The organism is Variovorax sp. KK3 (assembly GCF_001984055.1).
GTDB lineage: Bacteria > Pseudomonadota > Gammaproteobacteria > Burkholderiales > Burkholderiaceae_C > Variovorax.
Map to the genome: position 1 here is coordinate 1 of NZ_LYVO01000067.1, position 42,245 is coordinate 42,245.

Sequence of the window (42,245 nt, forward strand, 5' to 3'; positions counted from 1 at the left end):
CTGCCATGGCCGCGCACCCCGATCGCCCGCAACACAAAGTTATGGACCGCGAGCACGGCGGCGCGCTGGGCATCAACCTGCGCCACCTGCGCGCGTTCTCGGCGGTGGCCGCGGCCGGCAGCATCGCGGCGGCCGCCGAGGCGCTGTACCGCGTGCCATCGGCCGTGACGCGCGCCGTCTCGGAGCTGGAGGCCGCGCTGGGCCGGCCGCTCTTCGACCGCCGCGCGCGCGGCATGGCGCTCAATGCCTACGGTGCGCTGGTGCTGGCACGCGCGCGCCGCGTCGAGCAGGAGTTCGAACAGGCCCGCGCCCAGCTGGTGGCGCGCGGCGGCATCGGCGCCGGGGCGGAAGTGCAGTCGCTGTTCGCCTCGATCCTCAACGGCCGGCGCCTCGCGGTGGTCGCCAGCCTGGCGGAGAAGCGCCACATGGCCGCGGTGGCGCACGAGTTCGGCATCACGCAACCGGCCATCAGCAGCACGGTGAAAGACCTCGAGCGCGGCCTCGGCGCCACCTTGTTCGAGCGCCGGGCGAAGGGGCTCGTGCCCGCGCCGGCGGGCGAGATCGCGGCCTTCTACTTCAAGCGCGTGCTATCGGAGCTGCGCCACATCGGCTCCGACATCGCGGCCAGCGAAGGCACGCTGCAAGGCAGCGTGATGGTGGGCGCGCTGCCGCTGGGCCGCACGCAGATCCTGCCGCTGGCCATCGCCTCGCTGCTGGCGCGGCACCCGCTGCTGCACGTGGCCACGGTCGAGAGCCCCTACGACGCGCTCGCGGCTTCGCTGCGCAGCGGCGACGTCGACTTCATCCTGGGCGCCCTGCGCCCCGCCGACGAGGCACGCGACCTGCAGCAGGCCGCGCTGTTCGAAGACCGCCTCGCCGTGATCGCGCGCGCAGGCCATCCGCTGGCCGCTGCCGCACGCATCGGCTTCGACACGCTGCAGCAGGCGCGCTGGGTGCTGTCGCGACCCGGCTCGCCTTCGCGCGACCTGCTGGAGCGCTTCTTCTCTACAGCGCGGCAACCGACGCCCGTGCCCAGCGTCGAGACCGGCGACCTCGCCGTGCTGCGCGGCCTGCTGCTGGCGAGCGACATGGTCACCGCTATCTCGCCGCACCAACTGCGCCACGAGATCCGCGACGGCAGCCTGGTGGTGCTCGACTTCCCGCTCGATGCCACGCGGCGCGAGATCGGCCTGACGCAGCGCACCGGCGCGTTTCCGTCGCCGGGGGCGCGGGCGCTGATGCAGGAGATCGAGGCGCTGGTGGCGGGGTCGAAGGATTTTCGCAAGGCCGGACGGCGGGTCCAGGGCCGGTCTGCGAGCAAATACTAGATGTCTATACTTGCATATATACATCCGCCGATTAAACTGGCTGACAGTTCCACACGAGCATTCACAAGGGAATATCGATGATTGCCGACCCATCGCGCACAGCGCGGCTGTTTACCAACGGCGGAAGCCAGGCAGTGCGCCTGCCCGCCGAATTCCGTTTCGACGGCGAAGAGGTCTACATCCGTCGAGATGCCCGCTCAGGCGAAGTAGTGCTCTCACCCAAGACGCGCAAGAGCTGGGCGAATTTCGTCGTGTTGCGCGAACAGATGCGTGCCGAATTGACCGCAGAGGGCCTGGACAGCCTCATGCGGGATCGCGAGGACTCCATCGCAAAGCCGCCACAACGCGACCCCTTCGAAGGCTGGCAAGAATGACCTTGGTCTACATGCTGGACACCAACATCACCAGCGCGGCGATACGCGGAGAACCTGCCATCGAAGCCAAGCTCGGCGCGCTCCCGCAAGAGGCGTGGTGCATTTCGGCCATCACCATGTCCGAGCACGTCTACGGCTTGTCCAAGCGACCCGAGGCTAGGCGCTTGGCTCGCCTGGTCCAGGAGTTCCTTCAGGTTGCGGATGTGCTGCCGTGGGATCGTCATGCGGCCGATGCGCATGGGGAGTTACGCGCCGAACTCGAAAGTGCCGGTATTCCGATCGGTCACTACGACACGATGATCGCAGCGCACGCGCGTGCCCTCGGCCTCATCGTGGTGACAGACAACGAGCGTCACTTTGGCAGGGTGCCACGCCTCAGCGTCGAAAACTGGCTGCGGCGTTAGCGCGACCTGCAACGCCAGTCCGACCCAGGGACGACATCGATCGCAGCGATCGCCGATGTCAGCCGCCCAGCCCCCGCTCCCATGCGCGAAGGCCCCGCCGCCACGCATCGAGCCGGTTATCGACGCCTCGGCCCCCGGCGCCCGATGTGGTGGCGCAGAGCTGGTCGAGCAGGATCTGCTGGTCGGTGCTGAGCTGTTGCGGAAACACGGGCACCAGCGTCACCCACTGATCACCGTGGGCGCCGCCGCGTGCGGTCGGGAATCCCTGGCCCTCGAGGCAGTAGGACACGCGGCTGCGGCTGGGCTGCAGCGGGCGCAGGCCGGCGAGTGTCGGCACCGGGACCGGGCGCTCGGCGAGCCAGGCGAAGCCATCGACCGGGATCTCGCAGCGGAGGGTGCCGTCGTCGTCGAGCGTGAAGAAGGCATGCGGCAACAGCTCGATGCGGATTTCGAGATCGGCGGCGAGCCGCTCGGGCCGCAGGCGCCGGCCGTCGACGTGCAGCAGATCGCCGTGGCGCACGCCGGCCGGAATGCGGACCTTGACCTGGTAGGCGCGCGCAGCGGTCTTGCCGCTGCCCCGGCAGGCCGCGCATGGCTGCCTGGCGATGCCGCCGCCCAGGCAGGCCTCGCACTCGGCCGTGCCGGTGGGCCAGCCGAAGAAGGAACGCTTGTGCACGGCGCCCGACCCGCCGCAACGCGCGCAGTTGCCGCCCAGCACCTGGTGGCCTGCGCCCTCGCAGGTGGCGCAGGTCTGGGTGAGCTTGCCGCGCAGCACCTTGATGCAGCCGGCCGCGGCCTCTTCGAGCGACAGCTTCACCTTGCGGTGGATGGGCCGCCGCTGCCGGCGCGTAGCGGTGTCGTCGTCGAATGCGGTTTCGCCGGCGTCCTGCTCGGCGTGGCCGGTGGTGGGGTCGGTCGGCGGGTGGGATGCGGGCGCGTCGTGGTCGGCTGCTGAGGGCTCTGAGGATGACGACGGGGCGCTGAAACCGGCGCGGCGGATCTCTTCGAAGGCCTGGTTGATGCGCTGCATGCGCACCACCGCATCGGCGCTGCCATTGCGGTCAGGATGCCATTGCGAGGCCAGCCGGCGCCACGCCGCCTTCACTTCGCCCTGGCTCGCGCCGGATGCCAGACCCAGTTCGGCGAAAGCGTCGTCGGTGCCCAAGCCCGTTTCCTCGTCGCGGCAGGCCGTCCGGGACGAAGGTCCATGGAGGCGGCGTCACCGTCGGCGGGAATGCTATCCGAAGAAGACGTCAGCTCGATGTGCACCGCCCCGAAAGCTGAGGCGCCGTCCGACGAGCCGGGCGCAGCCACCCCGCTAGACTCCCGCCGACGTCCCGGCCCGTCCGTTCCGCCGGCCGGGGCACACGAGGGTCGCGCCCGCCGTCCCGGCGGGTGGCCCGGCTCGATCGAAGGTGCGCATGGCAGACGCCGGCAGTGATTCCGTTCCCCTGGCCGGGGTGCCTTCGCATGCCCCCATGCCGGCCGTGGGCGACGCCGACTACCGGCTGATGGTCGATGCGGTCACCGACTACGCGATCTTCCTGCTCGACACCGAGGGTCGCGTGCGCAGCTGGAACGCCGGCGCGCACCGCATCAAGGGCTACGAGGCGAACGAGGTCATCGGCCGCCACTTCTCGCTGTTCTACCCGCCCGACCAACTGGCGCGCGGCTGGCCGGAGTACGAACTGCGGATGGCGCGCGAGACCGGCCGCTTCGAGGACGAGGGCTGGCGCCTGCGCAAGGATGGCTCGCGCTTCTGGGCCAACGTCGTCATCACCCGGCTGCTGGGCCCGGACGGCGGGTTCCGCGGCTTTTCGAAGATCACGCGCGACCTGACCGAACGCCGCCAGCAGGAAGAGCACATGCGCTTGAGCGAGGAGCGCTTCCGGCTGCTGGTGGAGAGCGTGAAGGACTATGCGATCTTCATGCTCGACCCGTCCGGCCGCGTCGTCAGCTGGAACATGGGCGCACGCCGCTTCAAGGGCTACGAGGCCAACGAGATCATCGGCCATCACTTCTCGGTGTTCTACCCGCCCGAGCAGAAGTCGCGCGGCTGGCCCGACGAGGAACTGCGCATCGCGCAGCGCGAGGGCAGCTTCGAGGACGAAGGCTGGCGCCTGCGCAAGGACGGCAGCCGCTTCTGGGCCAGCGTGGTCATCACCGCGGTGCACGACGCCTCGGGCGCGCTGATCGGCTTCGCCAAGGTGACGCGCGACCTGACCGAGCAGCGCCGCGTCAGCTCGCTGGAGGACGAGGGCCGGCGCATCAGCACCTTCCTGGCGATGCTGGGCCACGAGCTGCGAAACCCGCTGGCGCCGATCGCCAACGCCCTGGCGCTGATGAAGCGGCTGAAGCTGGAAACGCCGCAGCTGACACTGGTGCAGGACACCATCTCGCGCCAGCTGCGGCAGCTGGTGCGGCTGGTGGACGACCTGCTCGACGTGGGCCGCATCACCAGCGGCAAGATCCGGCTGGAGACGCGGCCGGTCGACCTGCGCGACGCGGTGGCCGAAGCCCTGGAAGCGATGACGCCGCTGGCCGCCGACAAGTCCCACCAGGTGCGCCTCGAGGTCTCGCAGTCGCCGCTGTGGGTGCTCGGCGACCGCGCCCGCCTGATCCAGGTGATCAGCAACCTGCTCGGCAATGCCATCAAGTTCACGCCGTCGAGCGGCCACGTCGAACTGCGCGCCAGCCTGCGCGGCGACCGCGTGGAACTGAGCGTGCGCGACGACGGCCCGGGCGTGCCGCAGCGCGACCTGCAGCGCATCTTCAACCTGTTCGAGCAAGGCGAACAGGACCTCGCGCGCTCGCAGGGCGGCCTGGGCCTGGGCTTGAGCCTGGTGCAGCAACTGGTGGACCTGCACGGCGGCGAGGTGGCCTGCTTCAGCAAGGGGGTGCCGGGCGAAGGCAGCGAGTTCGTGGTGCTGCTGCCCCGGAGCACGGCGCCGGTCGTGCCCGACAAGCCACCCTCCACCTCCCAGCCCCACGACGGCCGGCCATTCGTGCTGGTGGTCGACGACAACCGCGACGCCGCCGAAACCATGTCGGCCCTGATGGACGCGCTGGGATGCCGCTCCGTGATGCGGCACGACGGCCTCAGTGCGCTGGAGGCGATCAAGCACCTGGCGCCGGACCTGGTGCTGCTCGACATCGGCCTGCCCGGCCTGAACGGCCTGGAGGTGGCGCAGCGCACGCGTGCCGAAGTGGCGAAGCCGCCGCCGCTGATCGCCGTCAGCGGCTATGGGCAGGAACGCGACCGGCAACTGAGCTTCGAGGCCGGCTTCTTCGCGCACCTGACCAAGCCGGTGGACGTGGCGCAGATCGAAGCGCTGCTGGCAAGGCTGCTCGGCAAGCGCTGAGCCCTCGTTGCGTTCGGCCATTCGGCAAATGGACGCGCGCCCTGCAGCGGCGTAGCATGGTTTTCCCTTGCCGCCCGAGCCGCGGCGACAAGTTCCGTGTGACGTGTTCGTGTCAGTGACGCTTCGACATCAACATGACAGGAGGTCGGAATGAGCTATCACCTGGAAGGTCGCCTGCTGGAGGTCTGCAACTGCAACGTGCTGTGTCCCTGCTGGATCGGCGAGGACCCCGACAACGGCACCTGCGACACCATCATCGCCTGGCGCATCGACAAGGGCACGGTCGACGGCCTGGACGTCGGCGGCAACACCGTCGCCGCGGTGGCGCACGTGCCCGGCAACATCCTGCAGGGCAACTGGAGCGCTGCCATCTTCGTCGACGACAACGCCTCGAAGGAGCAGGAAGCCGCGCTGCTCAAGGTGTACACCGGCGCGGCCGGCGGGCCGATCGCCGACCTGGCCAAGCTGATCGGCAACGTGGTGTCGGTGGAACGCGCACCGATCGGCTTTCACGTGAACGAGGGCAGCGGCAAGCTCACGATCGGCAGCGACTACTACGCCGAGTTGGAGCCGTACCGCGGCGCCACCGGCGGCCAGACCGTGCTGTCGGACACCGTGTTCTCGACCGTGCCGGGCGCGCCGGTCTTCGTCGGCAAGGCGCCGAGCTACCGCTCGAAGAATGCCGCGCTGGGCATCGACGTGGACATCAAGAACCACAACGCGCTGCAAAGCACCTTCGTGTTCGACTCTTGAACGCGGGGCCATGGCCGCCACAGCGCGCGCCGCGGCGCCCGGGAGTGCCGCGCGCCACCGCCGCGTGTTCCTGCCGTTGCTGGCGGGCCTGGTGGTGCTCGCCTGGGCAGCGCTGTGGGCCTGGGCGCGCAGCCCCTGGGGCCGCTATCTCGAACACGGCGACTGGACGGCCTCGGGGCCGGCCGCCTTCATCTGCCGCACCCTGCCCGGCGGCGAATGGTGGCTGCCGGGGCTCTTCTACGCGCTGGCCTGGGTGCTGATGACCGCCGCGATGATGCTGCCCACCACGCTGCCGCTGTTCAACGTGTTCGACCGCATGACCGCGCGGCGCGCCGACCATGGGCGGCTGGTGCTGCTGCTGGGCCTGGGCTACATGGCGGCCTGGGCAGCCTTCGGTCTGCTCGCGCACGGGCTGCACGGCGGCCTGCTCGCGCTGCTCGCGAAGTCGCCCACGCTGGCCTGGCACGGCTGGCTGATCGGCGCGGCCACGCTGGGCCTGGCCGGCGTCTTCCAGTTCAGCCGGCTCAAGCACCGGTGCCTGGACAAGTGCCGCACGCCGCTGGGCTTCGTCATCGAGCACTGGCGCGGGCCGGCGCCGGCGCGCCAGGCCTTTCTTCTCGGCGCGCACCACGGGCTCTACTGCGTCGGCTGCTGCTGGGCGCTGATGCTGCTGATGTTCGCCTTCGGCACCGGCAGCCTGGGCTGGATGCTCCTGCTTGCCGCCGTCATGGCGATCGAGAAGAACATGCCCTGGGGCCGGTGGCTGAGCGCACCGCTGGGCATCCTGCTGCTGGGCGGCTCGCTGGCCGTGGTGGCGATCCATGCCTGAGCCGCAGGGCCGCTGGCCGGCCGGCAAGGTCGCGCTCTTCACCACGGTGGCGATGCTGGCCTTCGCGGCCAACTCGCTGCTGTGCCGCATGGCCTTGCAGCAGCGCGGCATCGACCCGGCGAGCTTCGGCAGCATTCGCCTGGTGTCGGGTGCGCTCGCGTTGACGCTGATCCTGCGGCTGCGAGGCGGCAGCGCCAATCCCGATAAGTCGGCGGCGGCGGCAGCCCCGGCGAAGGCCGACTGGCTGGCCGTGACGATGTTGTTCGCCTACGTGGCCTTCTTCTCCTTCGCCTACCTGATCCTTCCGGCCGGCACGGGTGCGTTGATCCTCTTCGGCGCGGTGCAACTCACCATGTTCTGCGTCGGCCTGCGGGCGGGGGAGATGTTCGGCGCGCTGGCGTGGTCCGGCTTCGTGCTCGCGATCGGCGGACTGGTCTACCTGATGTCGCCCGGCCTTGCCGCGCCGCCGCCGCTGGGTGCGTTGCTGATGGCCCTGGCCGGCGTGGCCTGGGGCGTGTATTCGCTGCGCGGGCGCGGCGTGGCCGATCCGCTGGCGGCGACGGGGCGCAACTTCGTGCGCGCCGCGCCGATGGCGCTGGTACTCAGCCTGGTGCTGGCCGCGCAGGCGCATGCGGACCGCTCGGGCATCGCGCTTGCCATCGCGTCGGGTGCGATCACCTCCGGCCTGGGCTACGTGGTCTGGTATTCGGCGCTGCCGCGGCTCGGCGCCCTGCTCGCCGCGACGGTGCAGTTGTCGGTGCCGCCCATCGCGGCCTTCGGCGGCGTGCTGTTTCTCGCCGAGCCCGTCACGCCGCGGCTCGCGCTGGCGTCGGTGGCGATCCTGGGCGGGATCGCGCTCGTGCTGTTCGGCAGGACGCGGGCCGTGCGGGCGCAGTGACGTTGCGCGTCAGAACGCCAGCTTCCACGCCTCGCGCGCACCGGCCGCCCAGGTGAGGCCAAGCCCCGGCGCATCGGGCAGATGCAGGGTGCCATTGCTGCCGTAGCGCGGCTGCTGCTCGAAGAGCGGCTCCAGCAGTGGAAAGTCTTCGAGCCACGACACGTTGGGCATCGCGGCGGCGAGGTGGATGAACACGCCTGGCAGGAAATGCGGCGCCACCTCGATGCCGAACAGCTCGGCCATGCGCGCGAGGCGCAGGCATTCGCTGAGGCCGCCCATCATGGCCAGGTCGGGCTGGATCACGTCGCACAGACGCTCCCGCAGGAAGGGGCCCCATTCGGCGATGCCCTGCAGATGCTCGCCGGTCGCGACCGCGGCGCCGTCTCGCATCAGCTGCGCATAGCCTGCGGTGTCGTTCGCAGGCAGAGGCTCTTCGACGAAAAGAACGCCGGCCTCGCGCGCGACCGCCATCAGACGCCGGGCCGTGGTGGGGGAGCACTTCTCGTTGGCATCGATCATCAGCGCGGTCTCGCGGCCGATCCGGCCGGCGACCCCTTCGATCAAGGCCAGGTCGCGCAGGCCGCCGCCGACGCGCAGCTTGACCGCCTGGAAGCCCTGCGCGCGGTGCTGCGCCGCGCAGGCCAGTGCCGACTCGAGCGATTGGCCACCGTGATAGCCGCCGCTGCCGTACACCGGCACCGCCCGGTCGGCACCACCCATGGCCATGCCGACTGGCACGCCGAGCCGGCGCGCATGCAAGTCCCAGGCGGCCAGGTCGATCGCCGCCAGGCCGATCATCCCGGCGCCGCCGCCGGTGCGGTTGAAGGAACGCAGGACGGCGCGTGACAGCGCCTCGGGATGCAGCGGCGCATGGTCGACGACGAAGCGTTCGAGCTGGGCGCGCGCCGCGACGACGGCCGGCGCGGCACCGCCGCCGAGCACGTAGCCGAAGCCCGTGCCGGTGTGGCCGTCGGCGTCTTCCAGTTCGACGACCACCAGGTCGACCGCACCGACGCCCGAGCCGCCGACCGGCTTGTCGAGCCGATAGCGCCACAGCTCGGCGGTGGCGCTGCGCACGGCCGACGCGCGTGCGGGCAGGTTCATCGCCGCCACGCGCTCACTCGGCGACGATGGCCAGCGACTTCACGAGCGGGCCGTAGCGCGAGCGGTCGACCTGCTGCAGCGCATCGAGCTGCGACGGCGGCCCCGGCTGCGCCAGCATGCCGAACTCGCCAAGCTTGCGGGTGACCTCGGGCAGCGCCAGCATGCGGTTGACTTCGGCGTTGAGCTTGTCGACCACGGGCTTGGGCGTGGCGGTCGGCGCGAAGATGCCGAACCACACCGAGACGTCGAGGTCCTTGTTGAACTCCTTGAACTCGGGCAGGTTGGGGAACACCTCCTTCGCCTGCGGGCCGCTGGCTGCAATCGGCGTGATGCGCCCGGCCTTCACCAGCGGCATGGCCTCGGCGACGCCGACGATCATCGCGCCGATCTCGCCGGTCACCAGCGCCTGGATGGCGGGCGAGGTGCCCTTGTAGGCCACGTGCGTGAGCTCCAGGCCCAGGCGGTTGCGGAACAGCTCCATCGCCATGTGCGTGGGATGGCCGATGCCGCCCGTGCCGAAGTTGATGGCGCCGGGCTTAGCCTTGGCGGCCTGCACGAAAGCCGGCACCGTGGCGACGTTGAGCGCGTTGGCCACCACCAGCACCAGCGTGGCCTTGCCGACGAGCGCCACCGACTGGAAGTCGCGCGTGGGGTTGTACGGCAGCTTGGGATAGACGAAGGGGTTGACCACGGTGGCCGAGTCGGGCGCGATCAACAGCGTGTAGCCGTCGCCCGGTGCCTTGGCGACGGTGTCGGCCGCGATGGCGAGCGAGGCGCCCGGCTTGTTGTCGACCACCATCGGCTGGCCCATCTGCTCGCCCACGTGCTGGGCGGTCATGCGCGCGAGCACGTCGCCCAGCGCGCCCGGCGGGCTGCCGACGACCAGGCGTACGGGCTTGGCCGGATAGCTTTGCGCCTGCACGCCGGCAGTGCCGCCGAACAAGAGTGCCGCAGCGGCGAGCGCGGCCAGGAATCGTCGTTGTCTCGTCATGTCGTTCTTTCGTCGTGATGAAGGTGGTCGGGATCTCTCAGCCGTCGCGCTCGTCGTCGCTCCGTTCGTCGAGCAGCCCGAGCGCGGTCGTCTGCCAGATGTCCATCAGGCGTGCGAAGCGCTTGCTCTCGCCACTCATCAGCTTGCGGATGCTCATGCCGCGCGCGATGGAGTAGGTCAGCAGCACCACGTCTTCGGCCGCCTCCTCGTCGCAACCGGCGTCGACGAAGGCCCGCAGCCACGCGTGCTCGACCGAGAGGCGGTACTGGCGGGCCAGCTTCTTGACCGCCACGCCCAGCTCCGAATCGGCGCCGACCATCATGAGGTCGAGCGAAAGATAGAAGTCGTCGCCCAGGAAGAACTCGCGGCTGTCGCGCACCAGTGCGTCGAGCAGCGCGGCCGGCTCCTTGCGCGCGTTCTCGATGCGGCGTGTGGACGCGGCCGAGGTGCGGCGGTACACGGCTTCGAGCGCTTCGAGCACCAGGTCGTCCTTCAGCGGAAAGTGATGGGTCTGTGCGCCGCGCGACACGCCGGCCTGGTCGGCCACCTCGGCGATGCGAAAGCCGGCATAGCGCTTCTTCTTCAACAGCTCGATGGCACCCTCGACCAGGCGCTGCTGCATCTCCGATGCGCGCTGCGCCTGGGTGCGCCGGGCCGGTGCGGCCGTGGCTTCGTCTTTGCTCATCGCGCCTCGCTCACGTGGAACTGCATCTCGCCGAGGCGTTCGCAGGCCACGCGCACCACGTCGCCGGGCAACACCGGCCCCACGCCCTCGGGCGTGCCGGTGAGGATGACGTCGCCGGGGTGCAGGGTGTACACGCGCGAGGCGAACGCGATCAGGTCGGGAATGTCCACCGTCATCGCGCCGGTCGAGCTGTGCTGCCGGCGCTCGCCATTGACCCACAGCGACATGGTGAGCGCATGCGGGTCGTCGACTTCGTCGGCGGTGACCAGCGACGGGCCCAGCACCGTGTAGCTGTCGGGCGACTTGCGGTAGCTGCGTTCTTCCGCACCACGCACCGTCATGTCGAGCCCGATGGTGTAGCCGGCCACGTGCTGCAACGCATCGGCGCGTGCGATGTTGCGGCCGGGCTTGCCGATGACCAGGGCCAGCTCCAGCTCGTGGTCGGTGCGCCGGTCCGGCAGCACGATCTGCACGCCTTCGGCGGCGCCGGCGATCGAGGCGCTGGCCTTGAGGAACAGGCCGTACTTGTCGACCGGCCGCTCCACGCCCTCGAGCGCCTTGGCATGCACGCCGTGGTCGATGCCGGGCTGGATGGCGTCTTGCGCCACGTGCAGCTTGTAGTTGGCCGGGGCCGCCATGATCTTGGTCGGCCGCGTGATCGGGCTGTGCAGCGTGACTTCTGCCAGGGCATGCGAAGCGGCCGTGGCGCGCAGGTCGGCGATGGCCGGACGCAGCGCGTCGAGGTGCACCAGCAGCGGATCGCCGGCCAGGCCGAGCCAGCGCGTGGCCGGGATGAGTTCGAGCGCGGCGGAGACGTCGAGCACGCGGTCGCCCTCGATCAGGCCGAGGCGGTCGGTGTTGAAACGGCAGATCTTCATGGGGTTTCCTGTAGCAGCTTCGAAGGGGTGGTGGGGGTGGCGACGATCGGCAGGTCGGGCTTCCAGAGCCAGTCGAGGCATCGATGGAAGTCTTCGGCGTTGCGCTCCTGCCATTGGGCCGAGCGCACCTCGGCCTGTGCGCCGTCGCAGTGGTACTGCTCCCACAGCGCGCGCGACTCGAGCTGGACGCGGGCGGTGCGCAGGAAGCGCTGTTGCTCGAAGGCCTTGAACGCGTGCGCAAAGTCACCGTCGAAACGCGTGACGAGCGACGGCAGCAGCACCGCGTCTTCGAGCGCCATGCCGGCGCCCTGCGCGAGCGACTGCAGCGTGGCGTGCGCCGAGTCGCCGAGCAGCGTGACGCGGCCTTCGCACCAGCGCCGCACCGGATGGCGGTCGGCGATGGACCAGCGCCGCTCCAGGCTGACCAGAGCCAGCACGTCGCGCACCTCGGGCCGTGCGTGGGCGGTGATGGCTTCGAGGTGCTCGCGGTAGCGCGCGTTGTCCTCGGCCGCCACGCCGGCGGGCACCTGCACGACCACGACGATGTTCATCTCGGCGCGGTCGCGCAGCGGGTAGTAGATGACGTGGAAGCCCGGGCCGGTCCACATGGTCACGCCGGTGTGCTGGCGGATGCTGGCGGGCGCTTCGGCCATCGGCACGATGGTGCGATGCGCGACGTAGCCGGTGTCGCGCGAGGCGTCGTTCGGATGCAGCTGTGCGCGCAGCCGCGAGCGCAGCCCGTCGGCGGCGATGACGGCGGCGCCGGCGATGGTGCGGCCGTCGCTGGTGGTGACGCAGGCGCCGGTCTCGGTGTGATCGAAGCGGGCCACGGTGGTCGACTGGTTGAGGTCGATGCCGGGATGCGCGCGGCACGCATCGACGAGCAGCTCGTGCAGGTCCACCCGATGGATCGCCATGTAGGGCGAACCGCCGTAGCGCGCATCGAAGGCCGGCGTGCGCAGCGGAATGTCGAACAAGGTGGCGCCGCTGTTCATGTCGTGCAGGCGCAGCTGCGTGGGCAGGTAGGCCGCTTTGCGCGCGGCCTCTTCGACGCCGAGCGCGCGCAGCATCGGCACGACATTGGGCCCGAGTTGCACGCCGTAGCCGATCGCGCCGATCTGCTCGGCCTGTTCGAGCAGCCGCACCGGCCATCCCTGGCGTGCGAAGGCCAGAGCGGTGGCGACGCCGCCGATGCCGCCGCCGACCACGATCACCGGATCGCGTGAAGTGTCCATGGGGGTCATGTGTTCGATGAGATGAGTGTCGAGGAAAGCGATGTCAGGCACAGGCCTGGCGTTGGTAGAAGTGGCAATGGCGCATGAGCTTCTCGTCGCTCAGTTCCACCACCACCGCGCCTTCGGTGCTGGCGTGCGCGATGCGTTCGAACATCGGCAAGGCGATCACGTCGCCGAAGGACCAGTCGTAGGTGGCGCTGCCGACCTCGGTGCGGCCCTGGCCCTTCAGCACCACGAGGATCGAGCTGGCGCTGTGGCGGTAGGGGCGCCCGGTCCAGCCGGCATGGAGGCGATGCACCTTGATGGCGATGGTCGGCATCGAGGGCGCGTCGAGCGTGACGGTGGTACCGAAGTCGGGCGCCTCGTCGTCGGGCGAACCGGCCTTGGCATCGAGCAGGCGCAGCGTGTCTTGCCAGGCGAAGCGCATTGGCGAGGCCGCCTCCTCGACGACCTTGCTTTCCCATCCCTCGGGATGTTCTTCGGCCGTCATGGGTTCGAGCAGGTGCACCAAGGGGATGTCGAGGCAGTCGAACCAGAAGGCCTGCTTCGATCCGTCGTGCCCGTGGCCGTGCCAGTGCCCGCCCGGCGTGATGACGATGTCGCCGCTCTCCATCGGATGTCTGCGCCCGTTGACCACCGAGTACGAGCCCTGCGATTCGAGGATGACGCGCAGCGCATGCGGTGCATGGCGGTGCGAGCGCGCATGTTCGCCGGGCAGGATCGACTGGTACGCACCGACCAGCGTCCGCGTGGTCGCGAACTGGTTGCCCGCCAACGGATTGCGCAGCACGAAGTTGCGCCGCTCCGCGAGGTCGGTGCCGATCAGGCGACCGGCAGCGACCAGCGCCGGACGGATCTCGTCGTAGCGCCAATGCGCGGGGCCGAAGACGGAGCGCGGCTGCTTCCACATCAGCGGCGGCTCGTGCGCGATCCAGCCGGGGATGCAGTTCACGTCGGCGATGCGCGAGATCAGGTCGTCGATGGAACCGAGCGTGTTCCAGGCGGGACTGGCGGGGACGTCGGTCGGGGTCATCGGTGACTCGGGTTGAAAGAAACAGACTGGATTGTCTGTATCTAAGCCGAATCATCAACCAGGGTTTGCCCTGAGCGGCATGGCGGGCAGCCGCCGTCCCGGGCCTAAGCCTCGAGCTTGAACAGGCTCGTCGCCTCCAGCTCCAGCACCATCAGTTCACGCTGGTTGAACAGCCGCCAGCGCCAACGCAGGATGCCCAGCGTCGGCCGCTTCTCAGACAGTCGTACCTCGATGACATCGGCCACCAGGCGCAGCGTGTCGCCGGGCCGCACCGGGTTGGGCCACTTCACGTAGGCCAGGCCCGGCGAGGCAAAGGACTCGCTGCCTTCGAGGGCAGCCTTGGCGACGAGGCGCATCGCGATGCCACAGGTGTGCCAGCCGCTCGCGATCAGGCCGCCGAAGGGGCCTTCGGCGGCCGCGGCTGCGTCGGTGTGGAACCATTGCGGGTCGTAGGCGTTGGCGAACTGCAGCACCTCCGCTTCGGTGATCGCGTAGGGGCCGGCCTCGATGACCTGGCCATTATGGAAATCGGCGAACTTCATGCCGCGGAGATCAATAGGTCTCCAGGTGCAAACGGCCTTCGCGCTTGAGCGAGGCACCGACGGTGTCCCAGTCGAGACCGGCTTCCACCGCCACATCGCGCAGTGCCAGCACCACGCCCTCTTCCATGCTCTTCAGGCCGCACACGTAGATGTGGCTTTGCCCATCCTTCAGCAGCGCGACGAGGTCGGCGGCGCGTTCGCGCATCGCGTCCTGCACGTAGCGCTTGGGCTGGCCCGGCGTGCGCGAGAAGGCGAAGTTGATGTCGATGAAGTCCTTGGGCAGGTTCTGCAGCGGGCCGAAGTACGGCAGCTCCTGCTGCGTGCGCGCGCCGAAGAAGAGCATGAGCTTGCCTCCCTCGAACTTGCCGCTCTTGCGCAGGCGCCGGCGCCATTCGGTCATGGCGCGCATGGGTGCGCTGCCGGTGCCGGTGCAGATCATCACGATGTGCGACTTGGGATGGTTCGGCATCAGGAAGGAGCTGCCGAAGGGGCCGATGACCTGGACCTTGTCGCCCACCTTGAGGTCGCACACGTAGTTGCTGGCGACGCCGCGCACCGGGTTGCCCTGGTGGTCCTGCAGCACGCGCTTCACCGTGAGCGAGATGTTGTTGTAGCCGGGCCGCTCGCCGTTGCGAGGGCTGGCGATGGAGTACTGGCGCGCGAAATGCGCCTTGCCGTTGGCATCGGTGCCGGGCGGGATGATCGCGATCGACTGGCCTTCGAGCACCGGGAAGGGCATGGCGCCGAAGTCCAGCACGATGTGGTGCGTCTGGTTCTCGTAGCCGGCCTCGGTGCAGTTGAAGTTGCCGACCACGGTCGCGGTGGTGGGCGTCTTCGGCGGGAACAGGTTGGTGTACGCGTGCGCGGCCGACCACGGGGGCACGGTGGCGCCGTACTGCGCGGAGTTGAAGGGCACCTCGCCGGGCGCGGCGGCGGGCTGCGGCGATGCGGCGGGCTGGGCCTGCGCCTGGATCACCACCTCGTCGGCGGAGGCCACGCCCTCGGCTTCGAGCTGCTCGGGGCTGAGTTCAGCGGGCAGTTCGTCCCAGGTGAGCTGCTCTTCGATGGAATAGGCACGGGCCACGGGCATGGTGCGCCAGTTGTCGATCGAGCCCGTCGGGCACGGCGAGATGCAGGCCATGCAGCCGTTGCACACGTCGGCCCGCACCACGTAGTTGCGGTCGTCGTGCGTGATGGCGTCGACGGGGCAGGTCGCCTCGCAGGTGTTGCAGCGGATGCAGATCTCGGGGTCGATCAGGTGCTGCTTGATGACGCCGACTTGGATGGTGGCCATGTCCATGTAGTTCTCCTGGAGCGCGCAATGCGCTCGTCTCGAGCCCTCTCCCCTCGGGGAGAGGGTTGGGTGAGGGCGCGGCGTTGGTCGTGGGCACGCCGCCCCCTCACCCCGCCCTCTCCCCGGGGGGAGAGGGAGTTTCCGGGTCAACCGAAGCGAACGTACTCGAAATCCACCGGCTGGCGGTTGATGCCCATCACCGGCGGTGCGATCCAGCCGGCGAACTTGCCGGGGTCGACCACGCGGCCCATCAACGATGCCACGAAGGCGAAGTCTTCGCCGGTCGGCAGCCATTCGTCCTTCTTGGCGGCCCATTCGGCTTCGTTCACCACGCGGCCTTCGGGCGACATCTTGATGCCGGCGAGCGCGCCGATCTGGCGATTGAAGGCCTTGTGCGGCACGGTCAGGCGCGTCGGGATGCCGGCCTTCTCGAGCACCTTGTTCCAGCGGCTCACGCCGGCCACCGAGTCCTTGATGAAGTCGTCGCGCAGCACTTCGTTGAGCGCGTTGAGCATCGGCACTTCCTTCTCTTGCAGCTGGCCGTTCTGCACTTCGAGCACCTTGTAGGTCTGGCCCTTGAGCACGTGGTCGTCGGTGCGCTTGCCTTCTTCGTAGCGGCCCTTCAGGCCCGAGCTGTAGAAGATGGCGGCGTTGCTCGACTGGTCGGCGCCGAAGAGGTCGATGGTGACGCTGTAGTGGAAGTTCAGGTAGCGCTGGATGGTGCCCAGGTCGATCGCGCCGGCCGCGCGCACCTTGGCCGGGTCGTCGGTCTTGAGCTCGTTCATCACCTGCGCGGTGCGGCTCAGCACGCGCGAGACGCCGCTTTCGCCCACGAACATGTGATGCGCTTCTTCGGTGAGCATGAACTTCGTGGTGCGCGCGAGCGGGTCGAAGGCGCTCTCGGCCAGGGCCGACAGCTGGAACTTGCCGTCGCGGTCGGTGAAGTAGGTGAACATGAAGAAGGCCAGCCAGTCCGGCGTCTTCTCGTTGAAGGCGCCCAGGATGCGCGGGTTGTTCTCGTCGCCCGAGGTGCGCTGCAAGAGCGCCTCGGCTTCTTCGCGGCCGTCGCGGCCGAAGTGCTTGTGCAGCAGGTAGACCATGGCCCACAGGTGGCGGCCCTCTTCCACGTTGATCTGGAACAGGTTGCGCAGGTCGTACATGCTGGGCGCGGTCAGGCCCAGGTGGCGCTGCTGCTCGACCGACGCCGGCTCGGTGTCGCCCTGCGTGACGATGATGCGGCGCAGGTTGGCGCGGTGTTCGCCGGGCACGTCCTGCCAGGCCTTCTCGCCCTTGTGGTCGCCGAAGTGGATCTCGCGGGCGGCATCGCCCGGGTTCAGGAAGATGCCCCAGCGGTAGTCGCGCATCTTCACGTGGCCGAACTGGGCCCAGCCCTGCGGGTCGACGCTGACCGCCGTGCGCAGGTACACCTCGTGGTTGGTCGAGCCCTCGGGGCCGACGTCGTCCCACCAGTTGATGAAGTTGGGCTGCCAGCCTTCGAGCGCGCGCTGGAGCGTGCGGTCTTCGCCGAGGTTGACGTTGTTGGGGATCTTCTCGCTGTAGTTGATCGTGCTCATCGTTGTTCCTTGCAAAGGGTTCCGTGGGTCAGACGCGGTTGAGGTCGAAGCCGGCCTTCTCGCCGGTGCCGTAGACCTTCAGCGCACCCTTCTCGCCGACGGCGTTCGGGCGATTGAAGATCCAGTTCTGCCAGGCGGTGAGCCGGCCGAAGATGCGGGTCAGCATGTTTTCCTGGCTGGCGAAGCGCAGGTTGGCTTCGAGCCCGGTCAGCGCGTCGGGCGACATGGCCGCGCGCTCCTCGATGGCGATGCGGATCTCGTCGTCCCAGTCGATGTCGTCGGGCGCGGCCGTGACCAGGCCGAGCTTGAGCGCCTCGTCGGCGTCGAGCGGCTTGCCGGCGGCGGCGCGGGCGGCTTCGAGCGGCGCGCTTTCTTCGTAGAAACGGCGCTGCAGGCGGCTCTGGTCGTTGACCATCGGGAAGAAGCCGAAGTTGAACTCGTCGAGCTGGATCTTCGGCGCGCGCTCGGGCTCGTCGGGCAGGGCCAGCATGTAGGCGCGGTCGGCCGCGAAGGCCATCTCGGCCAGCGTGCCGGCGAAGCAGGAGCCGGCCTCGATCAGCGCGAACAGGCTGCGCGACGACACGTCCAGGCGCGCCAGCGTGCGGCGCAGCGCGCCGATGGTTTCACGCACCAGCCAGTGGTCCTGGTTGGCGAGCATGGTCTGGTCGCTGGCCAGCACGGCCTGGGCATCGCCCTCGGTCTTGAGCAGCCAGGTGCCGACGTCGAGTTCGTTGGTCCGCAGGTTCAGGATGGCGTCGTCGAGCTGGCGCACCATCGCGAGCGGCCACCAGGCGACACCCGCGGCCTCGATGCCGGCGATGTCGGTGGGCTGCGCGCCGGTGGGTGCCTTGACGGTCAGCGTGGCGGTGCGGCGGGCGCGGTCGATCTCGACCGTGACGTGTTCATAACGGATGCTGTCGGCGCCGTCTTCGCGCTCGACGCGGGTCAGGCTCACGCCCTTGGCGCCGGCAGGGCGCTTGCTGCCTTCGCCGAGCTTGGCCGCGCGCTCCTGCACGGTGGCGGCGAATTGGGCCGGCTTCGCGACGGCATCGACCAGACGCCAGTCGACCGCGCGCTGGCCGCGCACTCCTTCGACGCTGGTGCAGAAGATGTCGGCCAGGTCATGGCGCACGTGGCGCTTGTCGGTGACGCGGGTCAGGCCGCCGGTGCCGGGCAGCACGCCCAGCAGCGGCACTTCGGGCAGCGAGACGGACGACGAGCGGTCGTCGACCAGCAGGATTTCGTCGCAGGCCAGGGCCAGCTCGTAGCCGCCGCCGGCGCAGGCGCCGTTGACGGCCGCCAGGAACTTCAGGCCCGAGTGCTTCGACGAATCTTCGATGCCGTTGCGCGTCTCGTTGGTGAACTTGCAGAAGTTGACCTTCCAGGCGTGGCTCGAGACGCCCAGCATGAAGATGTTGGCGCCCGAGCAGAAGATGCGGTCCTTGCCGCTGGTGACGATGACCGAGCGCACTTCGGGGTGCTCGAAGCGCACGCGGTTCAGTGCGTCGTTGAGTTCGATGTCCACGCCCAGGTCGTAGCTGTTGAGCTTGAGCTTGTAGCCGGGACGAATGCCGCCGTCTTCCGCGATATCGAGCGACAGGCGGGCGACGGGGCCCTCGACGCTGAGCTTCCAGTGGCGGTATTGGGTCGGGTCGGTGCGGTAGTCGACGCGGGCGGGATGGGCAGCGGTCTCGGTCATGTCGCGGTCTCCTTGGGGTGCCTGTGGGGTCAATGAACAATAGTGCATTTGGCCTTCGCCATGGCATGCATCATCTTGCATGTTCTGGAGTGCGTCAACCCCCTGATGAACTTTTTTGCAACCGCCGGCTTCCGGCGGCCGTTCACTCGCTCCGGCTCATGACCGCGCGCACCGCCGTGCGCAGGGCCTGGAAGGCCTGGCCCAGGTCCTTGCCGCCGGTGTCGACGCTCACGTCGGCCTTGGAATAGAAGGCGGCCCGCCCGGCCAGGATGCGCCGCAGGTCGTCCATGGCTTCCTTGCTGGCCGCCATCGGGCGGGTGTCGCCCTGAGCGGCCACGCGGCCCATGTGCTCCTCGGGTGCGGCTTGCAGCCAGACGGTGGTGCAGTGGGTCAGCAGCTCGTTGAAGGTGGCCGGGTCGGAGACGATGCCGCCGGGCGTGGCGATGACCACCTCGCTGTAGATCTGCACCGTTTCTTCGAGCGCCCGGCGCTCGTAGCGGCGGTAGGCGTTGGTGCCGTACAGGTCGTGGATCTCGCGCAGGCTGCAGCCGGCCATCTTCTCGATCTCGCGGCTCAGCTCGATGAAAGGCACGTCGAGGTCGTCGGCCAGCATCTGGCCCAGCGTGGACTTGCCGGCGCCGCGCAGGCCGATCAGCGCGATGCGCCGGTGCCGCGCCGCGTCGCCACCCGGGGTGCCCAACAGCTCGCCCAGTGCGATGCGGGCGCGGCGCAGCTCGGCCTCGCTGCGGCGCTCGAGCAGCTCGCGGATCAGCAGCCATTCAGGCGAGCTGGTGGTGACGTCGCCGACCAGCTCGGCCAACGAACATTGCAGCGCGGTCGACACCTGCTGCAGCACCAGGATCGAGGCATTGCCGATCCCGTATTCGAGGTTGGCCAGGTGCCGCTCCGACACCTCGGCCGCCTGCGCCACCGCCTTGCGGGTGAGGCCGCGCCGCGCGCGCAGGTTGCGCACGCGCTCGCCCAGCGCCACCAGCAGCGGGTTCTTGGCTTCGTCGGCAGCGGCCGTTGCCGCAAGGGTCGGATCTGCGGGCGGTGCGCTCAACACCGCCTCGGCTCGGTCATTCATGTCGTCCTGCCCTCCTGGCTAGGGTAAACACCATATATGCACTATATTGCTTGACACCTTTTCGGTCGGTGCTTATGGTTCATGCACAGGCAAGATACTGCACGCGGCGATTTGCCGCAAGTTCCCACCCACGAATGAGCACCACGATGTCCAAGGAAAGCTTCCACCAGATCGTCGCCGACGTGACCACCCAGATCGCCGGCCGCCCGCTCGACGACGAACTCGACCGTTGGCTCAACGCCGTGCACGGCCCCGGCAGCGAAAGCTACGAGCGGCTGAAGCAGGCCTGCATCGACGGCGCTGCCGAAGGCTGGCTGTGCGAACGCGAGGGCGGCGGCATCAAGTATGGCCGCGCCTTCAAGCCCGACGAGGCGCTGGCCGGCTTCTCGGTCGACGTCGTCGACATGAGCGACATCGCGGGCCCGCACCACACGCATCCGAATGGCGAGATCGATCTGATCATGCCGCTGGAAGGCGATGCGACTTTCGACGGGCGGCCAGCGGGCTGGTGCGTCTACCCGGCGGGTTCGGCGCACCACCCGACCGTGGCCCAGGGCCGCGCACTCGTGCTCTATCTGTTGCCCCAAGGCCAGATCCAGTTCACCAAGTCCTGACCAGACCCCAGACCCGAGACCGCCATGACCGAACTTCTCTCCAACTACGTCGCCGGCCGCTGGCAGGCCGGCAGCGGCGCCGGCACGCCGCTCTTCGATCCGGTGCTGGGCAACGAACTCGTGCGCGTCGACGCGACCGGGCTCGACCTGGCCGAGGCCTTCGCCTTCGCCCGCGACACGGCCGGCGCGGCGCTGCGTGCCATGACCTACAAGCAGCGCGCCGGCTTGCTGGCCGGCATCGTCAAGGTGCTGCAGGCCAACCGCGATGCCTACTACGAGATCGCGACCGCCAACTCGGGCACGGTGAAGAACGATTCGGCCGTGGACATCGACGGCGGCATCTTCACCATCGGCCAGTACGCCAAATGCGGCGATGCGCTCGGCGACGTGCATGCGCTGCGCGACGGCGATGCGGTCAAGCTGGGCAAAGAGCCCGTGTTCCAGTCGCAGCACCTGCAGGTGCCGACGCGCGGCGTGGCGCTGTTCATCAATGCCTTCAACTTTCCATCGTGGGGCCTGTGGGAGAAGGCGGCGCCCGCCCTGCTCTCCGGCGTGCCGGTGATGGTGAAGCCGGGCACCGCCACCGCCTGGCTCACGCAGCGCATGGTGCGCGACGTGGTCGATGCCGGCGTGCTGCCGGCCGGTGCGCTGTCGGTCGTCTGCGGCAGCTCGGCCGGGCTCATGGACCAGCTGCAGGGCTTCGACGTGGTGTCCTTCACCGGCTCGGCCGACACCGGCGCGGTGATCCGCTCGCATGCCGCGGTGACGAAGCGCTCGGTGCGCGTCAACATCGAAGCCGACAGCCTGAACTCCGCGCTGCTGCTGCCCGATGCCACGGCCGACAGCGAATCGTTCAAGCTGCTGGTGCGCGAGGTGGTGCGCGAGATGACGGTGAAGTCGGGCCAGAAGTGCACGGCCATCCGCCGCATCCTGGTGCCGGAATCGCTCTACGACGCGGCGGCCGAGGCGATCGGCGCCAAGCTCGCCGGCATCACCGTCGGCAACCCGCGCAACGAGAGCGTGCGCATGGGCTCGCTGGTGAGCAAGGCGCAGCTCCATGCGGTGCGCGAAGGGCTGGACGCGCTGAAGGCGCAGGCCAGCGTGCTGCACGACGGCAGCCAGGCCAAGCTGGTCGATGCCGACCCGGATGTCGCCGCCTGCATCGGCCCGGTGCTGCTGGGTGCGCGCGATGCCGACGCGGCGCAGTTGGTGCACGACGTCGAAGTCTTCGGCCCCGTCTCCACGCTGCTGCCCTACCGCGACCTGGACCACGCGATCGCGCTGGCGCATCGCGGCCAGGGTTCGCTGGTCACGTCCATCTACGGCGCCGACGAGGCCGCGCTGGGCCAGGCCGCCGTGCAGCTGGCCGCCAGCCATGGCCGCGTGCACGTCATCACGCCCGACGTGGCGCAGGCCCACACGGGCCACGGCAACGTGATGCCGCATTCGCTGCACGGCGGCCCGGGCCGCGCGGGCGGCGGTGCCGAGCTGGGCGGAATTCGCGCGCTGGACTTCTACCACCGCCGCGCCGCCGTGCAAGCCGCGCCGGGCGTGCTCGCCCAACTCGGCCTGGCACAGGGCTGAGCTGCGGGCGAAGACGAAACGAAGACCAAACGAAGACGAAGACCGCAACGACGAGAGACGACGAGAGACAAGTGATTCGAGGAACCACACGATGAGCCTGCCCGCCCAATTCAACTTCGCCGAACACCTGTTCGCCCTCAACCGCGGCCGTGCGCAGAAAGCCGCCTACGTCGACGACCGCGGCACGCTCAACTACGGCCAGCTCGAAGAGCGCGCGCGCCGTCTGGCGGCCGCCCTGCTCGCCGCCGGCGTGAAGCGCGAAGACCGCGTGCTGCTGCTGATGCTCGACACCAGCGACTGGCCCGTGAGCTTTCTGGGCGCGCTGTATGCCGGCGCCGTGCCGGTGGCGGTCAACACGCTGCTGACCACCGAGGACTACGGCTACATGCTGGGCAACAGCGGCGCGAAGGCCGCGCTCGTATCGGGCGCGCTGCTGTCCACGCTGGTCGATGCACAGCGCAAGAGCGGCCAGGCGCTGCAGGCCTTGTTCGTCTCGCAGCCCACCGGTGACTTGCCCGATGGCGCGCAGGAATTCGAAGCCGCGCTCGCTGCGCAGGCACCGCTGGCAGAGCCCGCCGCGACGGCGCCCACCGACCACGCCTTCTGGCTCTATTCGTCGGGCTCCACCGGCAAGCCCAAGGGCACGGTTCACACGCACGGCAACCCGTGGTGGACGGCAGAGCTGTACGGCAAGCCGGTGCTGGGCCTCACCGAAGACGACGTGTGCTTCTCGGCCGCCAAGCTCTACTTCGCGTATGGGTTGGGCAATGGCTTGACCTTCCCGCTGTCGGTCGGCGCGACCGTGCTGCTGATGGCCGAGCGGCCCACGCCCGACGCCACCTTCAAGCGCTGGACCAGCGAACACAAGCCGACGGTCTTCTTCGGCGCACCGACCGGCTTCGCAGGCATGCTCGCATCGCCCAACCTGCCGGCGCGCGACGCGGTGTCGCTGCGCATGTGTTCGTCGGCCGGCGAGGCGCTGCCCGGCGAACTGGCGCAGCGCTTCAAGCAGCACTACGGCTGCGAGATCATCGACGGCATCGGCTCGACCGAGATGCTGCACATCTTCATCTCCAACCGGCCCGGCGACATCCGCTACGGCACCACCGGCCGGCCGGTGGAAGGCTACGAGATCGAGCTGCGCGGCGAAGACGGCCAGCCCGTGCCGGTCGGCGAAGTGGGTGACCTGTACATCAAGGGCCCGAGCACTGCGATCATGTACTGGGGCAACCCCGAGAAGAGCGCCGACACCTTCCGCGAAGGCTGGACCAAGAGCGGCGACAAGTACTCCCGCGACGCCGACGGCTACTACACCTATGCCGGCCGCAGCGACGACATGCTGAAGGTCAGCGGCATCTACGTCTCGCCCTTCGAGGTCGAGGCCACGCTGATGCAGCACCCGGCCGTGCTCGAGGCCGCGGTCATCGGCAAGGAAGACGCCGACGGGCTGACCAAGACCAAGGCGTACGTGGTGCGCAAGGCCGGGCAGCAGGTGACGGACGAAGAGCTGAAGGGCTTCGTCAAGGAGCGGCTCGCGCCCTACAAGTACCCGCGCTTCATCGAGTTCGTCGACGAGCTGCCGAAGACGGCGACCGGGAAGATCCAGCGCTTTCGCCTGCGCGAGCGCGAGAAGTCGGGTGCCCCGGAGAAGGCCGCGTGAGCTCCCAGACCGAATTCGCCGCCATCCGCTGGCGGGGGAAGGATGTGCGCGTCGAATACCTGCGCATCGCCCCTGACCGCGTCGGCGCCCCCCTCGTCGTCTTTCTGCACGAAGGCCTGGGCTCGATCGCGATGTGGAAGGACTTCCCCGAGCGCTTGTGCGAGGCCGGTGGCTTTCGCGGCCTGGCGTTCTCGCGCCCGGGCTACGGGCAATCGACGCCCCGCGCGCCCGACGAGTTCTGGGACGTCGACTTCATGCACCGCCAGGCGCACGAGGTGCTGCCCGCATTCTTCGACGCCATCGGCCTCGACGAAAAGCCCTGGCTTTTCGGCCACAGCGACGGCGGATCGATCTCGCTGCTGTATGCCTCGCGCTTCCCCGACCAGGTGGCCGGCCTGGTGGTGCTGGCGCCGCATATCTTCGTGGAAGACGTGACCGTCGCCAACATCGAACTGGCGCGCCAGGCCTACCTTGAAACGGACCTGCCGCAGAAGCTGGGCCGCTACCACGCCGACGTCGATTCGGCCTTCTGGGGCTGGAACCGCATCTGGCTGCACCCGCCCTTTCGCGACTGGAACATCGAGGCCGAGCTCGACGCCATCCGCTGTCCGGTGCTCGCCATGCAGGGCATCGACGACGAGTACGGCAGCTTGGCGCAGATCCGCGGCATTGCTGCACGCGTACCGGGAACGGCGCTGGTGGAAATCCCCGACTGCGGGCATTCCCCGCATCGCGACCAGCCCGAAAAAGCGATAGTTGCCACCGTTTCATTCATCAACGACAGGAGTTCTCCATGATTACCCGCACCGCCGCACGCAGCACGCTGACCGCCCTGGCGCTGGCCTGCATCGCCACGCTCGGCCATGCTCAACAAGGCAAGCTCAAGGTCGGCCTGATGCTGCCCTTCAGCGGCACCTTCGCCGCGCTCGGCGTCGCCATCGAAAACGGCTTCAAGCTCAACGTCGAGGAGCACGGCGGCAAGCTGGGCGGACGCGAGATCGAGTACATCAAGGTCGACGACGAATCCGATCCGGCCAAGGCCACCGACAACGTCAACAAGCTGATCAAGCGCGACAACGTCGACGTGATCATCGGCACCGTGCACTCGGGCGTGGCCATGGCCATGGCCAAGGCCGCGAAGGAAAGCGGCACCGTGCTCATCGTGCCCAACGCGGGCGCCGACGCTGTCACCGGCCCGATGTGCGCGCAGAACATCTTCCGCAGCTCGTTCTCGAACTGGCAGCCGGCCTACGCCATGGGCGAGGTCGCGGCCAAGCAGGGCAAGAAGACCGCGATGACCATCACCTGGAAGTACGCGGCCGGCGACGAGTCGGTGGCCGGCTTCAAGGAAGGCTTCGAAAAAGGCGGCGGCAAGGTGCTCAAGCAGCTGACCGTGCCCTTCCCGAACGTGGAGTTCCAGGCGCTGCTCACCGAGATCGCCGCGGCCAAGCCCGATGCGGTGTATTCGTTCTACGCGGGCGGCGGTGCGGTCAAGTTCGTCAAGGACTATGCGGCGGCCGGCCTGAACAAGACCATCCCGCTCTACGGCCCCGGCTTTTTGACCGACGGCACGCTCGATGCACAGGGCGAGTCGGCCCAGGGCATGCTGACCACGCTGCACTACGCGGACGGCCTCAACACCCCGCGCGACAACAAGTTCCGCACCGAGTACGCCAAGATGTTCAAGCTGCAGCCCGACGTGTACGCGGTGCAGGGCTACGACGCCGCGCAGATGCTCGCCATCGGCCTGGGCGCGACCAAGGGCGACATCACGAAGAAGGCCGAGTTCGCCGCTGCGATCGAGAAGGCCAAGATCGACAGCCCGCGCGGTGCGTTCACGATCGGCAAGTCGCACAACCCGGTGCAGGATATTTATCTGCGCAAGGTGGATGGGAAGGAGAACAAGGTCGTCAACGTGGCCGTCAAGGGTCTCGCCGACCCCGCCCGCGGCTGCAAGATGTAGTCCACCCCGTACCTCGCTCACTGCGTGTAGCTCGACTCCCCCTCGAGGGGCGACACCAGCGGCCCGGAGCATTGGCTCTCCCCCAGGCTCCCCCACTTCGTGTGGTCCGCCAACCCCCTCTCCGGGGGCAACACCAGCGGCCCGGCGAAGCCGGTTCCGCGGTGTTCCCCGACTGTCGCGGTGCTTCGCCCGCTCTTTTTTCGGAAAGCTGAGATTGCCGTGGACTTCGGTACCTTTCTCGTCCAGTGCCTGAACTCGGTTCAGTACGGGCTTCTGTTGTTCCTGGTGGCTTCGGGGCTCACGCTGATCTTCGGGATCATGGGCGTGATCAACCTGGCCCACGGCAGCTTCTACATGATCGGCGCGTACATGGCGTTCGCGCTCGCGCCGCTGTTCGGCAATCAGTTCATCTTCATGCTGCTGGCCGGCGTGGTGCTGACTGCGATCTTCGGCTACGTGCTGGAGTGGGCCTTCTTCAGCTACCTGTATCAGCGCGACCACTTGCAGCAGGTGCTGATGACCTATGGCCTGATCCTCGTCTTCGAGGAACTGCGCTCGCTGCTGGTGGGCAACGACGTGCACGGCGTGCCGGTGCCGTCGTGGCTGAGCGGCAGCTTCGCGCTGGGCAGCTTGATGAGCTACCCGTGGTATCGCCTCTTCGCGTCGGCCGCGTGCATCGTGCTCGCAGTCGGCTTGTATTACGTGGTCAATCGCACGCGGCTCGGCATGATGATCCGCGCCGGCGCCAGCAACCGCGACATGGTGCGCGGCCTGGGCATCGACATCCGGCAGCTGTACCGCATCGTCTTCGCGGCCGGCGTGGCGCTCGCTGCGCTGGCCGGCATGATCGCGGCGCCCATGTCGTCGGTGTATCCGAACATGGGCGCGAGCGTGCTCATCATCTGCTTCGTGGTGGTGGTGATCGGCGGCATCGGCTCCATCACCGGCGCGCTGGTCGCGTCGCTGCTCGTGGGCTTCGTCGACACCTTCGGCAAGGTGTTCTTCGCCGAGCTGGCGGGCATGGGCATCTATGTGCTCATGGCCGTCATCCTGATCTGGCGCCCCGAAGGTCTGATGGGCCGAAAGACCTGACATGAAGAGCTTGTCGCACTACCTGCCGCTCGTCGGCGCCATCGCGCTCGCGGCCATCGGGCCTTTTCTCGGACCCTACCTCGGCGACCTGGTCGTCAAGGTGATGATCCTTTCCATCTTCGCGCTGAGCCTCGAGCTGCTGGTCGGCATGACCGGCCTGGTGAGCCTGGGCCATGCGGCCTTCTACGGCATCGGCGCCTATACGACCGTGCTGGCGTCGGGCAAGGAAGGCGGCAACATCGCGCTGCTGCTGCCGCTGGCCATGGGTTGCGCCGCCGGCTACGCGCTGATCACCGGCGCGCTGAGCCTGCGCACGCGCGGCGTGTACTTCATCATGGTCACGCTGGCCTTCGCGCAGATGGCCTACTTCGTCTTTCACGACACGCCCGTGGGCGGCGGCAGCGACGGCATCTACATGTACATCCGCCCCGTGCTGGGCCCGCTGGACATGGACAACGCCAAGGTGCAGTTCTACTTCGTGCTGGGCGCGCTGATCTTCACCTACGGCCTGCTCGCGCTGATCCGCCGCTCGCGCTTCGGCGCCGCGCTGGCCGGCATCCGCGTCAACGAACAACGCATGCGCGCGGCGGGCTTCCCCGTGTACGGCTACAAGCTCGCGGCCTTCGTGCTCGCGGGTGCGCTGGCCGGGCTGGCCGGCTTCCTGGTCGCGTCGCGCGACGGCGTGGTCAACCCCGAGCTGCTGGCCTGGCACAACTCGGGCGAAGTGCTGCTGATGATCATCCTGGGTGGCCTGGGCCACCTGCGCGGTGCGGTGATCGGTGCCGTCGCCTTCACGCTGCTGAAGGAGCTGCTGTCCACGCACGCCATCGTCGGGCCGCTGGCCGACCACTGGCAGCTGACGCTGGGCCTGTCGATCATCGCCTTCGTCGCGCTGCTGCCCAAGGGCATCGTCGGGCTGCGCGTACGGCTGGCGCCCAAGAAGGAGGCCACGGCATGAACGGCCGATCCGCACTCAACGCGAACGCCGCAGCCGGAGGTGCGACATGACCAAGCTGTTGGCGGTCGAAACGCTGACCCGTCGCTTCGGCGGCCTGGTCGCGGTGAACAAGGTGACGCTCGACCTGCACCTGGGCGAAGTGCATGCGGTCATCGGCACCAACGGCGCGGGCAAGTCGACGCTGATCAACATGCTCTCCGGCGAGATCGATGCATCCGAAGGCCGCATCACGCTCGACGGCGAAGACATCACGAGCCGCGCGCAATTCCGCCGCGCACTGGCCGGCGTGGGCCGCAGCTACCAGCGCACCACCATCTTCCCCGAGTTCACCGTGCTCGAGAACTGCCGCCTCGCCGCGCAGGCCAACAGCCCGCGCCCGTGGGCCATCTGGCAGTCGTCGGAAAGCTGCACCGACAGCAACGCCGCCGCGCGCGAGGCGCTGGAAGCCGCAGGCCTGGCCAACGTGGCCGCCCGCGTCGCCGGCACCTTGAGCCACGGCGCCAAGCGCCAGCTCGAAGTGGCCATGTGCCTGGCCACCAAGCCCCGCGTGCTGCTGCTCGACGAGCCCCTCGCCGGCATGGGCGCCGAGGAAACCGAACGCATGCTGACCCTGCTGGCCAACCTGAAGACCACCCACGCGATCCTGCTGGTGGAGCACGACATGGACGCCGTGTTCCGCATCGCCGACCGCATCACCGTGATGGTCAACGGCACCGTCATCGCGACCGGCGACCCGGCGTCGATCCGCGTGAACCCCGAAGTGCGCACCGCCTACTTGGGCGAGGACCATTGATGAAAAACCCCCACGCTCATCACTTCGTGTATCGCCGCCCCCCGAGGGGGCTCTCATCGCCCTTCGGGCGGCCGGGCGGGCGCTGACATGCTGCAGATCGAAGGCCTGAACACTTATTACGGCGACAGCCACATCCTGCGCGGCGTCGACGTATCACTGCCCGCAGCCACCTCCGTCGGCCTGCTCGGCCGCAACGGCATGGGCAAGACCACGCTGATTCGCTCGCTGATGGGCTACGTGCGGCCCGCCTCGGGCCGCGTGAAGATGGACGCGCAGGACGTGACCGGCTGGGCGCCCGAGAAGATGGCGCGACGCGGCATCGGCTACGTGCCGGAAGGGCGAGGGATTTTTCCGAACCTGTCGGTGCGCGAGAACCTGGTGATGAGCGCGCGGGCCGGCGTCGACGGCAAGCGCGAGTGGACCTTCGACCGCGTGATGACCACCTTTCCGCGGCTGACCGAGCGGCTGTCGCATGGCGGGCAGCAGCTGTCGGGTGGGGAGCAGCAGATGCTGTCGATCGGGCGGGCGCTAATGACGAATCCGCGGTTGTTGATTTTGGATGAGGCGACCGAGGGGCTGGCGCCGCTGATCGTGGCGGAGATCTGGCGGGTGATCGGGGAGATTCGGGCTACGGGGATTGCGACGCTGATCGTGGATCGGGATTGGCGGAAGGTGTTGGGGAATACGGAGAAGGCTGTGGTGATGGAGAAGGGGCGGATTGTTCGGCAGGGGCCTTCGGCTGGGTTGTTGGCTGAGCCTAAGGTGTTAGAAGAGTTGTTGGGGGTTTGAAACGCAAGCAACGCAGCACCCGTTCGTGAATGAACGGTGCTCCCTCAAGACGCTTTCTTGTTTTCGGCGTACTTCGCCGCGACCGTCCGGCAGCGCTGCTCCACTTGATGCACGACGCGTTGAACATCTTGGTCGGTCAGAGGTTGCGCACCCCGTGACCTCAACAACTGAGCCAACTGCCTACCGCTGTAGACGCTGACGTTGCCCCGGCCACTGAGTTCAACGTACCAGCCCGGCAACGCCAGGACCGGCAGCACATGCATCGGGCTGCCGGTCGCACTGGTCAACCACTTTGCTAGCCAGTCGGCCTGTCGCTCGGCCTGGTCCAACGGTTCCTTGGTCGCCCAGGTCGGAAACTTAAGGGCTTTCCCGTCAAAGCTCACAGTCGCATCGGCCCTTCCCTGCCCGCGGTTGGGCTTGGTGAAGCCCTTTGTCTCCACCGCAAAAATGCCTTCGACGGCGATCACCACATGATCGATGTTGAAGTTGCTGGCGGGAAAGTCGTGGAACACGAAGGCGCCTTGGCGCATCAGTTGATCCAGCTCCTGCCCGACTGCAAGCTCGGCGTCATAGCCGGCTTTGAGTCCGTCGATCCGCACTCCCTTCTTCCAGAGCGCTCGCACCATGATTGCCATGAAGATCAGCACGGATGCGGCGTAGATTGTCCCGATGCGCGTCATTCCGTCTAAGCCCCTGAGGTGGCTTTGCGCGAGGAAGATGGCAAGCGCCAACAAGGGCACGAACATCAAGAGAAAAACATCAGACAACACGTCGATCCCCATGTCGTCGAGTTGCTCCCGCAGCGTGTGTCCTGGGCTGCGTAGCAGGTCGATCGCAACAGGCGACCTGCGTCTCGCCCTGGCGCGTCGTTTGCGCACGATGAGAAAACCGATTGCCACGGCGGGTCCGACGAAGCTGGTAGCTAGCAGGGCAGCGATGAGTGCGATTTGCTCGGCGATCTCGCTCATCAAATATTCCTCCTCTGTTGCATCACAACGTTCGATGGGGCGCTTGCACTGCGCATGCATGGCTCTACAAAATTACTTTCAAAGCACGCTTGATTACTGTCGACCGCAATGTTCTCCTCCTGTTCACCTGCGTCGCGACTAGGGCGGTGCAAGGATAGCGCTGCCACAGTGCGGTTGTTCTGCATGACCGCCAATGGACTGGTTGCTGTCGGTCTTGCCTGGCCCGCCCAACGACCGCGGACTTCAGAACCGGTCGCCCGAGTCAGCGAGGCCTTGCCGTTCTCGATCGTGCATAAGGCTCGTTGAATTGCCGCCAACGGCTGGGTTCAGCGTGCCAGCCCTTGGCTAGCACGCACCGCCGGATTGGGGGCCACAGCGCTGATAATCTGACCAAAGATGGGCTTCGCCCGTGCGGCCTGCAGCAAGCTTTTGGCATTTAGAGAGGGAGCGCCTTCACTGCTCAGACTGGCGCCATAAGCCAACCGCCGACAGTAGCGTTAGCACCACAACTCACAACTCCACGGTCTCCCATTTGCTAGGCCTTCCTTAAGGAAACATGACAAGCACTCAACAACGTGCCGCACTACAGCGGAAGATTTGGGACATCGCCAATTACGTGCGCGGAGCCGTCGACGGCTGGGATTTCAAGCAATATGTGCTTGGCACCTTGTTCTATCGCTTCATCAGCGAGAACTTCATCGACTACATCACTGGTGGTGACGCCAACGTGGAGTACGCCGCCATGGCGGATGATGACGAGAACATAGAGGCGGCCAAAGACGACGCCATCAAGACCAAGGGCTACTTCATCTACCCCAGCCAGCTGTTCGTCAACGTCGCAGCCAACGCCAACACCAACGAGAGTCTGAACACAGACCTGGCAAACATCTTCAAGGCCATCGAGGCCTCGGCCAGCGGCTACCCGTCGGAGCTGGACATCAAGGGCCTGTTTGCTGACTTCGACACCACCAGCAATCGACTGGGCAACACCGTCAAAGACAAGAACGAACGTCTGGCCAAAGTGCTAAAGGGAGTGGCGGAGCTGGACTTCGGTGGCTTCGATGCCAGCCACATCGACCTGTTCGGCGACGCATACGAGTTTCTGATCTCCAACTACGCCGCCAACGCTGGCAAGTCAGGCGGCGAGTTCTTCACGCCGCAGCAGGTTTCCAAGCTGATCGCGCAGCTGGCGATGCACGCCCAGACCAGCATCAACAAGATCTACGACCCCGCCTGCGGCTCAGGTTCGCTGCTGCTGCAAGCCAAGAAACACTTCGACCAGCACTTAATTGAAGACGGCTTCTTTGGGCAAGAAATCAACCACACCACGTACAACCTAGCGCGGATGAACATGTTCTTGCACAACGTGAACTACGACAAGTTCCACATCCAGCTGGGAAACACGCTTGAAGAGCCGCACTTTGCCGACGACCGGCCCTTCGACGCCATCGTCTCAAACCCGCCGTATTCGGTGAAGTGGATCGGCAGCGACGATCCTACGCTGATCAACGATGAGCGCTTTGCTCCGGCTGGCGTGCTAGCCCCGAAATCCAAGGCCGACTTTGCCTTTGTGCTGCACGCGCTGAACTACCTCTCGGCCAAGGGGCGAGCGGCCATTGTGTGTTTCCCTGGCATCTTCTACCGGGGCGGGGCCGAGCAGAAGATTCGTCAGTATCTGGTGGACAACAACTATGTGGAGAGCGTGATTTCGCTCGCGCCGAATCTGTTCTTTGGCACCACCATAGCCGTGACGATCTTGGTCTTGGCAAAGAACAAGCAAGATACCAGTACCCAGTTCATCGACGCCAGCGGGTTGTTCAAAAAGGAACCCAATAACAACGCGCTGCAGGATTCGCACATCGAGCAAATCATGGCGGTGTTCGACAGCAAGGCGAATATCGACAACTTTGCCAAGTCCGTGTCCTTGGAACTTGTGGCAGCCAACGACTACAACCTGTCGGTCAGCAGTTATGTCGAAACCAAGGATACCCGCGAGGCGGCGGACATTGTCGAACTCAATGCAAGCCTGAAAACCACCGTGACCAAAATCGACCGGTTGCGCAAGGACATTGATGCCATCGTTGCAGAGATTGAAGGCCGGGAGCTGGAGGCATGAGTGTCGCGAACTTCTTAGAGAAACTTTTGAACGGGGTTGCAGCCGAGTGTTTCGAGTTAGGCAAATTGATCACGCCGAAGCGCGGAAAAAGACTTGTCAAAAGTCAATTAGAGGAAGTGGGCAGTTATGCCGTCTATCAAAATAGCACTAAGCCGCTCGGTTACTACCATGAGAGCAATGCTCCAGCAGGGTCGACTTTTATAGTTGTTGCTGGCGCTGCAGGCGACATTGATTTTAGCAAAGCTGCTTTCTGGGCGGCAGACGACGTATATTTTTTTCCGGGAAGCAATTCCCTCAATAGTAAGTACCTGTATCACTTTCTCCAAACGAAGCAACACGAGATTTCTTCCCAGGTTCGTAGGGCAAGTATTCCGCGCTTGTCGATAGCTGCCGTTGAGAAGCTAAAAATCCCCATACCCTGCCCAGATAACCCAGAAAAATCGCTCGGAATTCAAGCTGAAATCGTTCGCATCTTGGACGCCTTCACCGAACTGACCGGCGAACTGACTGCCGAACTGAACGCCGAACTGAACGCTCGAAAAAAACAGTATGATCACTATCGAGATTGGTTGTTGAGTTTTCCACATGGCGGGGTCGCGTGGAGGCAGCTCGGTGAGATCGGTGAATTCATTCGGGGTAAGCGTTTCACAAAAGCCGATTTCGTCGACGATGGCATCGATGTGATCCATTACGGCGAGATCTACACCCGGTACGGTGCGTGGACCGATCGCGCCTTTTCCAAAGTTCGGCTCGACATGGAAAAGTCTCTGCGCTACGCGTTAACTGGTGACGTCATCATGACGGGTGTCGGAGAGACTGTTGAAGATGTTGGTAAAGCTGTTGCCTGGATCGGCAAAAACAGTGTAGCCATCCATGACGACAGCTACGCATTTCGTCATGCCATGAACCCCAAGTTCATTGCCTACGCCATGCAGACCAATGCATTCATAGACCAGAAAGCAAAGCGTGTTTCGCGCGGAAAAGTGAAAAGGTTATTGGTCGATGGCATCTCCAGGGTTGAGATACCGGTCCCTTTTCCTGACAATCCCGAGCAGTCACTGACCGAGCAAGCCAGAATCGTCGCTATCCTCGACAAGTTCGACACCGTGACTAACTCTGTTACCGAAGGCTTGCTCCACGAACTCGAGTTGCGCCAAGAGCAGTACGAGTATTACCGCAAATTGCTTTTTAGCTTTCCCAACGCAAAAGAGACAGAGGCGTAAGATGGGCCAAATGCTCAAGGATATCGCGGAACAGCTGAGTAAAGCGAAGACGGTTCAGAGAACTGTACCAGAAACGACGAAAATAGTAGAAGAGACAAAACCGCCTCCAAAGGTTCAGCTTATCTATGCCTTCAATGGCACGGGCAAGACGCGTCTCTCACGTGAGTTTAAGAAGGCGCTGGCCCCTAACCCAAATGACGATGGGGGCGCTAATCAAGTCGAGGCTTCCCGCAACAAGATCCTCTACTACAACGCATTTACGGAAGACTTGTTTTATTGGGTGAATGGCTTGACGCCCAGCGACGAGCCTGAGCTGAGGATTCAGCCGAACTCCTATACGGATTGGTTGCTCGCATTGCTTAAAGATTTGGGGCAAGACGGGAACATCATTAAGTACTTCCAGCGCTACACAAGTGACAAGCTGACTCCGCATTTCAGCGAAGATTTTTCGAGTGTCAGTTTTTCACTTGAACGCGGCGACAACGAGCTTTCAGGAAAAATAAAGATTTCCAAAGGGGAAGAAAGCAATTTCATCTGGAGTGTCTTTTATGCGCTTCTAGATCAAGTCGTTGCGGTGCTCAATGTCGCAGAGCCGGAGAGTCGTGAAACTCGGCAATTTGATGAGATTAAATACGTTTTTATTGATGACCCAGTGAGCTCGTTGGACGACAACCACCTCATCGAAGTAGCGGTTAATTTGGCTGGACTGATCAAATCTAGTAATTCCGACCTAAAATTCATCATCGCCACACATAGTCCGCTGTTCTATAACTTGCTGTTCAATGAGCTCAATAATAAGGTCTGCTACATGCTCGAGCGTTTTGCAGATGGCAGCTACGCGCTCACTGAGAAATACGGCGACTCCAACAAGAGTTTTTCCTATCATCTGCACCTGCTGCAGACCATTGAGCAGGCCTTTACCGACGGCAAGATCGAGCGCTTTCACTTCACGTTGCTGCGCAATCTCTACGAGAAGACGGCCAGCTTCTTGGGTTACCCGAGGTGGTCGGAGCTTCTGCCGGATGACAAGCAGCTGTACTACAGCCGCATCATCCACTTCACCAGCCACAGCACCCTCTCCAATGAAGCCGTCGCGCAGCCCACACCGGCTGAGGGTGCGGCGGTCAAGCTGCTGTTGGATCATCTGAAGTTCAAGCATGCCTTTTGGCAGCCAGAGGGCGCCTGACCAATGAACAACTACAAAGCGATTGCCGAGTCCAAGAACTTCATCGTTCTGGATCAATACATCCGGGACTGGAAGGTCACCGAGAGCTACCAGAGCGAAAGTGATCTGGAGCGCGAGCTAATCCAGGATCTGGTCAACCAGGGCTACGAGTTCGCCTCGCCTATCAAGACGACTGCCGCCTTGCTAGATAACGTGCGCATGCAGCTACAAGCGCTCAACAACGTGCAGTTCGCGAACCTTGAATGGCAGCGCTTTGTTGAGAGCTGGTTGGACAAGCCCAGCGATGGCATCGTCGAGAAGACCCGCAAGATCCACGACGACTACATCCACGACTTCGTCTTTGACGACGGGCGCATTCAGAACATTTACCTACTGGACAAGAAAAACATCAGCCGCAACAAGGTGCAGGTGATCAAGCAGTTCGAGCAGACGGGCACGCACGCCAACCGCTATGACGTGACCATCTTGGTGAACGGGCTGCCGCTGGTACAGGTGGAAGTGAAAAAACGCGGCGTGGCCATCCGCGAAGCTTTCAACCAGGTGCACCGCTACAGCAAGGAGAGCTTCAACAGCGATCAGTCATTGTTCAAGTTCGTGCAGCTGTTCGTGATCTCTAACGGCACCGACAGCCGCTACTTCGCCAATACCACGCAGCGTAACAAGAACAGCTTCGACTTCACCATGAACTGGGCGAAGGCGGACAACACGCTGATCAAGGACCTGAAGGACTTTACGGCCACCTTCTTCCAGAAGCAAACGCTGCTCAACGTGCTGCTGCACTACTCGGTGTTCGACGTCAGCAACACGCTGCTGGTGATGCGCCCGTACCAGATCGCCGCCACGGAACGCATCCTGTGGAAGATCAAGAGCAGCCGTCAGGCCAAGAACTGGAGTAACACCGAAAGCGGCGGCTTCATCTGGCACACCACGGGCTCAGGCAAGACGCTGACCAGCTTCAAGGCTGCGCGCTTGGCCACGGAGCTGGACTTCATCGACAAGGTGCTTTTCGTGGTGGACCGAAAGGATCTGGACTACCAGACCATGAAGGAGTACCAGCGGTTCTCGCCGGACAGCGTCAACGGCTCCGACAGCACGGCGGGCCTCAAGCGAAACCTGGAGAAGGACGACAACAAGATCGTCGTCACCACCATCCAGAAGCTAAATAACCTGATGAAAAGCGACGCGGACTTTCCCATCTACGGCAAGCAGGTTGTATTCATTTTCGATGAGTGCCATAGAAGCCAGTTTGGTGAAGCACAAAAGAACCTTAAGAGGAAGTTCAAGAAGTTCTGCCAGTTTGGCTTCACCGGCACGCCCATCTTTCCGGAAAACGCCTTGGGAGCCGAGACCACGGCCAGCGTGTTTGGCCGTGAACTGCACTCTTACGTAATAACCGATGCGATCCGGGACGAGAAGGTCTTGAAGTTCAAGGTGGACTACAACGATGTGCGCCCGCAGTTCAAGGCCATCGAGACCGAGAAGGACGAGAAGAGGCTGAGTGCGGCCGAGAACAGGCAAGCCCTGCTACACCCGGATCGCATCCGCGAGGTCACCCAGTACATCCTGAACAACTTCCGGCAAAAGACCCACCGCCTCCACGCGGGCAACAAGGGCTTCAATGCCATGTTTGCAGTCAGCAGCGTGGACGCTGCCAAGCTGTACTACGAGAGCTTCAAGGAGCTACAGAAAGGCAGCGACAAGCCGCTGAAAGTGGCCACCATCTTCTCGTTCGCGGCCAACGAAGAGCAGGATGCGATCGGGGACATCCAGGACGAGAGCTTTGATGTGTCGGCTATGAACCTCAGCGCCAAGGAGGCCTTGAGCGCAGCCATCGCCGACTACAACGCGCTGTTCAAGACCAACTTCAGCGTGGACAGCAACGGCTTCCAGAATTACTACCGGGACCTGGCCAAGCAGGTTAAGGCCAAGGAGATCGATCTGCTCATTGTGGTGGGCATGTTTCTGACCGGCTTTGATGCCCCCACGCTCAACACGCTGTTTGTCGACAAGAACCTGCGCTTCCACGGGCTGATGCAGGCCTACTCGCGCACCAACCGCATCTTCGACGCCACCAAGACCTTTGGCAACATCGTCACCTTCCGCGACCTGGAGCAGGCGACCGTCGACGCCATCACCCTGTTCGGTGACAAGAACACCAAGAACGTGGTCTTGGAAAAGAGCTACACAGAGTACCTGGAGGGCTTCACCGATGCAACCACTGGTGAAGCGCGGCGAGGCTTCAAGGATGTGGTGCATGAACTAGAAGCGCGCTTTCCGGACCCCGCAGCCATCGAAAAGGAGTCCGATAAGAAGGCCTTCGTCAAGCTATTCGGCGAATATCTGCGTGTCGAGAACGTCCTGCAGAACTACGACGAGTTCGCCAGCCTGAAAGAGCTGCAGAGCATTGATACCGCTGACACGGCAGCAGTCGAGGCCTTCAAGGCCAAGCACTACTTAAGCGAGGAAGATCTGACTGCGCTGCAAGAAGTCACTCTTCCTGCGGAGCGAAAGATCCAAGACTATCGGTCCACTTACAACGACGTGCGCGACTGGCTACGTCGAGAGAAGGCTGGTGCAGAAAAAGAGAAGTCCACCATCGACTGGGATGACGTGGTCTTTGAGGTGGATCTGCTGAAGTCGCAGGAAATCAACCTGGACTACATCCTCGAAATAATTTTCGAGCACAACAAGAAGATCAAGAACAAGTCTGAGCTGGTGGATGAGGTACGGCGCGTGATCCGTGCGAGCCTCGGCAACCGAGCCAAGGAGACCTTGCTGGTCGACTTCATCAACCAGACCGACCTAGACCAACTCGGCGACAAAGCCAGTGTGATCGACGCGTTCTTCAAGTTCGCCCAGGCGGAGCAGCGGCAAGAAGCGCAGGAGCTGATCGCGACGGAAGGCCTCATCGCCGAGGCCGCGAGGCGCTACATCACCACTTCGCTGAAGCGCGAGTTCGCCAGCGAGCACGGCACCGAGCTCAACGCGGTTCTGCCCAAGATGAGCCCTTTGAACCCACAGTTCAAGACAAAGAAGCAGGCCGTCTTCCAGAAGATCGCCGCCTTTGTCGAAAAATTCAAAGGTGTTGGCGGACAAATTTGACCGAACCTTCTGGCTGATCAGACGACCGACCGAGCGTTTTTGGTCCATCAGCGTGAGTAAGTCAGCAGCTCGCGGGCGGCAGCCCTCGCTGCTATGCCGCCCTTCGCACCGCTTGGCAGAGGTGCTGCCACCCCTACATAGGCAAACGATGTCGCCTACCACACTGAAATGGGTACTCTAGTCCGTGGACATGGCGTCGCCTGCGCTCGACGATTGCCCGGTGAAAGACAAACCACCGACGCCTAATAATTCAGAACTGCGCTCATTCGAGCGCACATTGCTTAAACAGATTGCAGAAGGCCCCTGGCCCAATGTCCTAACTGGCAACCACAACCTCCTCGCCGTCAGCAAACTTTTCCACGCCGGCTACATCGAAGCATTCATACGCGTCGTCTTCGACCCCTACACAGGCATGCCCGAAGCGGGCATAGAGGTGAGCGAGATCACACCATCAGGCTGGCGCCAATGCCTCACCGAAGTCGCAAGGGCGCTCTCGGTCGCCTGGGACAAAGCCTCGTTCAAATCACACAGCCTGTGCGACACAGCCGCTCACGCTCCACAGAGCGAGGCAGACCATAGACCCCGCCCCCTGCCATTCACCACGCACCCCTCCTGGGTCCAATAGCCCAAGCCGCTTACCCCACCGGCAACGCCGCCTCCTCATAGCTCCCCACATACTCCCCCACCGGCGAAATCGGCTTGATCACATCGATCAATACCCCATTCGGGTCACTCGTGATGAAGTGCCTTTGCCCGAAGGCCTCGTCGCGCAGCTGCAGCAATATCTGCAGGCCCGCGGCTTGCACCTGCTCGTAGACGGCATCGACATCCTCAACCTCGAAGTTGATGAGCACGCCCGACGCAGCGCCGCCCCGCGCGGCCTTCGGAACGGTCTCGTGCCCCCCATCCAGAATCGCCAGATTCACCGACTCATCCGACTGCATCTGCAGATGCACATACCAATCCGCGGTGAATAGCGGCACAAAGCCGAAGTGCTGTTGATAGAACGCAGATGTCTCGCGCACCTTGTCGGTCATCAACACGGGGTAGTAGCTGGTGATCTTCATGAGCCTGTTCCTTCGGTTGTCAGGCTTTTCATTCTGTTGATCCGAAGCCGCGACGCCATCACCTCGGCAGTCATTGCCGGCGAACGACGGCAGCACGGCGCGCTGTCGCCGCGGGCCGCCAGGGCATGACCTGGCAGGTCATCGACTGTCGTCGACCGACCGCATACCTTGCCCGTTCCGATCCATCGACGCCAAAGGAGCACGCATGACCATCACGCCCGAGCGAGACGCGCCCCCTCCATTTCAGCCGACACATCGCCGGCCATACATCGTCACGAAGGACGGCACCCGCCTGCACTACGGCGAGTTCGGCGAAGGCCCGCCGCTGTTGTTCGTCGCGAGCTGGGCGCTGCATGGCCAGATGTGGGAATACCAAGTCGCTCATTTCGCGGAGCGGGGATACCGCTGCGTGTTCTTCGATCGACGAGGCCATGGCAAGTCCGACGTGCCGCCGGGCGGCTACGACCTCGACACGCTCGCGGACGACCTGCAGGCCGTGATCGAAGGCCTGGACCTGCGCGACGTGGTGATCGTTGCGCATTCGATGGGTGCGGCCGAGACCATCCGCCATGCCGCGCGCCACGCCTGCAAGCGCATCCGCAAGATCGTGATGCTCGGGCCAGTGGCGCCCTGCCTGCTGTTGAAGGACGACAACGCGTTCGGCGCGCCTCGGGCCTTCTTCGACGAGACGCTGTCGCGGTACGCCGCCGACTTTCCGCAGTGGGCTTACGAGATGCAAGAGGGCTTCTTCAACGCCTCGACCTCGGCGCCGTTGAAGGAGCACTTCACGCGTCAGCTCCTGGACATCGCGCCCATCGTGGCGATCAAATGCTTTCGGGCGCTGGTCGATGCCGATCTTCGCGAAGACCTTGCTGCGGTCGATCGGCCGGTGCTGATCCTGCATGGCGCGCTGGATGTGCAGGCGCCGTTGGCCATCACCGGCGAGCGGCTTGCAGCGGGGTTGCCGCATGTGACGCTCGAGGTGTATGACGACGCGCCGCACGGGATCTGGATTACCCACTTGCAGCGGGTCAATCGTGATATCGGTGATTTTCTCGGGCGGGAAGCGGTTTGACGAGCAACAGCCGACGTCGCCGATTTGCCGAGTTCATATCTATCGCCGTAGTGCCGCTAAGTGCTTGATTTTCCAAGACTTGTCGTCTCGTCCCGCGTCCATAAGTGTCCATAACCGTCCATAAGTGTCCATACCTCACGCGCTCGTCACAGCCACCGTGTAGTGCGCACCGCGCCGTTCACCGTGCTGCACCAGCTGACCTGATGATTTCATGCGCCTAAGCAGAGCACGCGCCTGTAGCTCTGACAGACGGCACAGCTCGATCACTTCGCTGCGCTTGATGCTTCCGTGCTGCCGTGCGTAGTTAAGGACCAACTGCTCATGTTGCAGCGCACTGAACCCCGCCTGTCGCGTGTACGCCGCCTTGTTGCCATCAGCACGATAGACCCCAGGAGCGAGCATGTACGTACGCCCCTTGCTTGCGCCGTGAGCCTGAACCAAGCCAGCTTCAAGCAATGCTTCCAGCGTGCGCTTGGCTTGCGAGGGGTCGCGCTGGATATGGCGCGACAGTTCCTCTACGCTGAGCCGCTTCAGCTCGCGCAATGCGGCAAGCGCTATCAGACTGTCTATGGGCAAATCCCTTCCACGACGGCGTTCTTCCTCGACTACCAATCTGAGGAACGGCTCGTCTGCGCCCACTGTGGCCAGACGAAGCACGACGCTCTGTGCGTCGGTGCGCCTGTAATCCGGCTCCGGCCGACCAAAGCGCAGCATGCCGCGGTAGATCTTGTCGACGCCACGACCTGACCGCTCCACCACGCCAATGCGCTTCATCGCATCAGCCAGCGCCCGGTTGCGCGGGCGCGGTTCGGTAGTCAAGAGATTGGCCAAGGTGACACCGTCCACCAGACCGCCGGGATTGCTGATGGTCAAGCCTTCGTCGTCCAGTCGCATGTGCACAGCCCCCAAGCGGTGGTAATCACGGTGAACCAGCGCATTGGCCAAGCCCTCACGGAACGCACCCAGATCTACGAGCGGCACCGGCACACGAAACAGGCCAACTTCAATTTCCCGCTCGGGGTTATAGGGACGGAAGTTTGTTTCCAACCAGTCCAGCGCCTTCAGCAATGGAAAGCGGCGGAACTCGTTGAAGCTGACCGCCTCGCCCGACAACACCTGAAAGGCAAATTCGTGCGTCGGCACTAGTTCTCGCAGCATAGGCTCGCGGCCGATGATTAGCAGTCCGGAGAGCGTCGGCACGCGCGCACCGTCGCCTGTGCGCGTGGTAAAGCCCAAGGCGCCGTCGAGTGCTTCGTCGTCGAGCTCCAACAGGACACGGTCTCCGCCGTATTGCTGCACGCTCTGTCGCAGGCGTTCGCGCTCCAACGGATCGAGATCAGCGAGCGTCGCACCGGCCACGGGCTGCGCCGAAGCATCGGCCAATCCGAAGTGTGCAGCGCGGCTGAATCGTTCATGCGGGAGCATCGGCGCGCATTCAGGAGACCCGTCGTGTTTGAGCCGGCGGCGCACGTACACACCCCCGCTCGTCGCCACTTCGGTGGTGGACTTGGACACACCGATGCACGCGACGTGCGTCCCGTTCAGATTTACTGGCGTTACGGTGACCGCCACCGATGGCGACGTGCGCGCAGCCAACAGTCCACCCAGGCCGCTCAGTTGAATATGCTCAGCGTGCAGGCCCGTGGCAGTCCCGTCGTCCTCCACGCCTAACCAAACCTCACCGCCTTCGGCATTTGCCAAGCATACGACTGCTTCGACGAGTTCACTGTCTGAAAGGCGCTTACGGTCGCTCTTGAACTCGACCGTGAGCGACTCACACGCGGGCAGCTGAGGAAACTTCATAGAAAGCTGTGACCTGGAGAAGGGCAATGCCAGGGGGACAGATCTTAGGGGGTGTGCGACGGACAGCCGCAAAAACGAAAACGGCAACCGAGTTCCGAACGATCGCCAACAAGCGCACTTCACCGCAACCGTTTCCTACCGTAACAACCCCTCCACTCCCCCCTCACCTGCTGCATCATCCC

At 65.2% G+C, this 42,245-nt stretch carries 37 protein-coding genes; 22 read left to right on the forward strand and 15 right to left on the reverse strand.

Annotated elements, in window-relative coordinates:
- Positions 1-5: 5 nt before the first annotated feature.
- The 3 genes from B0W80_RS25485 (at position 6) to B0W80_RS25495 (ending at position 2,106) form a co-directional block, all read left to right on the forward strand.
- Complete coding sequence (locus tag B0W80_RS25485) at positions 6-1,328, forward strand: LysR family transcriptional regulator (protein ID WP_083745641.1); 1,323 nt, start codon at positions 6-8, stop codon at positions 1,326-1,328.
- Between the two features lie 77 nt (positions 1,329-1,405).
- Entirely contained in the window at positions 1,406-1,702 is a 297-nt protein-coding gene (locus B0W80_RS25490) for an antitoxin (protein ID WP_077001956.1), read from the forward strand.
- Positions 1,699-2,106, forward strand: a complete 408-nt coding sequence (locus B0W80_RS25495) for a type II toxin-antitoxin system VapC family toxin (protein WP_077001957.1) — start codon at positions 1,699-1,701, stop codon at positions 2,104-2,106. Before B0W80_RS25490 ends, B0W80_RS25495 begins: the two co-directional genes overlap by 4 nt.
- Positions 2,107-2,164: 58 nt before the next feature.
- Here B0W80_RS25495 and B0W80_RS25500 read toward each other — a convergent pair whose 3' ends face one another.
- On the reverse strand, positions 2,165-3,271 hold the full coding sequence (locus tag B0W80_RS25500) for a DnaJ C-terminal domain-containing protein (protein WP_077001958.1): 1,107 nt from the start codon (positions 3,269-3,271) through the stop codon (positions 2,165-2,167).
- Between the two features lie 256 nt (positions 3,272-3,527).
- Between B0W80_RS25500 and B0W80_RS25505 the strand changes: the two genes are divergently transcribed.
- The 4 genes from B0W80_RS25505 (at position 3,528) to B0W80_RS25520 (ending at position 7,948) form a co-directional block, all read left to right on the forward strand.
- A complete protein-coding gene (locus B0W80_RS25505) occupies positions 3,528-5,468 on the forward strand; it encodes a PAS domain S-box protein (RefSeq protein ID WP_077001959.1) in 1,941 nt (646 codons plus the stop codon).
- Positions 5,469-5,618: 150 nt separating this feature from the next.
- Positions 5,619-6,221, forward strand: coding sequence for a DUF1326 domain-containing protein (locus B0W80_RS25510; RefSeq protein ID WP_077001960.1), 603 nt, complete (start codon positions 5,619-5,621; stop codon positions 6,219-6,221).
- 10 nt (positions 6,222-6,231) lie between these two features.
- Positions 6,232-7,050, forward strand: coding sequence for a DUF2182 domain-containing protein (locus B0W80_RS25515; RefSeq protein WP_077001961.1), 819 nt, complete (start codon positions 6,232-6,234; stop codon positions 7,048-7,050).
- On the forward strand, positions 7,043-7,948 hold the full coding sequence (locus B0W80_RS25520) for a DMT family transporter (protein ID WP_077001962.1): 906 nt from the start codon (positions 7,043-7,045) through the stop codon (positions 7,946-7,948). Before B0W80_RS25515 ends, B0W80_RS25520 begins: the two co-directional genes overlap by 8 nt.
- 9 nt (positions 7,949-7,957) lie before the next feature.
- Here B0W80_RS25520 and B0W80_RS25525 read toward each other — a convergent pair whose 3' ends face one another.
- From B0W80_RS25525 to B0W80_RS25575, 11 genes are all read right to left on the reverse strand, one after another.
- Entirely contained in the window at positions 7,958-9,052 is a 1,095-nt protein-coding gene (locus B0W80_RS25525; protein ID WP_077001963.1) for a mandelate racemase/muconate lactonizing enzyme family protein, read from the reverse strand.
- A gap of 13 nt (positions 9,053-9,065) precedes the next feature.
- On the reverse strand, positions 9,066-10,043 hold the full coding sequence (locus B0W80_RS25530) for a tripartite tricarboxylate transporter substrate binding protein (protein ID WP_077001964.1): 978 nt from the start codon (positions 10,041-10,043) through the stop codon (positions 9,066-9,068).
- A gap of 37 nt (positions 10,044-10,080) precedes the next feature.
- Positions 10,081-10,728 carry a TetR/AcrR family transcriptional regulator gene (locus tag B0W80_RS25535; RefSeq protein ID WP_077001965.1) on the reverse strand — a complete coding sequence of 216 codons (648 nt, stop codon included), beginning with the start codon at positions 10,726-10,728 and terminating at the stop codon, positions 10,081-10,083.
- Entirely contained in the window at positions 10,725-11,606 is an 882-nt protein-coding gene (locus B0W80_RS25540) for a fumarylacetoacetate hydrolase family protein (protein WP_077001966.1), read from the reverse strand. The genes B0W80_RS25535 and B0W80_RS25540 overlap by 4 nt, the downstream gene beginning before the upstream one ends.
- The gene (locus B0W80_RS25545) at positions 11,603-12,841 is read right to left on the reverse strand and encodes an FAD-dependent monooxygenase (RefSeq protein WP_179107026.1); all 1,239 of its coding nucleotides are present in this window, start codon (positions 12,839-12,841) and stop codon (positions 11,603-11,605) included. The genes B0W80_RS25540 and B0W80_RS25545 overlap by 4 nt, the downstream gene beginning before the upstream one ends.
- Before the next feature lie 43 nt (positions 12,842-12,884).
- The gene (locus B0W80_RS25550; RefSeq protein WP_077001968.1) at positions 12,885-13,874 is read right to left on the reverse strand and encodes a cupin domain-containing protein; all 990 of its coding nucleotides are present in this window, start codon (positions 13,872-13,874) and stop codon (positions 12,885-12,887) included.
- Between the two features lie 104 nt (positions 13,875-13,978).
- Positions 13,979-14,416, reverse strand: coding sequence for a MaoC family dehydratase (locus B0W80_RS25555; RefSeq protein ID WP_077001969.1), 438 nt, complete (start codon positions 14,414-14,416; stop codon positions 13,979-13,981).
- A gap of 10 nt (positions 14,417-14,426) precedes the next feature.
- The gene (boxA, locus tag B0W80_RS25560) at positions 14,427-15,716 is read right to left on the reverse strand and encodes a benzoyl-CoA 2,3-epoxidase subunit BoxA (RefSeq protein WP_077001970.1); all 1,290 of its coding nucleotides are present in this window, start codon (positions 15,714-15,716) and stop codon (positions 14,427-14,429) included.
- Between the two features lie 140 nt (positions 15,717-15,856).
- Positions 15,857-17,284, reverse strand: a complete 1,428-nt coding sequence (gene boxB, locus B0W80_RS25565; protein WP_077001971.1) for a benzoyl-CoA 2,3-epoxidase subunit BoxB — start codon at positions 17,282-17,284, stop codon at positions 15,857-15,859.
- Positions 17,285-17,312: 28 nt separating this feature from the next.
- Complete coding sequence (gene boxC / locus B0W80_RS25570) at positions 17,313-18,983, reverse strand: 2,3-epoxybenzoyl-CoA dihydrolase (RefSeq protein WP_077001972.1); 1,671 nt, start codon at positions 18,981-18,983, stop codon at positions 17,313-17,315.
- A gap of 142 nt (positions 18,984-19,125) precedes the next feature.
- Entirely contained in the window at positions 19,126-20,070 is a 945-nt protein-coding gene (locus B0W80_RS25575; protein WP_077001973.1) for a helix-turn-helix transcriptional regulator, read from the reverse strand.
- Positions 20,071-20,216: 146 nt separating this feature from the next.
- Between B0W80_RS25575 and B0W80_RS25580 the strand changes: the two genes are divergently transcribed.
- The 9 genes from B0W80_RS25580 (at position 20,217) to B0W80_RS25620 (ending at position 29,523) form a co-directional block, all read left to right on the forward strand.
- Positions 20,217-20,684 carry a DUF4863 family protein gene (locus B0W80_RS25580; protein WP_077001989.1) on the forward strand — a complete coding sequence of 156 codons (468 nt, stop codon included), beginning with the start codon at positions 20,217-20,219 and terminating at the stop codon, positions 20,682-20,684.
- Between the two features lie 24 nt (positions 20,685-20,708).
- A complete protein-coding gene (locus B0W80_RS25585; protein WP_077001974.1) occupies positions 20,709-22,268 on the forward strand; it encodes a 3,4-dehydroadipyl-CoA semialdehyde dehydrogenase in 1,560 nt (519 codons plus the stop codon).
- A gap of 91 nt (positions 22,269-22,359) precedes the next feature.
- On the forward strand, positions 22,360-23,928 hold the full coding sequence (locus B0W80_RS25590; RefSeq protein ID WP_077001975.1) for a benzoate-CoA ligase family protein: 1,569 nt from the start codon (positions 22,360-22,362) through the stop codon (positions 23,926-23,928).
- Complete coding sequence (locus tag B0W80_RS25595) at positions 23,925-24,725, forward strand: alpha/beta fold hydrolase (protein ID WP_077001976.1); 801 nt, start codon at positions 23,925-23,927, stop codon at positions 24,723-24,725. Before B0W80_RS25590 ends, B0W80_RS25595 begins: the two co-directional genes overlap by 4 nt.
- On the forward strand, positions 24,722-25,891 hold the full coding sequence (locus B0W80_RS25600) for an ABC transporter substrate-binding protein (protein ID WP_179107027.1): 1,170 nt from the start codon (positions 24,722-24,724) through the stop codon (positions 25,889-25,891). Before B0W80_RS25595 ends, B0W80_RS25600 begins: the two co-directional genes overlap by 4 nt.
- A 219-nt stretch (positions 25,892-26,110) precedes the next feature.
- Positions 26,111-26,983, forward strand: coding sequence for a branched-chain amino acid ABC transporter permease (locus B0W80_RS25605; protein WP_077001977.1), 873 nt, complete (start codon positions 26,111-26,113; stop codon positions 26,981-26,983).
- A gap of 1 nt (position 26,984) precedes the next feature.
- On the forward strand, positions 26,985-27,941 hold the full coding sequence (locus B0W80_RS25610; RefSeq protein ID WP_077001978.1) for a branched-chain amino acid ABC transporter permease: 957 nt from the start codon (positions 26,985-26,987) through the stop codon (positions 27,939-27,941).
- A 46-nt stretch (positions 27,942-27,987) separates the two neighbouring features.
- A complete protein-coding gene (locus B0W80_RS25615; RefSeq protein ID WP_077001979.1) occupies positions 27,988-28,734 on the forward strand; it encodes an ABC transporter ATP-binding protein in 747 nt (248 codons plus the stop codon).
- Between the two features lie 87 nt (positions 28,735-28,821).
- Positions 28,822-29,523 carry an ABC transporter ATP-binding protein gene (locus tag B0W80_RS25620; RefSeq protein ID WP_077001980.1) on the forward strand — a complete coding sequence of 234 codons (702 nt, stop codon included), beginning with the start codon at positions 28,822-28,824 and terminating at the stop codon, positions 29,521-29,523.
- Between the two features lie 44 nt (positions 29,524-29,567).
- Here the strand turns inward: B0W80_RS25620 and B0W80_RS25625 are convergent, their stop codons facing one another.
- Positions 29,568-30,491, reverse strand: coding sequence for a nuclease-related domain-containing protein (locus B0W80_RS25625; protein ID WP_143684784.1), 924 nt, complete (start codon positions 30,489-30,491; stop codon positions 29,568-29,570).
- A 556-nt stretch (positions 30,492-31,047) separates the two neighbouring features.
- Between B0W80_RS25625 and B0W80_RS25630 the strand changes: the two genes are divergently transcribed.
- The 5 genes from B0W80_RS25630 (at position 31,048) to B0W80_RS35145 (ending at position 38,743) form a co-directional block, all read left to right on the forward strand.
- Positions 31,048-32,607: a type I restriction-modification system subunit M gene (locus B0W80_RS25630; RefSeq protein ID WP_077001982.1), complete on the forward strand. Its 1,560-nt coding sequence runs from the start codon at positions 31,048-31,050 to the stop codon at positions 32,605-32,607.
- On the forward strand, positions 32,604-33,830 hold the full coding sequence (locus B0W80_RS25635; RefSeq protein ID WP_077001983.1) for a restriction endonuclease subunit S: 1,227 nt from the start codon (positions 32,604-32,606) through the stop codon (positions 33,828-33,830). Before B0W80_RS25630 ends, B0W80_RS25635 begins: the two co-directional genes overlap by 4 nt.
- A 10-nt stretch (positions 33,831-33,840) precedes the next feature.
- The gene (locus B0W80_RS25640) at positions 33,841-35,016 is read left to right on the forward strand and encodes an AAA family ATPase (protein WP_256856687.1); all 1,176 of its coding nucleotides are present in this window, start codon (positions 33,841-33,843) and stop codon (positions 35,014-35,016) included.
- A 3-nt stretch (positions 35,017-35,019) separates the two neighbouring features.
- Positions 35,020-38,118: a type I restriction endonuclease subunit R gene (locus B0W80_RS25645; protein ID WP_077001985.1), complete on the forward strand. Its 3,099-nt coding sequence runs from the start codon at positions 35,020-35,022 to the stop codon at positions 38,116-38,118.
- A gap of 220 nt (positions 38,119-38,338) precedes the next feature.
- A complete protein-coding gene (locus B0W80_RS35145; protein WP_143684785.1) occupies positions 38,339-38,743 on the forward strand; it encodes a hypothetical protein in 405 nt (134 codons plus the stop codon).
- Positions 38,744-38,753: 10 nt separating this feature from the next.
- Here the strand turns inward: B0W80_RS35145 and B0W80_RS25650 are convergent, their stop codons facing one another.
- Complete coding sequence (locus tag B0W80_RS25650; RefSeq protein ID WP_077001986.1) at positions 38,754-39,185, reverse strand: VOC family protein; 432 nt, start codon at positions 39,183-39,185, stop codon at positions 38,754-38,756.
- Positions 39,186-39,390: 205 nt separating this feature from the next.
- Here B0W80_RS25650 and B0W80_RS25655 point away from each other — a divergent pair, with 205 nt between their 5' ends.
- Positions 39,391-40,260 carry an alpha/beta fold hydrolase gene (locus B0W80_RS25655; RefSeq protein WP_077001987.1) on the forward strand — a complete coding sequence of 290 codons (870 nt, stop codon included), beginning with the start codon at positions 39,391-39,393 and terminating at the stop codon, positions 40,258-40,260.
- A gap of 135 nt (positions 40,261-40,395) precedes the next feature.
- On the opposite strand, the gene B0W80_RS25660 is transcribed toward B0W80_RS25655, so the two are convergent.
- Positions 40,396-42,063, reverse strand: a complete 1,668-nt coding sequence (locus tag B0W80_RS25660; RefSeq protein ID WP_077001988.1) for a DNA glycosylase AlkZ-like family protein — start codon at positions 42,061-42,063, stop codon at positions 40,396-40,398.
- Positions 42,064-42,245: the final 182 nt, after the last annotated feature.

Coding starts and splice junctions, on each gene's coding strand:
- B0W80_RS25485 (WP_083745641.1), top strand. CDS start 6: ATGGCCGCGCACCCCGATCGCCCGCAACACAAAGTTATGGACCGCGAG.
- B0W80_RS25490 (WP_077001956.1), top strand. CDS start 1,406: ATGATTGCCGACCCATCGCGCACAGCGCGGCTGTTTACCAACGGCGGA.
- B0W80_RS25495 (WP_077001957.1), top strand. CDS start 1,699: ATGACCTTGGTCTACATGCTGGACACCAACATCACCAGCGCGGCGATA.
- B0W80_RS25505 (WP_077001959.1), top strand. CDS start 3,528: ATGGCAGACGCCGGCAGTGATTCCGTTCCCCTGGCCGGGGTGCCTTCG.
- B0W80_RS25510 (WP_077001960.1), top strand. CDS start 5,619: ATGAGCTATCACCTGGAAGGTCGCCTGCTGGAGGTCTGCAACTGCAAC.
- B0W80_RS25515 (WP_077001961.1), top strand. CDS start 6,232: ATGGCCGCCACAGCGCGCGCCGCGGCGCCCGGGAGTGCCGCGCGCCAC.
- B0W80_RS25520 (WP_077001962.1), top strand. CDS start 7,043: ATGCCTGAGCCGCAGGGCCGCTGGCCGGCCGGCAAGGTCGCGCTCTTC.
- B0W80_RS25525 (WP_077001963.1), bottom strand. CDS start 9,052: ATGAACCTGCCCGCACGCGCGTCGGCCGTGCGCAGCGCCACCGCCGAG.
- B0W80_RS25530 (WP_077001964.1), bottom strand. CDS start 10,043: ATGACGAGACAACGACGATTCCTGGCCGCGCTCGCCGCTGCGGCACTC.
- B0W80_RS25535 (WP_077001965.1), bottom strand. CDS start 10,728: ATGAGCAAAGACGAAGCCACGGCCGCACCGGCCCGGCGCACCCAGGCG.
- B0W80_RS25540 (WP_077001966.1), bottom strand. CDS start 11,606: ATGAAGATCTGCCGTTTCAACACCGACCGCCTCGGCCTGATCGAGGGC.
- B0W80_RS25545 (WP_179107026.1), bottom strand. CDS start 12,841: ATGGACACTTCACGCGATCCGGTGATCGTGGTCGGCGGCGGCATCGGC.
- B0W80_RS25550 (WP_077001968.1), bottom strand. CDS start 13,874: ATGACCCCGACCGACGTCCCCGCCAGTCCCGCCTGGAACACGCTCGGT.
- B0W80_RS25555 (WP_077001969.1), bottom strand. CDS start 14,416: ATGAAGTTCGCCGATTTCCATAATGGCCAGGTCATCGAGGCCGGCCCC.
- boxA (WP_077001970.1), bottom strand. CDS start 15,716: ATGGACATGGCCACCATCCAAGTCGGCGTCATCAAGCAGCACCTGATC.
- boxB (WP_077001971.1), bottom strand. CDS start 17,284: ATGAGCACGATCAACTACAGCGAGAAGATCCCCAACAACGTCAACCTC.
- boxC (WP_077001972.1), bottom strand. CDS start 18,983: ATGACCGAGACCGCTGCCCATCCCGCCCGCGTCGACTACCGCACCGAC.
- B0W80_RS25575 (WP_077001973.1), bottom strand. CDS start 20,070: ATGAATGACCGAGCCGAGGCGGTGTTGAGCGCACCGCCCGCAGATCCG.
- B0W80_RS25580 (WP_077001989.1), top strand. CDS start 20,217: ATGTCCAAGGAAAGCTTCCACCAGATCGTCGCCGACGTGACCACCCAG.
- B0W80_RS25585 (WP_077001974.1), top strand. CDS start 20,709: ATGACCGAACTTCTCTCCAACTACGTCGCCGGCCGCTGGCAGGCCGGC.
- B0W80_RS25590 (WP_077001975.1), top strand. CDS start 22,360: ATGAGCCTGCCCGCCCAATTCAACTTCGCCGAACACCTGTTCGCCCTC.
- B0W80_RS25600 (WP_179107027.1), top strand. CDS start 24,722: ATGATTACCCGCACCGCCGCACGCAGCACGCTGACCGCCCTGGCGCTG.
- B0W80_RS25610 (WP_077001978.1), top strand. CDS start 26,985: ATGAAGAGCTTGTCGCACTACCTGCCGCTCGTCGGCGCCATCGCGCTC.
- B0W80_RS25615 (WP_077001979.1), top strand. CDS start 27,988: ATGACCAAGCTGTTGGCGGTCGAAACGCTGACCCGTCGCTTCGGCGGC.
- B0W80_RS25620 (WP_077001980.1), top strand. CDS start 28,822: ATGCTGCAGATCGAAGGCCTGAACACTTATTACGGCGACAGCCACATC.
- B0W80_RS25625 (WP_143684784.1), bottom strand. CDS start 30,491: ATGAGCGAGATCGCCGAGCAAATCGCACTCATCGCTGCCCTGCTAGCT.
- B0W80_RS25630 (WP_077001982.1), top strand. CDS start 31,048: ATGACAAGCACTCAACAACGTGCCGCACTACAGCGGAAGATTTGGGAC.
- B0W80_RS25635 (WP_077001983.1), top strand. CDS start 32,604: ATGAGTGTCGCGAACTTCTTAGAGAAACTTTTGAACGGGGTTGCAGCC.
- B0W80_RS25640 (WP_256856687.1), top strand. CDS start 33,841: ATGCTCAAGGATATCGCGGAACAGCTGAGTAAAGCGAAGACGGTTCAG.
- B0W80_RS25645 (WP_077001985.1), top strand. CDS start 35,020: ATGAACAACTACAAAGCGATTGCCGAGTCCAAGAACTTCATCGTTCTG.
- B0W80_RS25650 (WP_077001986.1), bottom strand. CDS start 39,185: ATGAAGATCACCAGCTACTACCCCGTGTTGATGACCGACAAGGTGCGC.
- B0W80_RS25655 (WP_077001987.1), top strand. CDS start 39,391: ATGACCATCACGCCCGAGCGAGACGCGCCCCCTCCATTTCAGCCGACA.
- B0W80_RS25660 (WP_077001988.1), bottom strand. CDS start 42,063: ATGAAGTTTCCTCAGCTGCCCGCGTGTGAGTCGCTCACGGTCGAGTTC.